The organism is Vibrio sp., assembly GCF_984391705.1.
In genome coordinates this window covers 1-55,715 of record NZ_CFHWOM010000022.1, presented here as the reverse complement: position 1 = coordinate 55,715, position 55,715 = coordinate 1, and the positions used below count along the sequence as shown (strand labels likewise).

46 protein-coding genes are annotated in these 55,715 nt (G+C 43.3%); 21 read left to right on the top strand and 25 right to left on the bottom strand.

Going from position 1 to position 55,715, the window contains the following annotated elements; genetic code table 11:
• The coding region (locus AC4MRV_RS12835; RefSeq protein WP_491187729.1) for a fructose-specific PTS transporter subunit EIIC at window positions 1–1,316 on the top strand (1,316 nt) is incomplete at its 5' end.
• Between the two features lie 60 nt (window positions 1,317–1,376).
• On the opposite strand, the gene AC4MRV_RS12830 is transcribed toward AC4MRV_RS12835, so the two are convergent.
• Window positions 1,377–1,670, bottom strand: a complete 294-nt coding sequence (locus AC4MRV_RS12830) for a hypothetical protein (RefSeq protein ID WP_491187728.1) — start codon at window positions 1,668–1,670, stop codon at window positions 1,377–1,379.
• A gap of 145 nt (window positions 1,671–1,815) precedes the next feature.
• Between AC4MRV_RS12830 and AC4MRV_RS12825 the strand changes: the two genes are divergently transcribed.
• Both AC4MRV_RS12825 and glgC read left to right on the top strand, forming a co-directional pair.
• Window positions 1,816–3,717 carry a sensor domain-containing diguanylate cyclase gene (locus tag AC4MRV_RS12825; protein WP_491187727.1) on the top strand — a complete coding sequence of 634 codons (1,902 nt, stop codon included), beginning with the start codon at window positions 1,816–1,818 and terminating at the stop codon, window positions 3,715–3,717.
• Window positions 3,718–3,857: 140 nt separating this feature from the next.
• Window positions 3,858–5,084 carry a glucose-1-phosphate adenylyltransferase gene (gene glgC / locus AC4MRV_RS12820; protein WP_491187726.1) on the top strand — a complete coding sequence of 409 codons (1,227 nt, stop codon included), beginning with the start codon at window positions 3,858–3,860 and terminating at the stop codon, window positions 5,082–5,084.
• Between the two features lie 66 nt (window positions 5,085–5,150).
• Here glgC and AC4MRV_RS12815 read toward each other — a convergent pair whose 3' ends face one another.
• Window positions 5,151–8,318, bottom strand: coding sequence for a chitinase C-terminal domain-containing protein (locus AC4MRV_RS12815; RefSeq protein WP_491187725.1), 3,168 nt, complete (start codon window positions 8,316–8,318; stop codon window positions 5,151–5,153).
• Window positions 8,319–8,736: 418 nt separating this feature from the next.
• Window positions 8,737–9,624, bottom strand: coding sequence for an AraC family transcriptional regulator (locus AC4MRV_RS12810; protein WP_491187724.1), 888 nt, complete (start codon window positions 9,622–9,624; stop codon window positions 8,737–8,739).
• A 169-nt stretch (window positions 9,625–9,793) separates the two neighbouring features.
• Between AC4MRV_RS12810 and AC4MRV_RS12805 the strand changes: the two genes are divergently transcribed.
• Together AC4MRV_RS12805 and AC4MRV_RS12800 are read left to right on the top strand one after the other, a co-directional pair.
• Window positions 9,794–10,942: an iron-containing alcohol dehydrogenase gene (locus tag AC4MRV_RS12805; protein WP_491187723.1), complete on the top strand. Its 1,149-nt coding sequence runs from the start codon at window positions 9,794–9,796 to the stop codon at window positions 10,940–10,942.
• Between the two features lie 66 nt (window positions 10,943–11,008).
• The gene (locus AC4MRV_RS12800; RefSeq protein ID WP_491187722.1) at window positions 11,009–11,638 is read left to right on the top strand and encodes a lysoplasmalogenase; all 630 of its coding nucleotides are present in this window, start codon (window positions 11,009–11,011) and stop codon (window positions 11,636–11,638) included.
• A 6-nt stretch (window positions 11,639–11,644) separates the two neighbouring features.
• On the opposite strand, the gene AC4MRV_RS12795 is transcribed toward AC4MRV_RS12800, so the two are convergent.
• Together AC4MRV_RS12795 and torS are read right to left on the bottom strand one after the other, a co-directional pair.
• Entirely contained in the window at window positions 11,645–12,166 is a 522-nt protein-coding gene (locus AC4MRV_RS12795; protein WP_491187721.1) for a GNAT family N-acetyltransferase, read from the bottom strand.
• A 9-nt stretch (window positions 12,167–12,175) separates the two neighbouring features.
• Window positions 12,176–15,061: a TMAO reductase system sensor histidine kinase/response regulator TorS gene (gene torS, locus AC4MRV_RS12790; protein WP_491187720.1), complete on the bottom strand. Its 2,886-nt coding sequence runs from the start codon at window positions 15,059–15,061 to the stop codon at window positions 12,176–12,178.
• A gap of 80 nt (window positions 15,062–15,141) precedes the next feature.
• Between torS and torT the strand changes: the two genes are divergently transcribed.
• Window positions 15,142–16,152 carry a TMAO reductase system periplasmic protein TorT gene (gene torT / locus AC4MRV_RS12785; RefSeq protein WP_491187719.1) on the top strand — a complete coding sequence of 337 codons (1,011 nt, stop codon included), beginning with the start codon at window positions 15,142–15,144 and terminating at the stop codon, window positions 16,150–16,152.
• A gap of 9 nt (window positions 16,153–16,161) precedes the next feature.
• Complete coding sequence (locus AC4MRV_RS12780; RefSeq protein ID WP_491187718.1) at window positions 16,162–16,617, top strand: methylglyoxal synthase; 456 nt, start codon at window positions 16,162–16,164, stop codon at window positions 16,615–16,617.
• A 44-nt stretch (window positions 16,618–16,661) separates the two neighbouring features.
• Here AC4MRV_RS12780 and AC4MRV_RS12775 read toward each other — a convergent pair whose 3' ends face one another.
• Entirely contained in the window at window positions 16,662–17,570 is a 909-nt protein-coding gene (locus AC4MRV_RS12775) for a DMT family transporter (protein ID WP_491187717.1), read from the bottom strand.
• A 90-nt stretch (window positions 17,571–17,660) separates the two neighbouring features.
• On the opposite strand from AC4MRV_RS12775, the gene AC4MRV_RS12770 reads away from it, so the two are divergent.
• Window positions 17,661–19,100 (top strand): aminotransferase-like domain-containing protein, encoded by a 1,440-nt coding sequence (locus tag AC4MRV_RS12770; RefSeq protein WP_491187716.1) that lies wholly within the window; start codon window positions 17,661–17,663, stop codon window positions 19,098–19,100.
• 31 nt (window positions 19,101–19,131) lie between these two features.
• Here AC4MRV_RS12770 and AC4MRV_RS12765 read toward each other — a convergent pair whose 3' ends face one another.
• Window positions 19,132–22,191, bottom strand: coding sequence for an efflux RND transporter permease subunit (locus AC4MRV_RS12765; protein ID WP_491187715.1), 3,060 nt, complete (start codon window positions 22,189–22,191; stop codon window positions 19,132–19,134).
• Window positions 22,192–22,200: 9 nt separating this feature from the next.
• Complete coding sequence (locus AC4MRV_RS12760) at window positions 22,201–23,298, bottom strand: efflux RND transporter periplasmic adaptor subunit (RefSeq protein WP_491187714.1); 1,098 nt, start codon at window positions 23,296–23,298, stop codon at window positions 22,201–22,203.
• Between the two features lie 249 nt (window positions 23,299–23,547).
• Here AC4MRV_RS12760 and AC4MRV_RS12755 point away from each other — a divergent pair, with 249 nt between their 5' ends.
• Entirely contained in the window at window positions 23,548–23,754 is a 207-nt protein-coding gene (locus AC4MRV_RS12755; protein WP_491187713.1) for a hypothetical protein, read from the top strand.
• Between the two features lie 42 nt (window positions 23,755–23,796).
• Here AC4MRV_RS12755 and AC4MRV_RS12750 read toward each other — a convergent pair whose 3' ends face one another.
• The 3 genes from AC4MRV_RS12750 to AC4MRV_RS12740 form a co-directional block, all read right to left on the bottom strand.
• Entirely contained in the window at window positions 23,797–24,444 is a 648-nt protein-coding gene (locus AC4MRV_RS12750; protein WP_491187712.1) for an HAD-IA family hydrolase, read from the bottom strand.
• 149 nt (window positions 24,445–24,593) lie between these two features.
• Window positions 24,594–26,366 carry an HD domain-containing phosphohydrolase gene (locus tag AC4MRV_RS12745; protein WP_491187711.1) on the bottom strand — a complete coding sequence of 591 codons (1,773 nt, stop codon included), beginning with the start codon at window positions 26,364–26,366 and terminating at the stop codon, window positions 24,594–24,596.
• A 70-nt stretch (window positions 26,367–26,436) separates the two neighbouring features.
• Entirely contained in the window at window positions 26,437–26,949 is a 513-nt protein-coding gene (locus AC4MRV_RS12740) for a flavodoxin (protein WP_491187710.1), read from the bottom strand.
• Window positions 26,950–27,122: 173 nt separating this feature from the next.
• On the opposite strand from AC4MRV_RS12740, the gene AC4MRV_RS12735 reads away from it, so the two are divergent.
• Window positions 27,123–27,593: a CreA family protein gene (locus tag AC4MRV_RS12735; protein WP_491187709.1), complete on the top strand. Its 471-nt coding sequence runs from the start codon at window positions 27,123–27,125 to the stop codon at window positions 27,591–27,593.
• Between the two features lie 111 nt (window positions 27,594–27,704).
• Window positions 27,705–29,009 carry an inosine/guanosine kinase gene (locus AC4MRV_RS12730; protein WP_491187708.1) on the top strand — a complete coding sequence of 435 codons (1,305 nt, stop codon included), beginning with the start codon at window positions 27,705–27,707 and terminating at the stop codon, window positions 29,007–29,009.
• Window positions 29,010–29,059: 50 nt separating this feature from the next.
• Here the strand turns inward: AC4MRV_RS12730 and AC4MRV_RS12725 are convergent, their stop codons facing one another.
• Window positions 29,060–29,662, bottom strand: a complete 603-nt coding sequence (locus tag AC4MRV_RS12725; protein ID WP_491187707.1) for a beta-phosphoglucomutase family hydrolase — start codon at window positions 29,660–29,662, stop codon at window positions 29,060–29,062.
• Window positions 29,663–29,805: 143 nt separating this feature from the next.
• Here AC4MRV_RS12725 and AC4MRV_RS12720 point away from each other — a divergent pair, with 143 nt between their 5' ends.
• Entirely contained in the window at window positions 29,806–31,566 is a 1,761-nt protein-coding gene (locus AC4MRV_RS12720; protein WP_491187706.1) for a methyl-accepting chemotaxis protein, read from the top strand.
• A 51-nt stretch (window positions 31,567–31,617) separates the two neighbouring features.
• Here the strand turns inward: AC4MRV_RS12720 and AC4MRV_RS12715 are convergent, their stop codons facing one another.
• The 3 genes from AC4MRV_RS12715 to AC4MRV_RS12705 form a co-directional block, all read right to left on the bottom strand.
• Entirely contained in the window at window positions 31,618–34,770 is a 3,153-nt protein-coding gene (locus AC4MRV_RS12715) for an efflux RND transporter permease subunit (protein WP_491187705.1), read from the bottom strand.
• Window positions 34,771–34,780: 10 nt separating this feature from the next.
• Entirely contained in the window at window positions 34,781–35,893 is a 1,113-nt protein-coding gene (locus tag AC4MRV_RS12710; protein ID WP_491187704.1) for an efflux RND transporter periplasmic adaptor subunit, read from the bottom strand.
• 99 nt (window positions 35,894–35,992) lie between these two features.
• Window positions 35,993–36,553: a GNAT family N-acetyltransferase gene (locus AC4MRV_RS12705; protein WP_491187703.1), complete on the bottom strand. Its 561-nt coding sequence runs from the start codon at window positions 36,551–36,553 to the stop codon at window positions 35,993–35,995.
• A 216-nt stretch (window positions 36,554–36,769) separates the two neighbouring features.
• Between AC4MRV_RS12705 and AC4MRV_RS12700 the strand changes: the two genes are divergently transcribed.
• Window positions 36,770–37,897, top strand: a complete 1,128-nt coding sequence (locus AC4MRV_RS12700; protein ID WP_491187702.1) for an acyl-CoA desaturase — start codon at window positions 36,770–36,772, stop codon at window positions 37,895–37,897.
• A gap of 75 nt (window positions 37,898–37,972) precedes the next feature.
• Here the strand turns inward: AC4MRV_RS12700 and AC4MRV_RS12695 are convergent, their stop codons facing one another.
• The 4 genes from AC4MRV_RS12695 to AC4MRV_RS12680 form a co-directional block, all read right to left on the bottom strand.
• Complete coding sequence (locus AC4MRV_RS12695; protein ID WP_491187701.1) at window positions 37,973–38,500, bottom strand: GNAT family N-acetyltransferase; 528 nt, start codon at window positions 38,498–38,500, stop codon at window positions 37,973–37,975.
• Between the two features lie 30 nt (window positions 38,501–38,530).
• Window positions 38,531–39,790 (bottom strand): DEAD/DEAH box helicase, encoded by a 1,260-nt coding sequence (locus AC4MRV_RS12690; protein ID WP_491187700.1) that lies wholly within the window; start codon window positions 39,788–39,790, stop codon window positions 38,531–38,533.
• Window positions 39,791–39,825: 35 nt separating this feature from the next.
• A complete protein-coding gene (locus AC4MRV_RS12685) occupies window positions 39,826–40,398 on the bottom strand; it encodes an acyl carrier protein phosphodiesterase (protein ID WP_491187699.1) in 573 nt (190 codons plus the stop codon).
• 113 nt (window positions 40,399–40,511) lie between these two features.
• Window positions 40,512–40,634, bottom strand: coding sequence for a hypothetical protein (locus AC4MRV_RS12680; protein ID WP_491187698.1), 123 nt, complete (start codon window positions 40,632–40,634; stop codon window positions 40,512–40,514).
• A gap of 344 nt (window positions 40,635–40,978) precedes the next feature.
• On the opposite strand from AC4MRV_RS12680, the gene AC4MRV_RS12675 reads away from it, so the two are divergent.
• The 3 genes from AC4MRV_RS12675 to AC4MRV_RS12665 all read left to right on the top strand — a co-directional run bounded on the left by AC4MRV_RS12675 (window position 40,979) and on the right by AC4MRV_RS12665 (window position 44,346).
• The gene (locus AC4MRV_RS12675) at window positions 40,979–42,181 is read left to right on the top strand and encodes an aromatic amino acid transport family protein (protein WP_491187697.1); all 1,203 of its coding nucleotides are present in this window, start codon (window positions 40,979–40,981) and stop codon (window positions 42,179–42,181) included.
• Window positions 42,182–42,332: 151 nt separating this feature from the next.
• Window positions 42,333–43,469 (top strand): peptide-methionine (R)-S-oxide reductase MsrB, encoded by a 1,137-nt coding sequence (gene msrB / locus AC4MRV_RS12670; protein WP_491187696.1) that lies wholly within the window; start codon window positions 42,333–42,335, stop codon window positions 43,467–43,469.
• Window positions 43,470–43,608: 139 nt separating this feature from the next.
• A complete protein-coding gene (locus AC4MRV_RS12665; protein ID WP_491187695.1) occupies window positions 43,609–44,346 on the top strand; it encodes a MipA/OmpV family protein in 738 nt (245 codons plus the stop codon).
• Between the two features lie 36 nt (window positions 44,347–44,382).
• On the opposite strand, the gene dbpA is transcribed toward AC4MRV_RS12665, so the two are convergent.
• The 4 genes from dbpA to AC4MRV_RS12645 all read right to left on the bottom strand — a co-directional run bounded on the left by dbpA (window position 44,383) and on the right by AC4MRV_RS12645 (window position 48,963).
• Window positions 44,383–45,759 carry an ATP-dependent RNA helicase DbpA gene (gene dbpA / locus AC4MRV_RS12660; protein ID WP_491187694.1) on the bottom strand — a complete coding sequence of 459 codons (1,377 nt, stop codon included), beginning with the start codon at window positions 45,757–45,759 and terminating at the stop codon, window positions 44,383–44,385.
• A gap of 110 nt (window positions 45,760–45,869) precedes the next feature.
• On the bottom strand, window positions 45,870–46,523 hold the full coding sequence (gene folE / locus AC4MRV_RS12655; RefSeq protein WP_491187693.1) for a GTP cyclohydrolase I FolE: 654 nt from the start codon (window positions 46,521–46,523) through the stop codon (window positions 45,870–45,872).
• 75 nt (window positions 46,524–46,598) lie between these two features.
• On the bottom strand, window positions 46,599–48,167 hold the full coding sequence (locus tag AC4MRV_RS12650) for a sensor histidine kinase (protein WP_491187692.1): 1,569 nt from the start codon (window positions 48,165–48,167) through the stop codon (window positions 46,599–46,601).
• Between the two features lie 52 nt (window positions 48,168–48,219).
• Entirely contained in the window at window positions 48,220–48,963 is a 744-nt protein-coding gene (locus AC4MRV_RS12645; protein WP_491187691.1) for a substrate-binding periplasmic protein, read from the bottom strand.
• 296 nt (window positions 48,964–49,259) lie between these two features.
• Here AC4MRV_RS12645 and moeA point away from each other — a divergent pair, with 296 nt between their 5' ends.
• From moeA to AC4MRV_RS12625, 4 genes are read left to right on the top strand one after another with little or no spacing between them, the layout of a single operon-like run.
• Window positions 49,260–50,495 (top strand): molybdopterin molybdotransferase MoeA, encoded by a 1,236-nt coding sequence (gene moeA, locus AC4MRV_RS12640; protein ID WP_491187690.1) that lies wholly within the window; start codon window positions 49,260–49,262, stop codon window positions 50,493–50,495.
• A gap of 9 nt (window positions 50,496–50,504) precedes the next feature.
• Window positions 50,505–51,254, top strand: a complete 750-nt coding sequence (gene moeB / locus AC4MRV_RS12635) for a molybdopterin-synthase adenylyltransferase MoeB (RefSeq protein WP_491187689.1) — start codon at window positions 50,505–50,507, stop codon at window positions 51,252–51,254.
• A 21-nt stretch (window positions 51,255–51,275) separates the two neighbouring features.
• A complete protein-coding gene (locus AC4MRV_RS12630) occupies window positions 51,276–51,581 on the top strand; it encodes a hypothetical protein (protein WP_491187688.1) in 306 nt (101 codons plus the stop codon).
• 17 nt (window positions 51,582–51,598) lie between these two features.
• Entirely contained in the window at window positions 51,599–52,426 is an 828-nt protein-coding gene (locus tag AC4MRV_RS12625; protein ID WP_491187687.1) for a sulfurtransferase, read from the top strand.
• Between the two features lie 33 nt (window positions 52,427–52,459).
• Here AC4MRV_RS12625 and AC4MRV_RS12620 read toward each other — a convergent pair whose 3' ends face one another.
• Entirely contained in the window at window positions 52,460–53,752 is a 1,293-nt protein-coding gene (locus AC4MRV_RS12620; RefSeq protein WP_491187686.1) for a glycoside hydrolase family 18 protein, read from the bottom strand.
• A gap of 139 nt (window positions 53,753–53,891) precedes the next feature.
• A complete protein-coding gene (locus tag AC4MRV_RS12615; RefSeq protein WP_491187685.1) occupies window positions 53,892–54,872 on the bottom strand; it encodes a sugar-binding transcriptional regulator in 981 nt (326 codons plus the stop codon).
• A gap of 443 nt (window positions 54,873–55,315) precedes the next feature.
• On the opposite strand from AC4MRV_RS12615, the gene AC4MRV_RS12610 reads away from it, so the two are divergent.
• The coding region (locus AC4MRV_RS12610; protein ID WP_491187684.1) for a transaldolase family protein at window positions 55,316–55,715 on the top strand (400 nt) is incomplete at its 3' end.

Sequence of the window (55,715 nt, the reverse complement as noted above, 5' to 3'; positions counted from 1 at the left end):
CACTAGAAGAAGAAGGCAAACGTCGTGGTCACCAAATCAAAGTGGAAACGCGTGGTTCAGTGGGTGCAAAAAACCAACTGACTGACCAAGAAATCGCAGACGCGGATCTAGTGATAATTGCAGCCGATATCGAAGTGCCTCTAGACCGCTTCAACGGTAAGAAGATGTACCGCACTAAGACTGGTCCAGCTCTTAAGAAAACCGCTGAAGAGATGGACAAAGCGTTTGAACAAGCAAGCGTATACCAACACTCAGGTTCTTCTAGCGCATCATCAGCAACGGAAGAGAAGAAAGGAGCGTACAAACACCTAATGACGGGTGTATCGCACATGCTTCCTGTGGTTGTTGCCGGAGGTTTGATCATCGCCCTATCCTTCGTATTCGGTATCGAAGCGTTTAAAGAAGAAGGCACGCTAGCCGCAGCACTGATGACTATCGGTGGTGGCTCGGCATTCGCTCTGATGATTCCAGTACTTGCAGGTTTCATCGCCTTTTCGATTGCTGACCGTCCGGGTCTGGCTCCGGGTCTTGTGGGAGGTATGCTTGCAAGCTCAACTGGCGCAGGTTTCCTTGGTGGTATCGCCGCTGGTTTCATTGCCGGTTACGCAGCGAAGTTCCTTGCTGACAAAGTGAACTTGCCACAATCGATGGAAGCGCTTAAACCGATCCTTATCATTCCTTTCGTGGCGACACTGTTCACGGGTCTAGTGATGATTTACATCGTGGGTGGCCCGGTTTCAGGTATCATGAACGGCTTGACTGACTTCCTAAACAACATGGGTTCAGACAGCGCAGTACTGCTGGGTATTATCCTTGGCGCGATGATGTGTTTCGACCTTGGTGGTCCAGTAAACAAAGCTGCTTATGCATTCGGTGTGGGTCTATTGGCTTCGCAAACTTACGCTCCAATGGCGGCAATCATGGCAGCAGGTATGGTTCCGGCTCTTGGTATGGGCCTCGCGACATTCCTTGCTAAGAACAAGTTTGAGCAAAGCGAGCGTGAAGCGGGTAAAGCATCGTTCGTTCTTGGTCTGTGCTTTATCTCTGAAGGTGCAATCCCATTTGCAGCGAAAGATCCAATGCGTGTTATCCCATCATGTATGGTAGGTGGCGCACTAACCGGTGCTCTATCTATGCTGTTTGGCGCAAAACTGATGGCACCACACGGTGGTTTGTTCGTGCTGCTTATCCCTAACGCAATCTCTCCAGTACTAATGTACTTAGTTGCAATTGCAGCTGGTACAGCGGTAACAGGTTTCACTTATGCGTTCCTAAAGTCTCGTGACCAAGTTAAACGAGTTGAAGCTCAGGCCTAATATCCCCCCCCCTACATGAAGTCCTGAAAACAAAAAGCACCTCAAAGAGGTGCTTTTTTATTAACTGCGGTTAATTGCGTCTTTATCGACAAAGACTTTTTTACCCGTTTTCAGTTTTAGTTCGAGGTACCCTTGTTTAGGGTAAGTCTGAACAATTTCGCCACGACGTTTAGTTTCGGAAACACTACACCCTTTCGGCAATGCTTGTCGGTCCAATTTCACTGACTTTCGCTGCATAAATGCCACCATCGCTCCTTGGTTATCACAGATTACGCGACTTTTCTCTATAGAAACATCTGCGAGTGCAGGGAAAGTAACAACTAGAGCCATTACTGCTAAAGACCATATTTTCATAAACGCACCTAAAGTTATTCAGAATAGCATTCAGTATATAGAATGATGTTCGGATTGTCACGTTATGCATGAATGCTCACAGTAATTGGCATTCAATTCGTTTATCATTACTCACTTATACAACTTTAGGACTATGTAATCGGCAATGTCATTTCCTCGCTATAAGTTACTATTACAATTCATCGTTACTTTTTGCGTACTTGCCTTTGTCCCCTCACTATACTTCTATAGTGAAAATATTAAGATCAGTGAGCGTACGGCTTCTGCGGTTGAGCAAGAAAATCGTAATAAACTCGAATATTCTAAAGCTGAGCTACAAGTTACTCTAAGTAAAATCAAAACTTCCCTACGTTCGCTGTCATCGAATGGTTTGCTTAATCAAGCACTACTTACGCCCAATGACTCTAACCTGAATATGCTCAAAGACTTCTGGTTACTCGTCACCCAAACGCAGGGCTACTACTCTCAACTTCGTTTTTTAGATACAAATGGCTATGAGATAGTCAGAATTAATAGTAGTGAGAACGTGTCGGAAATTGTGTCAGATGAACACCTTCAATTCAAAGGCGATCGTGATTACTTCCATTATGCCCAGACAATTGAGCAAGGACGCATTGGTGCCTATGGGATAGACCTTGAGTTGGAGAATGGCGAGTACGTTACACCTTTAACCCCAGCCTACCGTATCATCATACCAATTACGCTTCAGGGGGCTCGAAAAGGCTATTTTATTGCTAACTTGGACCTTAACCGAATTTACCATTCCTTAGCGTATAAAAGAGACAGCCGCAATTTGCCGAGTATCGTTAGTGATCAAGGCTATTATCTTATGTCTAACAATAATGAGCCTATTTTCGGAAATTTCATTATATCTCATCAAGATTCAAACCTAGCTAAACAGTATCCAGCTATTTGGTCGCAGATTCAAAACAGCACATCTGGAACTGTACCCGAAGGCAACACATGGATCTCATTTGTCAAAAGTAACCTTTCAGGTGCCACTCTTGTCAATGAGCTTATTTTCGTTCTTCAGTCCGATTCTAAGCATATCCTTTCTATAGAGCAGGACGCGCGACGGAATTTGTATATTCAAGGTAGTTTTCTGTTGGTGATTATCTTTCTAATTACGCTAAGTTTTGTCATGTGGAATTACAATCATCAGAAAAATAGCATGGCGAGTAAGATCGCTCGGGCCGCTATGAACGGTATGTCCGCAATGGTGATCACCGATAACAACAACCGCATCATTCAAGTTAATGAAGAATTCACGCGCGTAAGTGGTTATGAGCTTGCTGATGTTAAAGGTAAACAACCTTCTACGTTTGCTTCAGGAAAGCATAATCAAGAGTTCTACATGGAAATGTGGAAAGAACTCGAAAATCACGGTATTTGGGAAGGTGAAGTCGTTAATAAGCGACGTGACGGCTCAAAAATCACTGAAATTCTTCGCATTCAAACTGTCAAAGATAAGCGGGATGTCATCCAATTTTATGTTGCCTCATTTATCGATATTTCTCACCGGAAAGAGCTAGAAAACCGTCTCCGTGAATTAAGTGAGCGAGATGCGCTAACTAATCTGTGGAACCGTCGTAAGTTCGATATTGAAATGTCTTCACAATCGATGAAAATCAAGCGCTATCCTCAAAGTGAATTAGCCACACTTGCTCTGCTCGACATCGACCATTTCAAGAGAATTAACGACCAATTTGGGCATGACGTTGGTGACAAGACCATTACCGAAGTTTCAGAAATTCTGACCAAACATTTAAGGGAAACCGATATTGTTTCTCGCATTGGTGGCGAAGAGTTTGCAATCATAATGCCTCACACACCTTTAAATGAAGCGGAAATCGTCATTAACCGTGTTCGTACAGCGATTAACCTAGAAAGCTCTTTAGGAATCACCATTAGCGGCGGGGTGACAGAAGTCGGTCAGGATCCAAGTTCAAGTTACAAGCGCGCGGATATCGCGCTATATGAATCGAAAACGCTTGGGCGAAATCGGGTTAGCGTTTTGTCAGTCGTAGAATCCGATTCTATCGCCTAAAATTGGTGCAATACTCGCTTACTCATGCACTAAATTCACGCATTCATTCACACTCTCCATATGTAAACGCTGTAATTACAAGCACTAGCAAATTGGCTCGTTTCTTGTACTACGATTTTTATGAATCACATTGCACTGTTATGGAGAATAGTATGCAAGACACCCTCACCATCATCTTAGCAGGAGGCATGGGCTCAAGGTTGAGTCCTTTGACAGATGATCGCGCTAAACCAGCCGTCCCCTTCGGTGGCAAGTACCGAATCATTGATTTTACTTTAACCAACTGCTTGCATTCTGGATTAAGGCAGATTCTAGTCCTTACCCAATACAAATCTCATTCATTGCAAAAGCATTTACGCGATGGTTGGTCCATTTTCAACCCAGAGCTAGGCGAGTTCATCACGGTTGTACCTCCACAAATGCGTGGAGGCGGCAAGTGGTATGAAGGGACTGCTGATGCGATCTATCATAACCTGTGGTTACTTGAGCGTAGCGACGCCAAGCATGTCATCGTGCTGTCAGGCGACCATATTTATAGGATGGATTACGCTGAAATGCTAAAAGACCATATTGCTAACGAAGCAAAACTGACCATCGCCTGTATGGATGTCCCAAGGAGTGAGGCTTCTGCATTTGGCGTGTTGTCCTGCGACGAGAATAACCTAATCGACACGTTTTGCGAAAAGCCTACAACTCCCCCTTCAATGCCAGGCAATGAGCAGCGAAGCCTAGTCTCAATGGGGATCTATATCTTTGAGCGAGAAACGTTGCAGCAGGCGTTATTAGAAGACGCGAATATGGAGAGTTCATCGCACGACTTTGGTAAAGATATTATTCCGAAATTGATTGATGAACGATGCGTCTATGGCTACAACTTCTGCCAAGACCGAGGTCGCGTTGCGAGAGACTGCTATTGGCGTGACGTTGGTACCATTGATTCATTCTATCAAGCTAATATGGATCTACTCGAGCCTATTCCACCAATGAATCTCTATCAATCGAATTGGGGTATACGCTCTTATGAGCCGCAATTTCCACCAGCACGTACTGTTTCTTCAGCAACCGGTAACGAAGGTATTTTTATCAACTCAATGATAGCCAATGGCGTCGTTAATTCTGGTGGCTCGGTGCAACATAGTGTGATCTCATCAAACGTTAAGATCCATGATAGTGCAACCATCGTTGATAGTATCCTGTTCGATGATGTGGAAGTTGGGGATGGATGTAAATTAGTAAATTGTATAATCGATAAACACGTAAAAATCCCACCTAATACTGAGATTGGCTTAAATCGCATCGAAGACGCTAAGCGATTTCATATTTCAGAGTCTGGTGTTGTTGTTGTCCCTGAAAGCTATCAGTTCTAATTCATTTAAATAGAAAAAGCCTTGGTATTTTTACCAAGGCTTTTGATTTAGAGATGAACACTTAATCTATTGTGGACAAGGTACTTCGTCCCAGAACCAATTCGATTGTGTTGGTGTTTCCCATGTTCCAGGGCTGTTCTTAGCCACAAAACACTTACCATTGTAACTGTAGGTGTCACCATTTGTTGCTTGAGTAACACCTGGTTCCCATGCTGTTACAGTGCCGCTACCCGTGTTACCGCCGGTGTCGCCACCACCAGTATCTCCGCCACCAGTATTGCCGTCACCGTTACCTGCATTTAGGTCTGCAAGTGGTAGATCCGGTTGCTCGAACTTGAAGGCATAATCAACACCGTTAATGTTCACTGTATAGTTAGCTGGTCCAGAAATTGGTAGGTAGTACACCATGTCTAACTCGTAGGTGCCGCCAGCTGGTAGCTCTTTCCAAGCCGGTAGGCTAAACGCTACGCGGTGCATTGTGCCATCAAGACCACCGATATTGTTTGCACGAGTATGACCAGAAGCAATGACTGTTAGGCCACCACCAGACTGGTCTTTCGCATTGTCCGGTGCGGATACTGGAATATCAAATTGGAATTCCGTGCCACCAGGAATCGCTTGGCCGGTGTTATTGGTAAACGTTACTTTCGGATTAATTGGGTAGTTTTGGTCACCTACTTTGAAGCCACCGATAGAAACAGCGATATCTACAGCTTCAGTAGGGATCGCGCCTGTAGCGATCTTATTACCGTAAGGAGTAGCAGACTTGAACTTCTCGTACATAGCCTTGGTCATAGTGTTACCCATGTGGTACTCACCATTACCAGTTTTACACGCTTGTTCTGTCGTATCTACTGTTGTGCGCTGACCATTTGCATCAAGAACGTAACAGTTATAGTCACCCGCTAGCTCCCAGAACATGATACCGCCGATTTCTTTTTCGATTACGTAGTCCGCTTTCACGCTCACTGACGCTTCGTCTTCGGTAGATAGGAATACGCCCTTCTCTGCATTCCATAACCATGGCGCTACTGCGACACTGTCATAATTGCGCTCATACGTACCCACAAAGCGATCAGTTGGATCGTTCACAGGATCAAGTTTGTATGCGTCAGAGTATGTGCCCCAAATGCCATTTTCTAGGTTCTTCGCATGCCACATAGGACCTGAACCCGCACCCATTTCATTGCCTTTAGGGTCGGTGTCATGCCACATGTTATCGATACCAACCGCACCGTTACCACAGTTGTTCTTCTCACCTTCACCCGTGCCTTCAGGACACTGAGTCTGATCAGGAAGCGCTGCACGGCCCCAAAGGCCATTTGTGCCGCCCGTTACGCCCTGCCAACCACGCGTATAGTAAGGAACACCAATGTTAATACGACCAGCCGGCATTGAACCACGGAAGTAGTGGTAAGCCCAGTCAGTATTCAGGTAACCAATGCCACCATAAGCGGCGGTGCCATAAACGTTCCACTGTGCCAGCTCTGAATCTTCACCAGTATCGAACAATGCTGCGTTGTGACCAACGTGATCATTCCACGCACCGTGCAAGTCGTAAGACATGATGTTTACATAATCGAGGTACTTAGTAACGTCAAACGTTTCCATACCACGAAGTAGATAACCTGAAGATGGCGCTGCAATCGTCAACATGTAGTGAATACCGTCTTGTGCAGAAGCAACATCCAGTTTTTCACGCAACACTTTCATCAGTTCTTGGTAAGAAGCCCATAGGTAAGGACGACGCGGTTCCATAAACGCTTTATCGTATGGATTACCTGCACCTGCCATTGATGTTGGGTATTCGTAGTCAATATCCAGACCGTCAAACTTGTAGGTACGCATCATTTCTACAGCAGAAGTCGCGAACTTCTCAATACCTGCGTGGTTGATCGAACCATCAGCGTTAGTTGTCATAGTGTAGAAACCACCATCTGCCACTCGGTTGCCGTCTGCACCAAAGTGACCGCCTGTTTCGGCCCAACCACCGATCGAGATTAACGTCTTAACGCCGTGTCGCTCTTTGTATGTCGCGAGTGCACCGAAGTGGCCTTTGAAACCAAGTGCAGGATCGATATCAACACCTGCCCACTCTTTGCCCGTTGCTGCGTTATTTGGATCGTTGACATCACCAAGGTTAACTTTACCGTCTGGGCCGATGCCGACAAACGCGTAGTTAATGTGAGTCAATTGTTCCCAAGGAATGTCTTTAACAAGGTAAGCCGCTTGAGGATCATCTCCAGCACGCCAACTTGTGAAGTAACCAATCACACGACGAGGGTGATCCGCGCCCATCAATTCACGGCCTTCTTCATCATAAGCCGTACAATAAGGAACGTTCACGCCTTCGGTTTGGTATAAGCCGTCTGGGCGACAAGTCGCAACAGTAGGTGCACCATTTACTTTAAGGGTAACTGCTGAAGAATTACTTGATTTACCCAAGTTGTCTGTCGCTTTGGCATACACAGATAGGCTGCCAGATGAAGTTGTCGTGTAATCGAGTGTATAAGGTGCAGTTGCTACCGTACCCACTAAAGTACCAGCAACGTAGAAATCCACTTTCTCAACGCTACCGTCGCTGTCAGCTGCATTTGCTGACAAGGTAACAACGCCACCGACATCAACGACTGCCGTTGATAGGCTTACGTCTACCGTTGGTGCTACGTTACCAGGTTGGCTAGCATCAACAATAATAGACGTTGAGCTAACAACACTCGCTGCACCCTTATCATCGAAGGCGGTCGCTGTAACGGTGTGGTTACCTTCTGTCGCTGTCCATGTTGCTGAGTACGGGGCCGTTGTATCTTCACCAACGACAACGCCATCAACTTGAAACTCAACGCGTACGACACTGCCATCGTTGTCATTCGCATTCGCGGAAATTGCGACGGCGTCTCCATCTAGAATGGTGTCATTTGCAGTTGGTGAAGTTAGTGAAACCACTGGCGGTTCATTAACCACAACCCCGCCTTCACAGCTACCAAGAGACTTCCAGAATCCCCAAGGGCCGGCTGTTTCTGCCGGGTTATTTCCTTGAGTCCAGTAGTTCGCTTGATAAGCTTCATTAACGTGTTGAACTTGATCTCCACCGTTGTATACCGCTGAAGTGTCCCATTCTGGTAATGCGCTACAGTCAACTGCTGCGTAGCTATTGAATGCAATCAAGCATGAAGCGCTTAACGTGCTTAGGGTAAATACACGTTTTTTTGCAGTTCCGTTTGATAGGTGCATAGAGTTCTATCCTTAAGTTATTGTTTCAATGTATTAAATTCACTGCATATCTAGCAGAAAACTTAAAACTTTAGTCAAAATAACCATAGATAACATAGACAGAATCACACCTAAAAAAAGGTTATATTCCAAAATGACTCGCAAATGAATGTACATTCATTGCAATGTTTTGTTACTTATTTTGCATCAATAACCAAATTCTGATTTATTTTATATACAAAAAAATAAGCCTCTGAGCTGGCTCGCAAAGAGGCTTATTAATCAAAGAGATTGACTAGATCTCCTATAGGGGTATGTAGTAATCATGTACAAGATCTGTTAGACCTAGTGATTATCTGAATCGTATTATGAATAATTCCCATTCATAAAAAAACAGTAATTATGTAAATTCATCTTTCCTCTTTTTTAAACAGGGTAATTAGCTAGCAAGCTTTAACCCTTTAGGGGTTTCGTTGAAGTGACGCTTATACTCACGGGAAAATTGCGAGCTACTGTTATAGCCAACCAGTCTAGCTGCGTCATTGACCTTCTTCCCTTCTAGTTGAATCAACTCTTTAGCTTTATTTAAGCGAACCTTCTTTATGTATTGGATTGGAGATTCCAATGTCACGTCTCTAAACGCTTGATGAAACGCTGATGTGCTCATATTCGCTATTTCTGCCAACGATTGAACAGACAAATTCGCAGCATACTCTTGATGTACCTTTTCTAGCGCTTTTGCTACTCGGGCATAGTGTCCTTCATGATGAGCTAAATTAAATAGAACATGTCCCTCTTGACTACACAGAGCTCGATAAACTAATTCTTCTTTTAAATTGTCACCTAAGATTTGCCATTCGTGCGGGTCAAGTAGGGCTTTCATAACACGCTTACAAGTATCTAACATCCCCGCTTCCATACGAACCGATTTTAGCCCAAGGTGACAACTATCAGTCGATTGCGTTGGTGTAACGCCGAGCTTTTCTAATCGTACGACTTGTCGGTGAAGGATCTGAGGATCAATATCTATAGATAAGCCAAGAAGCGGCTCGCCTAAATCTGCCATAGCCTCACACTCCAGAGGCATCGGTACCCCTACTACTAAGTAATCATCTGGCCCGTACGCAACGGGGGTATTACCTATATAGATATTTTTCTGCCCTTGGCCAAGCACTATAACACCGGATTGATACACAAAAGGCTGACGTGCGTTACCAGTACTACTTCTGTAGAACCATACACCTTCAATTTCGGTTTGATGTATCCCCTCTAACTCACTTAAGCCTCTCAACTCAACGTACTCCTGCATCAGGTTAGCTAGGTTCATACTTCCTCCGGTTCAATTTGACTAATAATTATGGAGTTTTAGGCAATAAATTTAGAGAAACACGCCTATATCAGCCATCGTGTTAGTACTAATATGCACATATACCAAGATTAGTGGCGAGTATCAACTCATCATTATTCATAACAATACGGAAGCAAGAGGCTCAGATATGCAATTTACTTACGTTAACCCTACTCAAATCTTTTTTGGCCAAGGGCAAATCTCATCTATCACTCAAGCGATGACTAATGAGAGTAAAGTCTTAGTAATTTATGGCGGCGGTTCAATCAAGAAAAACGGCGTTTACGAACAGGTAGCGAAGGCTCTAGAAGGTTACGAGTGGACTGAGTTTTCAGGTGTAGAACCCAATCCAACTAAAGAGACGCTTGATAAAGCTGTTGCTATCGTTAAACAACAAGGCATCAATTTTATTCTTGCCGTTGGCGGAGGCTCTGTAATTGATGGTTCTAAATACGTAGCAGCAGCTGCAAAGTATGACGGCGACGGCTGGGATATCTTAACTGGAAACTATCAAGTAACTAGTGCTGTTTCCCTAGGGGCTATTTTAACCCTACCTGCTACAGGCTCAGAATCAAATATGGGTGCCGTAATTACGAAAGCAGAAACTCAAACTAAACTCGCGTTTCTTTCCCCGTTTGTTCAACCTAAATTTGCAGTTCTTGACCCTGATGTGATGAAAACTCTTCCAGAGAAGCAATTACGTAATGGCATCGTTGACGCTTGGGTACACGTATGCGAACAGTACTTAACGACTAGTCATGGAGCAATGGTACAAGACGGATACGCTGAAACCTTGCTTAAGACACTTAAATCACTTGGTGATACATACGAGGAGCGCGACAACGACACTTGGCGCGCAAACCTCATGTGGTCGGCAAACCAAGCATTAAACGGTTTGATCGGTTCCGGCGTTCCTCAAGACTGGGCAACACATATGATCGGCCATGAAATGACGGCGCTGTGGGGAGTAGACCACGCTCGCTCGCTTGCAATCGTTCAACCTTCATTGTTACGTAACCAACTTGAAGCGAAGCGTACTAAGCTTGAGCAAATGGGAACTAATGTGTTTGGCCTTGAAAGTGGAGATGACTTAGCTGAGCGTACTATCGCTGCAATAGAGAATTTCTATTTATCATTAGACGTTGAGACACAGTTTAGTGATTACGAATCATCAAAATCAGAAGCCATTGATGCGGTTATCAAGCAGCTATCCGACCATGGAATGACGAAGTTAGGTGAGCAACAGCAAATTGGTCTTGAAGAGAGCCGACAAATCTTAGAGCACGCTATTGCGTAGTGAGCCTAGTCACTTTACCCTACAAAGCAGCATTTATATGCTGCTTTTGTTTTAGAGAATGGGTTTATGTGGTTAGTCATCGTTTCATTGTGCGCTTTACATATTTGGAGTATTGAACGAAATACTAAGTATTTGTTTTATATTACAAAAGCTACGCCAGTTATATTGATGGCATTCTTAGCTTATACAAGTGCAACTGATTTTAGCACCTACGCTTTGTATATCGCTCTTGGGCTTATTATGAGTGCTATCGGCGATCTCTTTTTGATGCACCCCAAGGACAAATTCCTACCCGGGTTAGTCAGCTTCTTTTTGGCACACTTACTCTACAGCTACGCCTTTTTTAGTCAAACCGATGCCCATTTCAATATTTGGGTCCCGGTTGTATTAATATGTATCGGCATCATAGTCTATCTACTCTTGCTGCCGACTCTTGGCGCTATGCGTTTACCTGTTGCTGGTTACTCGTTCGCAATACTAGTAATGGCTTGGGGGGCTATAGAGGTATGGCTCGATGTACGTAGTCCTTTTGCTGGCTACGGTGCAATGGGGGCGTTGATTTTTATCATTTCGGACGTGGTGTTAGCGATAGATCGATTCCGCAGCAGCTCAGCATTTTCACGACATGTGATCATGGTGACTTATTACTCCGCACAAATGCTACTTACACTGTCAGCGTTAAAAGCCTACTTTTAGTTATTCTTATACTTCGTAACTATAGAGAAGATCGTCGTATTCAACACCACCAATTTGGTAGGCGTTTGCTTCTCTTTCTTTCAAGACAAAACCAACTTTCTCTAGCACTTTACATGAAGCTATATTGCCGTCTGTCACTATCGCATTGAATTTCTTGACTGGAAAGTGGCCTTTCGTGTGTTCTACTAAAGCAAGCAAAGACTCAGTACCTATCCCTTTGCCATGAAATTCCGGAAGGAGTAAATAGCCCACTTCAACATGACTATCATGCTCTTCAGACTGACACAAGCCAGTCACACCAACGGGCTTCGACGTAAGTTTGTCTTCAACCACTAAACATAACCAATGTTGACTGCCCCAACCCCACTTGGGTAAGCGGCTATCAAATCGGCTTCTTATCTCTTCCGTTGTTGGTCGATCGAATGCGTATCTAATCACCTCTTCATCTTGATGTAAGCGTTCAAACAAAGGCCAGTCAGACTCTGTTATTGTTCGCATGACAAGATTTGGAGATTCAATTAGCAGCATATGGTTTCCTTATTTTAATAGGGCTCTGAGCGCTTGTTTTGATTTCTGATTTACGTCCATCAACGCTTTCTCATTTTCAAGATAACAATTTACTGGCAGGTTGTCTTTTTCGATTTCTTTGCATAGTTCAAATAATGCTAAAAGACCGAGGCTCCCTGCAGAGCCTTTCAATTTATGAGCAAGTTGCTTAACCTGTAAATTGTCTTCCATCGTCGAAGCTGTCTTCATTTCATCCAAAATGTCATCGCTCCCGCTCTCAAATAGGCCTAGAATCTCACGCATTTTTTCTTGGCCTAACACAGCCAAGTCAGACTCAACGACGTGGCTATTAATGATCTGAGTTTCGTTCATTTGCTCTTCACTCTCATCGCAGTTTTGCGTTAGAAGTAACGACTTTCCTTCGAGGCGGTATTGGATAATTTTACATAACTCATCTTTATCAAGAGGCTTGGGTAAATAGCCATCAAAACCGCCCGCTAGATAACTTTCAACTTCTTCGTTAAACACATGTGCTGATACTGCAACCATTGGCGTATAGTGTTGGCCGCCTTTCGCTTCAAGGGCTCTAAGCTCGTCCAACAATTCAATTCCGTTGCAGTCAGGTAAATTAATATCGAGTAGTGCAATATCATACTTGTTTTGCCCAAATAGCGCTTTCGCACTCTTGCCATCAATAGCTGTATCAACTTGATGACCAAGACTTGTTAGGAACCCTTCAGCAACCAAGCAGTTGACCGGATTATCCTCAACTAACAATACTTTAGCCCGCAAATTACAAGTAGTGACAATGTCACTAACTTGAACTTCATTACCTTTTTCTAGCGGAATACTGAACCAGAATCGACTACCCACCCCCTGCTCAGAGTCCACATTCAGGGTTCCACCCATTGCTTCTACAATCTTTTGGCTTATCGCAAGACCAAGCCCGGTGCCGCCCTTTGAACTCAAGCCACCGGAAGCTTGAGTAAACGCATCAAATAAAGTGATTTGTTCTTGTGACGAGATGCCGATTCCTGAATCTGAAACTTCAAACATTACGTTTTCTTCATTATCCGGATCATAAGCGACATAAATATCAACGTGCCCTTGTTCAGTAAACTTGATTGCGTTGCCGACCAAATTATTCAGTACTTGGCTTATGCGCGTGACATCCCCTCGCCAATATGTATCAAGATCAGACTCGACGATACAGCTCAACTCTAATTGTTTTTCCTGGGCTCGACCTTTTAGAAGATGCTCAACGTCTTCAACCATGGATTTTAAATTGAAATCTATTGGGCGTATTTCCAAATGCCCGGCTTCGATCTTTGAATAATCCAGTACATCGTTCAAGATCGCTAGTAGCGTTGAACCGCTGCGGTTAATCACATCGACGTAATAACTCTGCTGATGGTTTAACCCTTCATCTTTCAGCAATCTAGCTGTACCCAATACACCATTCATAGGAGTGCGAATCTCATGGCTCATTGTGGCAAGGAATGCAGACTTTGCTCTACTTGCTTGCTCTGCTTGTAAGCGCGCTTGTGCATGGTTCAGCACTTCTTCGTTCAACCTCTCGTTCGCTTGTTGTAACTGATGCGTACGTTCGGTGACAAGTTCTTCCAGATGTTCTTTGTGTTCTTGTAATTCTCTCTTAGCTTTAACTTCACTTTCTGCGACTACTTTTAGCGCTTGAGCTGTGTTTCTGGCGGTAATGATCGCTTGCCCCATATGTGCTAGCTCATCGTTACCTTTGACCGTAACATCAACTTTAAGCTGTCCTTGTGCGATTGATAAAAGTGCGGACGAATATTCTGCTAATCGCTTAAGAACTTGGACGTAGACAACCTTCCAGACGATAAACACAACAATAACCATACCTAGAACGGTAATGATCGTTAATGAAAGCTGAGCATAGTCTAAAGTCGTCTTCAACTCGTCTACTGCATGAGTTGTTGCCACATTTGAGTCATCAACCAGACGGCTTACAGTGGTGTTAAGTTCAGAAAACTGATTAAGCGTATCTTGCATGAGTTGCTGCGCAGATTGCTCGTTACTGTAACGCTGCTGAAGCACATCAAAGACCACTTTACGTTCTTCCAGCTTGCGCAGTAAATCTGCCATCTGTATAGATCGAGTCGGATCTTCTACGGCTTTAACACGGCGCTTCATGATGTCTAAGTTACTTATGTACTCTTGCCTAATTACTTGGATCCGCTCTAGATCCGATATTGTACGAACCTCTTCAATATGGTTAAGCATCTTAAACGCTAACAGATGTAACTCGTGCAAACGTTCAGCTAAATCAAGATCAACCTCCACCAAAGTATCGAGTGCTTTGTATGCAGTTTCAGTGCTTCCTGCTTGAAGGAGGTCATAAATGTGTGTGACGTTCGCGACAGCAATAGTGGATGTATTGGAAACTTGAGTCCGAGTAAGTTGCTCGAGTTCAGAAGCAAGTTGGCGCAATTCTTCTGTGCGAACCGTTAAATCATCGGCTAAAAATAGCCTTCTCTCGACGACGATACCCAGCTGTGCAAGCGTGTCAATTACGTGTTGGACATCAGTTTCTAGTTTGGAAAGTAACTGCGAATCAAATGAATCAGAACCTAATTGTTTGATGTGGCTCAGTAAGGTCTCAAGTTGAGAGAACAGCTCTCTACCCGATTCTTGTCTCTGGGTCTCTGTTTTTGCGTTAGAAAGTGCCTGTACCGATGATATGATTCTTGAACTTAGCTCTGAGACCTGCCTCGCCTCTATCATTGATGGTATAGCCGTGTTAACAACATTTCGCTCTGTTTTTGCCACTGAGCTGAAACCAAAGACACCAATCAATGCGGACATCATCACCAGTAGCGCCATCGCTAAAAACGCAAATAGCAATTTACGTCCAATACTGGCCTTCGCTAATAACATCGAGATACTTCACTTATTATGTCTGGTAGAATGGGATATATTTTGCAGTGTTTATTCTCTATTTTCCAATGAAATACAAAATGCCTTTGATTTCACGTCTATCCAAAGCCAGCTTAGCCATAGGGGCTCTGATCGCTCAGTTATGGAGCTCCAGTGCGTTTGCAGATGAACCTCTGAGATTATGCGCAATTTATCCTCACCTCAAAGACTCTTATTGGCTTTCAGTTAACTACGGAATGGTTGATGAAGCACGGCTTAAACACGCCGATCTGCGTGTCCTCGAAGCTGGTGGCTACATGAACCTTGAGAAGCAAAAGGAACACTTGCAACTTTGTGTTCGCTGGAACGCGGACGCTATTATTCTTGGTACAGTGGCACCTGATCTCTATTACAGTTCACTACGGCAATACACGGGCTCGATCCCGGTTTTCGCTACCGTGAATAAGTTACTGCTCGACGACTATAATCGCACCATGTTAAAAGGTGAAGTCGGTGTTGATTGGTACTGGATGGGATATTACACGGGAGAATACCTGAAACGTAAACACCCAAAAGGTTCTGGTGTCGCTAAAGTCGCTCTGCTGCCTGGGCCGAAGTCCAGTGGTGGAACTAAGCCTGTTATAAAAGGTTTCTACTCTGCAATAAAGGACAGTGATATCCAAATTGTCGACACGTTTTGGGCGGACAATGATAAAGAGCTACAGAGAAATTTGGTGCAAAAAGCCATTGACCACCAAGACCTAGACTATATCGTCGGAAGCGCCGTAGCCATTGAAGCAGGTATCAGCGAGTTGCGAAGTGCTAATAAGTCTAACGAAGTGGGTTTGATTTCGACTTATTTAAGTCATGGCGTCTATAGAGGCTTGTTGAGAAATCGAGTTGAGTTCGCCCCGACGGACAAAATGGTTGAGCAAGGTCGCTTGTCGGTTCGCCAGGCTATTAGTTACCTTACTGGAAAAGAGTACCAGCGGAATGAAGCGCCAATCATAGAATCATTAACACCAAACAAATTGAATCGTAAGGTGATTGCCGAATCACTTTCACCTTCCGAGTATCGACCTACATTTTACGTATATAACGAGAACAACTAGGAAGTCTGAATGGAAAAGACAATACGCACTATCCCTGCACACAAACATGTCGCCCTTGTTGCCCATGATAACTGTAAACCTGAGCTATTACGCTGGGTAAACGAAAACAAAGAAAAGCTACAACGTCACTTCCTCTACGCGACGGGCACAACTGGATCCATGCTTAGCAAAGATACAGGGTTAGCGATTAAATCAATGATTAGCGGCCCAATGGGTGGTGACCAGCAATTGGGTGCTCTCATTTCTGAAGGGAAAATCGACGTTTTGATCTTTTTCTGGGATCCGCTAAATGCTGTACCACACGACCCAGATGTGAAGGCTCTGCTACGTATCGCAAGCGTATGGAATATTCCCGTCGCGACAAACCGAGCGACGGCTAAATTCCTATTCGAATCAGAGCTAATGGAAAAGGAAGTCGATATCGAAGTTCCTGATTACGAAGCTTATTTAGCTAAACGTACATAATCACGAGTGAAAGCCTGCACCTAGCAGGCTTTTTATTTTAGAGCTTATGCGTCTTGCTGACAGGCTGAATACGCCACCACTTTACTCTTAGCTTTTTGCTTTCTACTGACCAAATAGACTGCCATTGCCGCCAGCACAAAACCGACGAAGCCTAGCCAATCAAGAGATTCTCCGAATATAAGCCACGCCTGCAGCGCCGTGGTTGGTGGCACTAAGTAGAACACCGAGGCGACACTTGAGGCGGCACCATGCCTGACCATATAGAGTAACAGCAACACCGCCGCACAGGATAAAACAAACACTAACCAAGCCAAGGTCAGTATAAATTCAATATTCCAGTCTACTTCCATGGTTTCAAAAGCTAATGCGTAAGGCAAAAACAAAAATGCTGCTGCGATGTATTGCACAAGGGCACTGCCTACCATATCAACATTTTGGCAATAACGTTTTTGATAGAGTGTCCCTAGCGTGATTCCTAATAAAGCCAGAACACAAACACCTATTGCTAGCCCTTTATTGAGTTCTGATTGCCACTCCATTTTTCCCATTAACACCAAGGCGATGCCAATGAAGCCAAGTGCTAACCCAAACCACTGGCTTTTTGAAAAATGTTGGTTTGCCATGGATACAAGCAGTACTGCTGTGATTATTGGTTGTGTACCAACCAACAACGAACAAAGACCAGCTGGCATGCCTAGGCCAATAGCAATATAGCTGCCTCCCAAGTAAAAGCCATGAATAAGTATGCCTACTACACACGAATGCCAAAAGCCTTTGCCCGTTGGCACCTGTTTTTTTAGAAGTAAGACAATAACAGCAAACAGGAGGACATTGGCGAACATCCGAATCGTCAATAGTGTCGCCGGTTCAGCATATTGAAGACCAAATCGTGCACCTACAAAACCGGAGGCCCACAATACAACGAAAATAAAAGGGACTGCTTTAATCAACATAAAACCACTCTAATAGTTGCTAACGTCTAATTGGTCTTGTTACTTTAATGGGTACAGTAATTTCTAATAGTCACAGATTGGTTTGTTTTTATGGGTACAGATGAAAGTGCAGGGTTACAAAGTAAATACCAACGCGTTAAGGAACATATAACCCAAGCAATCGAAGTTGGTGTCTACCAATCTGGTGACAAGCTTCCTTCAATTCGACAGTTAAGCCAAGAACTCACCGTCAGTAAAAACACTGTGATACGTGCGTATCAAGAATTGGAGGCAAATCAGATGGTTACGGCGGTTGCAAAATCCGGTTATAGGGTATCTACCTATCAACTCCAACCAGATAGCCCAATGGCACCAGCTGAAATTGATCTTCTTGGCGTCTGCAAAGAGATTTTGACGTACCCGCAGTATAAAGAACTACTCCCAGCTGGCTCAGCTCATCCAAACGTAGATGGTGCCGCCATTAAATCTCTTTACGCAGAGATAGGCCGACAAAGCCGAATGCAAGCTCATATTGCTAGTCACTATCAGTTGCCCCCTGGAGAGCAAACTTTAGTGAAGCAATTAGCTAAGATCACACAAGATTTAGGAACATTAGCCCCCATTGAGGAGCTATTGGTGACACACGGCGCTCAGCAAGCAATCAGCTTAGCATTGAGAGCAATCACTAAACCAGGCGATATCGTAGCGGTCGAATCACCCTGTTATTTTGGTAACCTGCTATTACTTGAGTCTCTTGGTTTACAGGTGGTAGAGATTCCAAGTTGCCCCAAAGATGGTATGAATATCGCTGCCCTCGAAAACGCAATGGAAAGTTGGGGTGTAAAGGCAATTTTGGTTACGCCAAACTTCACCAATCCGACCGGTGCAATGATGCCACTAGAAGCGAGGAAAGAGTTACTTGCCATTTCACGAGATACCCCCATCATTGAAGATGATGTATTTGGCTGCTTGAGTTACCAAAAGCCCCTACCCAGCCTACGCTCTCTGGATAATGATCAACGCGTCATCTATGTCAATTCTCTTTCCAAGAACTTAGATTCTAGGCTTCGAATTGGTTGGATGTTGGCAGGCAGATATAGACAACAGATTGAACAGCACTTGCTATGCGATAACATGGGGAGTTTGAACTTAATGCAATCCGCGGTTAGTTCGTTTCTAAACTCAGGAAAGTACAAAACCCATGTTGCCAAGATGCGAAACTATTACCAAAACAACGTTAAACGTTTCTTATCGATGTTCGTCACGAGTATGAATCGACATAACAAGGTGAAAGGTCAATACCGCGTAACCCCTGTACACGGGTCATTCTTACTCTGGATAGAACTTCCGAAAGGGACTGATTGCTATGCTTTATATCGAGAATGCAAAAGCCACAAAATCAGTATATTGCCTGGTTCAGTTTTCGGCACATGTGGTCAGTACCAACATTGTTTTAGGGTCAGTGTTGCCAATCTTGGACCAAACAGTGATTGGCATTCCCCCATCAACTTATTGACGTCATTGATCAACCGGCAGCTGACAAGCAGATAAAATTAACCCCGCAATATTGCGGGGCATAAACTTAGGCATTTGCCAACTTTAGCTGGTCAGTTTCTTTTTCTGCAAACATTAAACTATACAGAACTGGCACGACACCTAATGTAAGTACAGTCCCTACCGCCATACCAAATATCATAACAATAGACATGGAGTACCAGAACTCGCCCCCAGATAAAGCAAGTGGTAATAAGCCTAAAATCGTCGTTAAAGTCGTCATCACAATCGGTCGCAATCGTTCTGAACACGCCGCTATGATTGCATCAGTGATGTGACTTCCCTCTTCTCGGTTTTGCTCAATACAATCTATTAAAACAATCCCATTGTTGATAATGATACCTGCCAAACTAAAAATGCCTAACATAGCCGGGAAGGTAAAATAAGCGTCCATTATTAATAGTCCTGTAGACGCTCCTATCAATGAGAGTGGAATTGTCATTAAGATAATCGCGGGACGGCGTAGCGAGTTGAATTGGAGCAACAAGAGTAAAATCATGATCGCAAAACATTGTGGCAAGTATCCAAACAACGCACCATTCGCTTTACTAGCTCCTTTTAGCTCACCACCGAGCAATATTTTATAGCCAGGGGGGAGCTCAATATCACCAATTACAGGAGCGACTAGTTTATTCAGCTCACTAGCCTGCAACGCGCTATGTTTTACACTGATGGTAACTGTTCTTTCAAGGTTATAACGACGAATCATCGATGGTTCACTTGTCGCTTCGATCGTTGCAAACTGAATTAAAGGCAATGCTGATCCTGTCGCGGAAGAGACAATCTGCGCTGAAAACAACTTATCTATTACTTTGTTTTCATCTGAACCACTCACCATCACTGGAATAACATCAGAATTGTCGCGAAAGCTCGTAATTTCACTACCACGTAAATATGCATCTAAACTTGTCGCAATGTCCCGACTGCTGACACCAGCTCGAAGTGCAGCTGCTTGGTCAATGTTCACCAGTAATTTAGGTACATTGTTTTCCCAGTCGTTCCTAATACCAACAGCACCAGGGATTCCACGTAGCGCTTGTTCGATTCTAGTAGCAATGCTTTGCAGCTCGCCGATCTCTTTACCAACTACCTGATATTCGACCAACCCAAGTTCTGTGCCGCCAAGCCACATCCTCTTAGCTTGACCACTCGCCTCAGGCATATGTGTAATAAAAAACTGATTTGTTTTTTCTACCATGGATATTGCCGAGTCTACATCTACCGTGTTCACGACCATAAAAGCGCGATTCGGAGCACGATCAATGGGCGACAACGCAAGAAAGAACCTTGGCCCACCGTCACCAACATAAGAAACCGTGCTTGTTACTTTAGGATTCAGTTCTTTGTCGAGTAACCAATTATTCAATCGTTGAGTAACCTTCTGCGTCTCGGCTACCTTTGTACCCGCAGGCAGGTCAATAAACACAAGATATTGGTTTCGCTCTGAGCCAGGCATAAACTGTACTGTGATAAACTTAAAACCGTAAATTGCCAGTGCGAATACAGCCAACATAGTCAATAAAAATGACCACCTAAAGTTTAATATCTTTGTGATTACGCGCCGGTAACCGAGTATGAATCTACTCTCGTTACGCGATTTTGCCTCCTGTTTGTCACTGATAAACCAAACACACATCACTGGTGTAGCAAACAAGCAAAGAAACCAAGAGCACAACAACGCGATTGTAATTACCTGAGACAAGGAGCGTAGATATTCACCCGTCACATCTTGCGCCAGCATAAGTGGCATAAACGCCAATATAGTCGTTAATGATGACGTAAGCAGAGGGATAGCCATCGCTCTAGACGCACTGATCGCTGCTTGAATACGGTCTTCACCTTTCTGTATTTTCGACTGGATGTACTCAGCAATGACTATCCCGTTATCTACCAACAGGCCCAGTGAAATAATAATTGCGGCGATTGACATCCTTTGTAACTCAACGCCCCAAAGTGTCATTCCGATAACCGTCATCAGGATCGTTAAAGGAACAATACTACCAACAATCAACCCCATACGTAGGCCAAGGAACACCATTACAACGGCAAGTACCACTGCGATTGTCTGTAATAAGTTGTTGGTTGCAGAATCAACAGCAACATTGACTTTTTCAGGTTGGAAAGTGGCTAGCTCAAATTGGACACCGACAGGTAATTTTGCCGACTCTTCCTCGACAAAGTTTAGAATATCATGGCCAAATTCATCGCTTTGCATTCCACTTACCATTGCTGCTGCGACAATGATTGCTGGCTCACCATTAAAATAAACAGGTGTGTTGAAGGGTTCTTGATACCCGCGGTAGACCTCCGCTAAGTCCCTAAGAAAAACAGTTCCTCCTAGTTCACGAACGTACAGATCTAGGTTCAAGATATCCTCTACCGACTGAAAGTTTCCAGAAGGCTCGATCTCAACTTCTAAGCTACCAGCTTCTATCACACCGCCTGGAAGTAACACGTTGCGCGCTTGTAAGGTTTGAATAACTTGTTTGAATTGGAATTTTTCGTTCTCCAAAGCGTCTGCTTTCGCTTTTATCCATATGCGCTCTTCGTTAACGCCGTATAGCTCTACTTGGGAAACAGTAGGTCTACTATTTAGCCTATCCTGGATTTGTTCAGCGATTTTATTCAGTTCTCGCTGCTCATATCCGTTGCCCTTAATAGCAATGGTTGCAGAGTAAACTTGGCCAAACTCATCGTTCACAAAAGGCCCTTGGGTGCCACTTGGTAACTCCCCTCGCATCGAATCCATCCGATTTCTTAAGTTGTCCCATATGGGCTGTAAATCAAAATATCGGTCGTGTACTGTGACTGTGATCTTTGCCATTCCCGTACGCGAGAGTGATTTAATCTCGGTGACTTCCGGAATCTGTTTAATCTCGCGCTCTAACGGCTTAGTAATAAACTTTTCAATTCTTTCTGGAGACATACCCGGAAACTGAGCCACTACGACAGCATTGCGTATTAAGATCTCGGGATCTTCTTTACTCGGAGCACCCACGAATGATTTATAGCCAATGACAATAAGAAGAAATAAAAATACTTGGGTAAAGCGATTGTACTTAAGCGCTACTTCGGTCAACTTATGCATTTATAGTCCCTACACTCCTTCCCACAATGTGACTTGTTGCCCTTCAACAAGGTAAGGGACGCCCGCTACTACGACCTTTTCTCCCTGGCTAAGGTTGTCGAGTACGACCACTTGGCTATTAACATTACGTCTTACCTCGACATAACGCTTTTCAAGACGATGTTGCTCGTTGATTACAAAGATCGATGTGTTCTGTATTTCGTGCGAAGCACTTAAGTCATTCAGATTTATCGCGCTAATTGGTAACAGAACGACTTTGTCGTGACTCTGGCCAATCTCAAATTCGATATGTGCGGACATGCCATTTCGCAAAACGCTATGACCTTCCGGAAGTAGTAATGTAACTTTGTACGCATTCCCCTTTTTAACAACTGCACCAATTTCTGATACGACACCAGTAAGTGCAATATTGTTAAGAGCAGGTACAGATAAATTCACTTCATCGCCAAATTTAACCTCATCAATGAGGGATTCAGGAACAAGGAACTCAACCTGATATGCATTGGTGCTGATTAGCTCAACAACGGTTGTACCCGCACTCACCTTGGTATAATTGTCGAGAAATACATCGCTAACGACTCCTGAGAAAGGGGCATACAAACTCGAACGCGATAAGTTCAATGAGGCATTGTTTACATCAGTTTGTGCTAGATTCATTTGCTGTCTTTTAGCATCTAACTCCGCTTTAATCGCGAGTAACTCAGAATCTGACACAAAACCGCGCTCTTTGAGTTTTTTTGCTCGTTCATACTGGTCGTTTGCTTGAAAATACGCAGCATAAGAAGAACCGAGTGAGGCTTTCGCTTTCTCAAGCGATAGCTGGAACTCTTCAGTCCCTAGTGAAGCGATCAATTGCCCTTTTTCGACAAGTTGGCCTTGTTTAACCACTATATCTTCAACGGTACCATTAACACGAAAACTTAATGGGGATTTTGTCGTGCTCTTAATCTCCCCCCCAAACTCTCTAGTTTGCTGGAAGTTATGGTATTGAGTTACAACGTATTTGACTGATTTGATAAGTTGAATATTTGGGTCAGGCTTTCCTGTCTCTTCTTGGCTACAACCCAACAAGAATAACAAGGGAATAAAATAGAATCTTAGCTTCACTGAACTAACCTTTCATATGGTATGTCATTTCATTTTATACAATACGTCGTATTTTTAAAGCTTTTATTCGTTTAAAGTGAATTGCTTCCCATTATTTGGACAAACCACTACCCGACGTAAACTCGAACCGTTACGTTAGACTAAAATAGAATAGCTAGTAATCAATACGACTAGTAAATTACATAAACATAAAAGAAATAAGAAATTAGCGAAGAAGTTCGCATTTGTTTGCTGCAGGAGTAACACACTATGACTCAACACAAATCAGAAAATACATTATGTTGTCCTCTTTGTGGCAGTGAAGAATACCTTCTGTCAGAGAAAAACAAAATGTTATGTGCTGAATGTGGCTCGTTTTTTGAAGATATCGATAAGATTGTTGTTCAGCAACCACCAGTGCAGCTTCTAATCCATCAGCGATTGAATCGCGTCGCAGCTCATCATGCCTATCACTGATACTACTTTGAAAAAGGGCGCTTATTACATAAGCGCCCTTTTTTATAAACATTGTTCGATTTCTTTAAGGTGCCTTATTTTTTCTAGAGTTAAACTATGTGCACGCTCGTTTAATCCAATCAAATGTACCGTCTTAACTCCAGCCCTAACCCCAGCTTCTAGCCCTTTTGGCGTATCGTCTATGTAGAGGCACTCCTCAAGTTTAAAACCCATATTCATTGCACTGTACATCACGAGATCAGGCTCTGGTTTCCAACTGTTGGTATCGAAAGCAGAAAATACTTTCCCCTTGAAGTGTGGTAATAATCCTGTGAGGTGAAGCGCTCGCTCTATCTTGGCTCGAGGGCCATTCGAAGCAACACAGTATTCGATACCTTTATTATCTAGATATTGGAGAACATCGAAAACGCCGTCCATAGGTTGCAATTGAGCATCAAACAGAGCATCTAAATACTCTCGATAAAGTGGTTCCAGTCGATCAATGGAAACTTTAACACCAAGACGCTGCTTAGTTACCGCTAAAATATCAGCCAGTTTCCCGCCCTCAAAGTGGCTGATAGCATCATCCATAGACAGCTCCGCACCAAACTGATTGAAGACTTGGCAAAGCGCTTCACAGCACAAGCGCTCGCTGTCAACCAATGTTCCATCGCAATCAAAAATCACACACTTAATTTGAGGCTTTGTCATTATTATCACCTTCTTAATTCGCCTCGAGAAATAATATGCAAGATAAAGGAACTTCGCATGATTTGCTTAACAAAATAGAACGAATGCACGTAGAGATAGGTAAAACTCTACGCTCAATCACTATTTTACTAATTTCTGACTTTGTTTAATCAAACTGCAATAGAGAGTTTCTCTGCAACAAGGTCTGGGTAACAGTCCCTAATAGCAATGAACTCAGAGAAGTTAGATAAAATTAATTTAGAAAGCTCTGGATCGAATTCTTTGCCAGATTGCTCAAGAAACAACGTACGTACTTCATCAGCCGTCCATGCTCGCTTGTAGCAACGGATACTTAACAGGGCATCAAATACATCCGCTATCGCCGTAATGCGGGCAAAAATATGGATCTGCTGGCCCGATAAGCCATTAGGGTAACCTGTTCCGTCCCATTTCTCGTGGTGTTGATGAGCGACAATCGCTGCCATTTGAAACATTTCACCCTTGGTACCACTCAAAAGCGTATAACCCGCCTCAGCATGGGTTTTCATCACCTCCCACTCTTCTGGCGACAACTTACCTGGCTTATCTAATATTGATTCAGGGATCGCGATTTTACCAACATCGTGCATCGGGCTAATTATCTCTAACATTTCAAGTTCACGATGCGACAATCCAGCTAACTTTCCAAGGTGAGATGAAAGTTTGGCCACCCGCTTAACGTGATTACCCGTTTCCCCCGAACGCGTTTCAATCGCCTCGCCGAGTACGTGTATCATTTCTTTTTGTACTTGCATGGTTTTCTTTTGTAACGCGACGATTTTGCGACTTTTTAAGTTCAACTCTCGCTTTTGATTAATCGTTCTCGACTGGTTAATGATAACCACCATCAAACAAAAAAATGAGAGTAACGAGTAACCAATCGTTTCGATATTATCTCTGAAATAACTTCTAGGGACGTTTAGTAGTAACACGTCTTCAGGTAAGGCATTTTGATCAAGCTTATGTTTTTCGTATGCAACGTAATCGATGACAGGACTTGGACCTTGCTGCTTATTGTACGAGCCTTTGAGGTCAATTGATAATGAACGGGCAAGTTGTACAGCCATTTGCTCACCAATATGCTTCGAACGGTTTACCACCCCACCAACAACCCCGTCGGTAATAAAAAACTCCCAAAACACAAAAATAGGCGCTGAGCTTTTTTCTGCTAATGTGTGGGCAATTTGTTCATAACTATATATCTGCCCTTGATTAACTTCAGTGTTGTAGTGAGACAAAAGAACCGCGTCTTCGTTAGACAAAGAAGAAAGTAGTTCAGCAGTGTCTGTGAGTGATTTTCCTTCAATGATACGTAAAGAGGTGCCACGCAAGGTACTCTCTTCAACGGCTGACTCAAATGCTTTTCTAATAAGCCGCGCTGTATGGCTATCGTCTGTGACGTAATAGAGTGTACGTAGCTTTGGTCTTAGAGTTTGGATCAGATGTAACGTCCCTTTAAGATCATCCTTCTCGTAGAAAACAACGGACTTATCACTAACAGCATCGAGCGATGCATTCAAATCGTTGACACCACCAGCAATAATTGGAAGTTCAGTAAACGGATTAGGATTCCAGTCTTTTACTAAGTTGACTGCAGCATCATCTGTTAGTAATACGGCATTGAATTGATAGTTGGCATACTTGGTTCGAAAGTAGTCTTTAAAAGTGTTGAGGTATTCTGGAGAATGTATGCGCTTGGCGTCTAAATACTCTATGGATAACTTGACGGGTTCGGCAAATTGATTAGTGACCTGCTCGATACCTTGCTGCAGCTCTTTCGTCCATTGATATGAAGGCTCATAAGAGTGTATTACGAGAACATGTTTAGGTTGCCCATGGTCAACATGAGCATATACTGGGTGGGCAAAAAGCAGAATGACCAGATAAATGAACCGACGAAACAAGATGCGTAATTCTATGCCAATTAAAGATGACTAAGCATATCATGTTGAATCAACATCACATTTACAATCATTAGATTTCTAGATAAACGTCACTATATTCATCAATGTTAACATTCAACTTGTTGATCAATGCGTTAGCGAACTGTTGTTTGCTCTGTTTCGATTGTTCCTCGATTACCACTACATCTGAAATTAAAATCTGATCTTCTGAGCAAGTCACAATAGCGGCTGCTTTCGGTTCGCCGTTTTCAAATGCTAAGTAAAGTTCACACGGCTCTGAATAGATAATTTGAGTTAAAAACTCGACAATCAGCTCCTGCTCTTCCGTAGCAGTCCAACGCTTAGATTGAAGCAAAGAAAACATCACCGTTAGGCGGTGAAAGTCCACTAGAAAGATATCGTCAGGAGAAATACTCGACTCGACACATTCATCAAGGTTTAAGACTTGATACTGACATGTGTTAGCGTGCTTTAAATAAAGCTCACGACCTGCAAGGCTCTCTGGTGTTGGGTACTTCACATCCACTTGTTGAGATAACCATTGATTTTTTATTTGAGCGATTGGCAAGCTTGGTTCAGTCATTTGAATAACTTAAGTCGAAATTTTCCGTCAGCTTATCGGTATCCTGGTACGTAAACAAGTATTTTCTCCCCTATTCGGAAACCGTCGAAAAGCTGATATGCTAACGAGATTAATACGATTTCGCGCTATAAATGCGTAACCAATCCCTTTCTTTGTTTAGGATGAACCTTAGTATGATAAAAAACATAGCAATGGCCTCTATTCTGGCTTTAAGTCTAGCAGCTTGTGATAGTGGTGAAGTCGGCGACGTAAGTTTGGGGCTATTCACGATGAAAGACATCAAACTTAATCATATGCAAGACCCTATCGTGACTGGAGTAACTTGCCATGTTGCGTCAATTGAAGCCGACTTTACGTTAGCTGACCCAAGCGACAGCTCTATCTCTTGTCGTCAAACGGGAGAAATTACGCCAGAAATGATTGCGGAAATTGATAAGTCAGATTCAGGCGAAGTAGTATTTAAGAAATCAAAAAGTATCTTTTTCAAGAGTATGAAAATTCGTCGTATTCTCGATGCAGAGAATCAAACATTAATGTACCTGTCATACTCAACCAAAGAAACATCCGGCAGCTTTAAGCACAGCCTATCGACAGTGCCTTTGTGGGGAACAAAAGCCTACGGCGCTTATAGTGCTGAAAAATAAAGCAAGTTGAAGCCAAACCATCGAGTTTGGCTCTTTTTTATGTAATAAAAGTGAAAGCAATCTTACAGTGTTGTGATATCATGCGGGAAAATTTCCAACTCACTTTTCAAAATGAAGTTTCCTGGACAGCGCAAATCTAAGCACTACTTTCCTACACACGCTCGTGACCCTTTAATCAACCAGATGAAGCAAACACCTAAGCTGTTTCGTCCAATTATTGTTGGTGTTGGCCAAACAATTGTTGATATTGAAGCACGTGTGGATGATGAGTTCCTAGCGAAATACGACTTGAGTAAAGGACACTCTCTGGTCTTAGAAGAAAGCAAAGCGGATGCCCTCTACGACGAACTAGTAGAGCGTGGGTTAATTACTCATCAGTATCCTGGCGATACTATTGGCAACACGCTACACAACTATTCTGTACTTGCGGATAGCAAATCAGTCCTTCTTGGCGTGATGTCACGCAATATCGAAGTCGGTTCTTTTGCTTATCGTTACCTGTGCCGTACTTCTTCTCGTATGAATTTGAACCACCTTCAAACTGTTGAAGGTTCAATAGGTCGCTGTTACACGCTTATTTCTGATGACGGCGAGCGTACCTTCGCTATCAACGAAGGTGAAATGAACAACCTGCGCCCAGACAGCATCCCTGAAGAAGTTTTTGACAAAGCCTCAGCCCTTGTTGTTTCTTCTTACCTAATGCGCGGTAAACCAGAAGACCCAATGCCTCAGGCAGTCGCTAGAGCCATCGAAATCGCGAAACTTAAAAATGTCCCAGTGGTATTAACACTTGGGACTAAGTGGGTCATTGAGGGTAACTCTGAATGGTGGCAAGAATATATTAAAGAGAATATTTCTATCGTCGCGATGAACGAAGAAGAAGGCCAAGCATTAACAGGTGAATCCGATCCTTTGCTTGCAGCCGATAAAGCCCTAGATTGGGTCGACCTAGTACTTTGTACAGCAGGTCCTTCGGGACTTTACATGGCAGGCTATACAGAGGACAGCGTGAAACGTGACACTGAGCTGCCATTGTTACCAGGTAACATCCCTGAGTTTAATAAATACGAGTTCAGTCGCGCCATGCGTCAATCTGACTGCCAAACACCGGTGAAAGTCTACTCTCACATTGGGCCTTATTTAGGTGGACCGCTGGAGATCAAGAACACCAATGGTGCTGGAGACGCAGCCCTTTCTGCTCTGCTCCACGATATGGCAGCAAACAGCCATCATCATATGAATGTGCCAAATTCATCTAAGCATGACCAACCATATCTTACATACTCGTCGCTCTCGCAAATTTGTAAATACGCAAACCGAGTGAGCTACGAAGTACTGACCCAGCATTCTCCTCGCTTAGGCCGAGCGTTACCAGAACGTGAGGATAGCCTTGAAGAAGCATACTGGGATCGCTAATCCCGATTAACAAAAAAGCCGCTATTTAGATAGCGGCTTTTTTGTGGGATCTAATCTTTGCAAGGATAGAAGACGAGCTTATTGTTTTCTACCATAATACAGTCCATTCCCCCGGCATGAGCAGCTTGCCTGCCGAGGTCAGTATCTTCAAAAACAACACATTGCTCTGCAGGTAACCCTATTAGCTCTGCCGCGCGCAGAAACGTATCTGGGTTAGGTTTATGGTTTTCTACATCGGTCGCGGTCACAACAGCATCAAGTTTGCTTAGTATACCTGTACTCTCCAGTAAGGAAGTTGCACTTTTCCGTTGACTACCCGTGCCTACAGCTAATCTCTTGCTACCATAGAAGTAATCTAGGATTGCATTAGTACACTCTATTGGTTCCCCTTTCTCCGGAATGTCAGCGAACGTTTTCATTTTAAATTGCGACACCGATGCCTGATCCAAATTCATTCCATGTTTCTTATTTACTTCGGCCGCTATTTTGTAACTAGGCATTCCACCCAAACTGTGTAACCACTCGGCACTAAAAGGAAATCCAAATTCCAATGCTGTAATTTGCCAAGCTTTAAGGTGAGCCGGCATTGTATCAATTAATGTTCCGTCCATATCAAAGATAAGCCCTTGATACTCTTTTATTATGTTTAACATGTTACTTTCAACCAAAAAATTAGAACTCTAGACTCAATTGTTAACACTTTAGCTATTGATGCAATTGATATAACTATGATTACAGTCTACCATCACCTTAAATACTTATAATTAATGTGAAATCTACTAACTAAGGTAATCTCATGAATATCAAGAATAAACTGTATTCATTGGGTGCGGTAGCTATTTTGGGTGTAGTGTCCATTCTTTTGTCTACATCTCATTTTGCCCAAACTACCGCTGAACTAAATCAGGCAAATTTGCTCGTAGCTCAGCTAGAAATCCGCCTACTCAATTTACGTCGTAACGAAAAAGACTTCTTACTCAGAAAAGATATGAAGTATTTAGACAAGTTCAACGACAACATGGGTAAATTTTTAGATAAAGAATCAGAGCTTGCAAAGCTTCTATCCTCCCATGACTTCCCTTCTACTAACCAGTTACGTAAAGATATCGTTGATTATCAAAATGGCTTTACAACGCTTGTTAATGGTTACAGCCAACATGGCTTAGATGCTGAGGACAAATTGCTGGGTCGCTACAACCAGTCATTAAATTCAATAAAGCCAACACTAAATAGTGACCAATTGGCAGCATTATTTAGGTTCGACGCTAAAGTTCAGACTGGCGAACTCGAACCTAGTTTGGTTCCTGCTAACGCCTCTCAACTCGTATCATCCGCAAAAGCTCTAGTCGAGCAAAAAATTAAAATTGGCCTCAAGTACAACGTTGGTTTATTAGGAGACACGCGAGCGCTGTCTCATACAGTTGAGGAACAATTCAAAACATTCTCAAAAGCGTTATCTGAGGAATCTCAAGCAACACAAGATAGACTGGCTAACTTCAAGTATGGCGTCACGGGCCTAGTGATATTAGTTATCTTAGTTATTATTTGGCAGATCTCTCGCTCTATCAATAATCAAGTCGCTAGCCTACTTTCAATTATCCAAGAGATAGCGAGATCGAACAACGTTGCCCTGCGCGCGAAACTCGAAGGTAACAACGAGTTGGTGGCAATCAGTAATTACTTTAACCGCTTATTAGACAAGCTTGAGGAATTGATTTCAGGCACTCAAACCAAATCGAATGATCTTTCCCAAAGTACGGCGAACATGCACGATGAGTTGCAAAATGTAATTGAACAGTTCAACGTTCAGGCTGATCACACGGCAACCATGGCTACTTCTGTTCAAGAAATGGTTTCTACAATAAACGAAATTTCGGAAAGTACTGCTGTCGCCGTTGAAGGGGTACAACAAGCTGCAGTCAATGCTGATAACGGCCGTAAAGTTGTTAAAACTACAGTTCAAAACATCGATCAATTATCGTCTATCTTAGGCAGCAGCCAACAGTCGATTGGCTCACTGAACAACCATGTCGACAAGATCGGTGATGCCGTTAACATCATTCAAGAGATCGCTGAGCAAACTAACCTACTCGCTCTAAACGCAGCAATTGAAGCTGCGCGGGCTGGTGAGCAAGGACGTGGCTTCGCCGTCGTAGCTGACGAAGTTCGTGCACTGGCGAGTCGCACCCATCAGTCGACAGAAGAAATTACAAAAGTAGTCACTGATATCCAATCGCAAATGTCTAAGGTTGTCACGGACATAGACCAATGTAACGAGCAAGGCCAAGCAACCCTGAAAGCATCAGACACGCTTGATCAAAGCTTAACTCAAATCATAGATGATATGACTAACATTCAGGCCAACTCAGAACGAATAGCCTCCGCTATTGAAGAGCAAGGAATTGTGATGAACCAGGTAAGTGAATCTATCACTGAGCTTAATACAATTTCAGATGGCAACATGCAGTCAGCTCAACAATGTTTGAACGAAGTTGATAGAGTTTCGGCCCAAGCAACTGAAATGGACCATGCAGTTGCAGAGTTTAAAACCTCTTAGTCGTGTTATGTTGTTAAAAAGCCCGCTTAAATGCGGGCTTTTTTATGCTAGCTAATCGTCATCTAAAGGAATAAGTTTTGTATTCCCTCCATGAGCCTTTTCCCTTTGTCTTTGTACCATTGCGTAGAATCCAGGGATTAGGAAAGTACCGGCTAAGAGTACGCACAGTAGTCCACCGATAAGCGATATACCAAGCGAGTTTTGGCTCACGTGGCCTGCTCCTGACGCAAAAATCAAAGGGAAGATCCCTAGAATAAACGACCAAGAAGTCATGTTAACCGCTCTGAAACGGAGCTTACCACCATGTACCGCCGCTTCATCAATCGGTACGTCTTTCTCTTCACGCTCAACTTTTGCAAATTCAACGATAAGTATCGCATTCTTTGCTGCGAGTGCTATCAACAAGACCAAGCCTATTTGAGCATATAAGTTGAGTGGAGTCCCCGTCAGATTCAATGCTAGGAAAGAGCCTAATGTCGCGATAGGTACCACCAAGATAATTGCCAGTGGAATACTCCAACTCTCGTACTGCGCCACCATAAATAGATAGATAAAGATCAGTGCGAGGGCAAAAGCAAAAATAGCTTGGTTACCTGCTAATACTTCTTGATAAGCCATACCTGTCCATTCGTACTGGTAGCCATGCGGCAGAACCTCAGCAGCCACTCGCTCCATTGCAGCAATTGCATCACCACTGGAGTAACCCGGCGCTGGCTGACCTTGAATAATCGCACTGCGATACATGTTGTAACGCCATGCAACGTCCGGCTCGAATATCTGCTCATAGCTCACTAGTGTGCTCAACGGAACCATTACGCCTTTCGATGTACGCACATGGAAACGCTCCAAGTCTTCCATACTGCTTCGATGTTCACTATCCGCCTGCATAGTCACGCGGAAGTTCTTACCAAACATGGTGAAATCATTCACATATAGAGAACCTAAGTTACCCTGTAGCGTTTGAAAGATGCTTGAAAGTGATACACCCAGTTGCTGCGCTTTCTCTCGGTCAATATCAACATAATAATGTGGAACGTTGGCACGGAAGGTACTAAATGTGTACGCAATTTCTGGCTGTTTATTCGCAGCTTCAATCACTTGTCCCATAACCATCGCCAAATCAGTTCTGCTACGTCCCAAGGTATCCTCTAAGACGAATTCAAAGCCTGACGCAGCCCCCATACCTGGCACAGCCGGAGGTCCCATGGCAAAGACAACGGCTTGAGGTAATTCCATTGCTGCGCGAGCATTAATACGCTGAGCAATCGCATTTGAGGAATGATCGCCAGACAGCGCGTTACGGGTTTCCCAATCCTCTAACTTAATGAACAGTGACGCGCCATTTGAAGCAGCAGCCCCTGTCATAAACGCGAATCCGTTGGCAACTGTTACACCATCTACTCCTGGCTCTTGCTCGACCATTTGCACCAACTGTTCTGTCACCTCTTGTGTACGAGACAACGATGCAGCATCTGGCAGCTGAACATTGACTAGTAATATGCCCTTATCTTCTTGAGGCACGAATGCGGTAGACGTCGTTTTGGAGAAAAACGCGACTGCACCAACAGCTACAACAAAGAAGGTTGCTAAGAGTATGGTTTTCTTGACCAAAAAGCCTGCGATTTGACCATAACGAGTCGTTACTTTCTCTAAACCTTGGTTGAAAACGGCAAACCATCTGGATGTATTCCCACCTCCTTGCTTCAACACGAGAGAACACAGAGCTGGTGAAAGTGTTAACGCGTTAATCGATGAAATTACTACCGATATACAGATAGTCAACGCAAATTGGCGATACATAATACCTGTGATACCCGGAAGCATCGCAACCGGCAAAAACACAGCTAGCAGAACCAAGGTCGAAGTGATAATCGGTCCTGTTACTTCTTTCATCGCAATCAATGTTGCCTTACGTGGAGTAAGAGTTGGATCTTTGGCCATCGTTGTATCAACGTTTTCGATAACCAATATCGCATCGTCGACCACAATACCTATTGCTAAGATAAGACCGAACAGAGTAACAGTGTTAATGGTAAAACCCGTTACCTGCATGATCGCAAACGTACCAATTAATGAAACGGGTATCGCTACTACAGGGATTAAGGTGGCGCGTGCACTACCAAGGAATAAGTATGTGACGGCAATAACCAGCAGAATTGCTTCGACTAATGTTTTAACTACACCCTTAATCGACTCAGCAACGAATAGTGTCGTATCGTAGCTGGCTTCGAAAGCCATTCCTTCTGGGAAGTTAACGCTTAACCTATCCAATAACTCCATGACCGCTTGACCGCTTTCTAGAGCATTCGCGTCAGACTGCAAGGATAAGGTTACGATAGATGCATCTTGACCGCGGTATTGACCGCTACCATCATAGAACTTTTTACCTAGTTCCACGCGTGCTACATCTTTGAGGTAGACCGTCGAACCATCGCTGTTGGCACGTAATACTACGTTTTCAAACTCACCAACGCTTTCCAAGCGCCCCTTCGTGACCAAGTTAAACTGGACTTCTTGAACGTTGTTGTAGGGTGCGGCGCCGACGCGTCCAGCGGCAACCTGAACATTTTGCTCTGCTAAAGCGGCATATACGTCGGATGTGGTTAATTTGAGGTTGGCCATTTTCTCTGGATCTAGCCAAACACGCATCGCGTATTCGCCGCCACCAATTACATTGACTTCACTAATTCCTTTAACACGCGCAAGCTGATCTTTAACATTCAAATTAATGTAGTTAATTAGGAACTGATCATCATACTTGCCATCAGGTGAATAGAAGTTCAACACCATCAACAGGTCTGGTGAGCGTTTTTTCACCGTAACACCGACCATGCGAACTTCTTGCGGTAGCTTAGACTCAATCTGAGACACACGGTTTTGGACGTTTACCTGCGCCATATCAGGATCAGTACCCACATCAAAGGTGACATTGAGGTTATAGGAACCATCATTTGCACTCTTCGACGACATGTAAATCATGTTCTCTACCCCGTTCACCGAGGTTTCAATAGGGTCAGCAATGGCTTGCTCGACGACTTCAGCACTAGCACCTGTATAATACGCAGTGACACTGACGGAAGGCGGACTTATTTTTGGATACTCGGCAACGGGCAAAATCGCTAACGATATCGCACCAGCAAGTGTGAGAATGATTGATATAACCAGCGCGAACTTAGGGCGCTGGATAAAGAAACGACTTAACATTTAAGCACCTTTACTCAGCATTGGTTCGAACTGGTACACCATTACGCACTCTTTGTAAGCCTTGCGTAATTACTCGGTCCGTATCGACTAACCCTTGGCGAACGATGATCCCCTCTTCTACCTGACGGCCTAAATCGACGTTTCTTCGCTCAGCAACATTCCCTTCAGTAATGACCATCACAAAATCACCCTCCAGGTCAGTCTGAACTGAACGACGTGGCACCACTAACACGCCTTTCGCTTGCTTCTCTTTGAGCTCAACGCGTACGTGTTGTCCTGGCAGTAAGCGGTAATCTGGGTTAGCTACTTCGGCACGCATAGCAATCGTACCTGTGTCCAAGTTGATTCGGTTTCCGAGGTAATCGAGTTGACCAGAATGTTCGAAGTATTCCCCATTCTCGAGTACAACTTTCACCTCAACAGCACTTGCATCATCAGCGCCATCTCCTTTCACTTCATCCATCCCCATTTCAAGGCGCTCACGTTCACTGATACTGAAGCTGGTATGGACAGGATCCAAACTTACCAATGTCGTTAAAATCCCAGATTGAGGCGAAAGCAAATCACCTGTACTCACTTTACTCTGCGCTATGCGCCCTGAAAAAGGTGCCTTGATTTCGGTATATGATAGGTTGACTTCTGCAAGGTGAAGCTGAGCTTTGGCTGCTTCTACTTGGGCTGTTGCACCCAAAAGTGTTGCGTTGAGATTATCAAACTCGGATTGAGAAATACTTCCTTTCGGTAATAGATTTTTACCACGTTGGAAATCTAGCTCTGCTTTTTTTAATGCGGCATTCGCTTGGGCAAGTGCAGCTTTAGCTGACGCTACTTGAGCATTAAATGAAGAAGGCTCGATAGAATAAAGTAATTGACCTCGCTCCACCATTTGCCCTTCTTCAAAATGGCGTTCTTTCAAATAACCGGTTACTTGGGCCGTGATGTTGGTGTCTTCAACCGCTTCAACGCGGCCAATATATGACTTACTCGCTTGGTGCTCAATTGATTGTACATTTTCTGCCACGACCAGAGGCGCAGGCATCTGGTTCTTCCCTTGGCTTTGATCTCCACACCCTGATAATAAGATCGCGCTAGCTAACGCAGACAAAAGTAGTGTTTTTTTCATGAATAGACCGTTAGGTAATATAAAAAGAGGCTATTGCAAATTACCTAACGGGCTAGCGTGTTGTGTCCGAAGAATATCAAGACACGGCGTTTAAGTGTTTCAATCTGTTACTAATTCGCACTTAGTGTGATTTTCGATATTCTGCAGCATGATTGAAGGGGATTTCCAACAATAAACCAATTCAGTCACCTTGCTACCACATGGTGCATTCCAAATCCGTTCTTGCGAATTTTCACCACCAATATGGTCATAAAATTCGATTGCTTGAAGATTATCTTTCATCACTTCCAGATACACGCCGTTATTTGGAAAGAACTGATTTATCCATTTGGCGACTTCTTCTACCAGTTTAGCGCCCAGGCCCTTACCTCGATAGGCATGGTCTATATGAAGGGCGTCAATAATAGTCCCTTTTTCAAAGTCATGATTGCCAAATGCACAGATAAACCCGCACAGCAAACCGCCCTCTTCAATGAGGATGACATGTTGATTAAAAGGGGGATTTATTAAACGTGTTTGCCAAACAGCGAGACGTTCTTCTAACACTTCTGTATCAAGATACTCTTTTCCTAAGATGCCTTGATAAAACTGCTTCCAGCTCTGTGCGTGCAGCGAAGCGATACGTTCATAGTCGCTATATTCAGCTACTTTTAATTCCATTTGTAGTTCCTTATTACTTCCTGTAAGGATTGTATACCTCTTCATACTATAAAACATTTAACGAAAAGCCAATGATTCTGAAACAAAACAGAGTTGCTTACATCTCACTGTTACGTTTTATTACGATTCATAGCTCACTGTTTGAACAGTCCTAATTTGACTTACACGTGTACGCTGATATTCTAGCGTACAACTGTTAGCTCAAAGGAAAAGATCATGTCCACCGAGAGTAAACCTCCATTAATCTGGCTCAATATTTTTATTTTTCTCTCTTCTTTTATCACTGCCCTGTTTATCGTTCCTTGGTATGGACTAAGTTTTGGGTATGGCCTAGAACACCTTCTGTGGTTTGTCATCGCTTTTTCGTTTTGTAACCTATCAATCACGGCTGGCTACCACCGTCTATGGTCACATAAGACCTATGATGCGCATTGGACGCTTCGATTGATCTTTGCTATCGGCGGTGCATTTGCTCTTCAAAACAGTGCGCTTCATTGGAGCTCAGATCACCGAATCCACCACAAACACGTCGACAATAACGATAAAGATCCATACTCTGCAAAACGTGGGTTTTGGTTCTCCCATATTGGCTGGATGCTGCGCGAATACAATGCCAACACTTACTCGGACTATAGTAATTGCCGAGACTTGCATAAAGATAAGATCGTGATGTGGCAGCACAAGTACTATATTCCGCTCGCTCTAGCCACTAACTTCGGTATTCCACTGCTAATCGGTATCGCCTATGGGGATATTGTCGGAATGTTACTTGTTGTAGGCGTACTGCGTTTAGTACTGAGTCACCATTCTACTTTCTTTATCAACTCATTGGCGCACATTTGGGGTAGCCAACCATACACAGACAAAAATACAGCTCGAGACAATGGCGTGCTCGCGGTATTCACGTTTGGTGAGGGATATCATAACTATCACCATATTTTTGAGAATGATTACCGAAATGGTATTTACTGGTGGCAGTACGATCCAACCAAATGGTTGATTAAGAGCTGTTCGTGGCTAGGGTTAGCGCGTAAGCTGCGCGTCACACCCAAACTGAAAATCGAAAAAGCGCGTGCAAAGATGAGCCGCGAGCTAGCCCAGCGTAAAATAGAAACCTTACCTAATGCTTCACAGCTTAGGGATGCGTTAAACCAGGAGTTCGAACAGTTGATCTCAAAAATGAGTGACTACTACGATATCAAAAAACAGGTGTTAGAATCGAAAAAGACCAGTTTAAGTGAAAAATACGAGTGCTCATTGCTGAAGTTACGCTACCAACAAATAAAGAAAGAACTGAGTTCGCAACGTAAACGTTGGGAGCTACAATTAGCCCAGTACGCTTAACAGCGATGATGATAAAAGGGGGAGCGATAAGCTCCCCCGCACGTTTAAGGCCGCATGTTGAAGGAAATTACTTCCTTATCGTTCATTTATCAGGCAAGTAAACTCTATACAATCTATTGGCTGGCCTTGCAATTCAGCATAGTTGTCTACAATGCGAACCTTTACAAATCCATTAGACATTAATACTTTTCGGGAAGCGAGGTTATTGACGTCAGCGTATGCAAATAGACGTTTGATTCCTTTAGAAGCAAGCTCCTTTATCGCAATTGCGAGGGCCGATGTCGCGACCCCTTTAGATGTTGCGTCATACCCGACACGATAACCGACGTGAGCGGTGCCCTTTTTTAGGTCCACATTAGTGAAATTAAGGCGCCCTATAATCTGGCTCTCGGCACTTCTAATCAATAAAGGCAGCAGCCTGTTACACTTGTATTCAAGTAGAAACTCTTGGATATGCTGTGTCACCCCTTCCAAAGAGTAGAAATCTTCCGCTCTTGGCGGGATAAACTGCTCAAACCACTCACGATTATTTATTTCGAAATCGAGCAACTGATTTGCGTCTGAAACCTTGATTAAAGTTAGCTTTATTTCAGTGAGCTCCATTCTACGGTCCAATCGTTTTATTCAAGCGGGTTAGCGCTTTTTGCCTCGGTTAGCATGGATTTTCAACTTAGCCTTCATCTTACGTTTATCAGAAGAGCGGCTCTTTCTTCTTGGTGACTTCTCGGGCTCAACTTCTTCAATTAAACTTGGTTCAAAACCTTGTAGCCATTCTTGCGGTAAACGTGTATCTAACAAACGTTCTATCGCTTCAAGTAAGTAGTGTTCATCGCTACTCATAAACGACACGGCGAATCCTTCTTTACCTGCCCTGCCTGTACGGCCAATCCGGTGAACATAGTCTTCCGCTTTATATGGCATGTCAAAGTTGACCACTTGTTCTAGCTCTTGGATATCCAGTCCGCGAGCAGCAACGTCAGTCGCAATTAGAGCTCTGATCTTGCCATCTTTGAAGTCATCAAGTGCTTTTTGACGGGCTCCTTGGCTTTTATCACCGTTAATAGAGGCTGCTTTGATTCCATCGAGCTTAAGTTCTTTAACCAAAGCATCACTGCCCTGTTTGGTTTTCGTGAATACCAACACTTGCTGCCAGTTACGAGAGCCAATTAGGTAAGCTAGAAGCTCTGCTTTTCGCTTCTTATCGACTGGGTAAACCATCTGTTTGACCGTTTCAGCCGTGCTATTTGAAGCAGAAACTTGCACTTCCACAGGATCTTGCTGAAGTTTATACGCGATGCTTTTAATACGTTTATCAAACGTCGCCGAGAAAAACAGAGTTTGTCGCTCTGGATTAAAACGTTTAAGGATACGTTGAATATCGGGCATAAAACCCATGTCCAACATTCGATCTGCTTCATCTAGAACCAAATATTCGGATTTAGCGACGCTAATATTTTTGCAGAACATGTGATCAATCAAACGCCCCGGAGTAGCAATCAAAATATCGCAGCCTTGCTCTAGGTTACGCGTTTGAACGTTCATGCTGGTACCGCCGTAAGCAGTGACAACTTTTAACTCAGTGCCCTGAGCGTATTGAACAAGGTTATCAAAGACTTGTTGCGCCAGCTCGCGGGTTGGGACTAAGACCAAGGCACGCACATCATTGCCTTGCGGATTACGTTCAGAGCCAGATTGAAGAAGTTTTTGAATAATGGGCAATCCAAACGCTGCCGTTTTACCCGTACCCGTTTGCGCCCCGGCTAGTACATCTTTGCCCTCTAGTACATGGGGAATTGCTTGAGATTGCACCTCTGTTGGATGATTAAAACCAAGCGTTGTTAGAGTGCCAAGGAGCGTTGGACATAATCCAAGTGATTCAAATTCAGTCGACATGCGTGATACCTATATATGCAAGGTCGACGATTCTATCAGAATCTCTTGCTAGCGTTTAGTATCTGCGGATACAAGGTAGAAAATACTTGGTTAAGTGATGCGTAATTCTGCTCAAGATAAGGGTAACACTCAGCTAGCTTCCCCATCCGTGATGAGCGAAGAGACATTCTTTGTAATGCATATTCTATATTATCAAGCTCACGATAAGACTCTAACCAGCGACCTTTCCACATTAACGAATTTGTTCTTACGAATGCTTCAGGTAACGAGGCTTGAGTACCATTAACAGTTTGCTCTGCATAGTCACAAAAGTCTTTCAGAGTTAAATCGTGATAGTTTTGCCAATCACGTGCTAAGCAGTGGTCCCAAAACATATCTAACGCAATCCCAGCAAAACGACGGTGGCCATTTGGGAAAAGCTGTTTGCTTTGTAAAATGAGCTGATGGCTATCCGTATAAGCGTCAACAAACCTATGTAATCGCACGCCTTGAACGATTTGGTCGTCAAACTTACCCTGAGGATCACCTTTGACAAAGTCACCAAGTAAATTCCCAAGTAAACTCGATTGAGAGTGCTCTGCTATATGTAAGTGGGCAAGAAAGTTCAAAAGGCTCCTAACGTCTATGCGCGTATCAAGTGGCAATTGTTGAGCTTATAAAAGCACAAAGCCAGCGCGATTGCACTGGCTCTTTCTGGTGACTACAGGTGTAGCCTCTACTTTTATTTACTGAAGATTTCTTCTGCTAGCTCTTCGATTGATTGCTCATAATCAGAAAGCTCAAAGCCAATTTCCATTGCATCTAGCAGTTCAAGGCATTCTTCATTCAATGTTTGGTCACTCATTTTGACCTCCTTTAACAAACAATTTTATAGACCTGTTTTCAAGTCTCTACTTGTATATGCGGTCTATTGTTCCTTTTTAAACCTCTTATATGACAGTTTTATGAAAGAAAAAAGTAAATTGTATTCACGCTTTGACTGTAATCTCATGTAACCGTTTGCATCGCAAAAACAAATCTGAGTGTAAATATTTAATTACACCATTGGTAATTAATATGTACATTTCGCTTGAAAAGGTAATGATAATTTTACACAATGTCCATTAATGAGCATTTATGGCTTTATTTTGAACATAAATTAGCCATAACAGCTAAACACAACAACCAATAACGTAAATATTCTTATACATGACTAAATCAAAGATTTTCGGTAGTACTTTGATCATTGCTGGTACCACTATTGGGGCTGGCATGTTGGCATTACCCTTAGCTTCTGCTGGTATTGGCTTCACAGCATCACTCGTAATCATGCTCGTACTATGGGGCCTTATGGCCTATACGGCTCTGCTTATGATAGAAGTTCATCAACACGCTGACAAAGATGCTACTCTACACACACTCGCTAAACAGTTTCTCGGCGTTAAGGGGAAATGGGTAGCCAGTTTTTCAATGATGTTTCTCTTCTACGCATTGTGCGCGGCTTACATCGCTGGTGGCGGAGCCCAGTTTAGTGAACGGCTCCAATCTATTGCAGGGATAAACCTCTCTTCGACTTCTGCTACGTTGATATTTACAATCATAGTTGCGTGCGTCGTTACGATAGGAACGGCAACGGTTGATAAAGTGAATCGCATTTTATTCACAGTAAAGATCGTCGCCATGGCGCTAGTGCTAACGTTCTTAGCACCAAATGTGACTGAATCTTACCTGTTAAGTATGCCGATGGAACAAGGCTTGGTTATCGCAGCTATCCCTGTCATCTTTACTTCGTTTGGTTTTCACGGAAGTATTCCAGCGATCGTGAACTACCTTGACGGCCACACTCCATCGCTACGCCGAGCAATCATGATTGGTTCAGCGATCCCCCTAGTTATTTACATCTTTTGGCAAGTTGTGACCTTGGGTGTAGTTAATCAAGCAACACTCGTAGATAACCAAGGGCTTAGTGCTTTAATCGGCACACTCTCTGAAACTGTTCATCAATCTAACCTTGGTCAAACAATCGGTATATTTGCTGACCTTGCCCTACTCACTTCATTTTTGGGTGTGAGCTTAGGTCTATTCGAGTTCTTAGGCGACACTCTGAAAAAGCGAAACAAAGGTAACAGCCGCATTGTAACCGCTCTAATCACCTTTGTTCCTCCTATGGGCTTTGCGTTATTCTATCCACAAGGCTTCATTATGGCTCTCGGCTACGCAGCTATTGCGCTCGTTATTCTCGCAATCTTTTTGCCTATACTCATGGTCAAACAAGCTAGAACCCAGGCAGATGCTTCACATTACCAAGTATTAGGCGGCAACACGGCGCTATTATTGAGTAGCGCGGTAGGTATTATGATTGTCGGTGCTCAGTTATTAATCACGGCTGGTATTTTGCCTGCTCTTGGATAACAGCCATTCATATACATGACTTAAAAGCGGCACTTTGTGTCGCTTTTTTGATCTATTCTTCTCTAGATGCTTAAAAATCTTTGTCGGTGCAATTTTTTCTCAGTTGTCCCTTTCTTATATAGCGATAACAAAAACAAACGATGAGGTTGATATGAAAGTGAAGTTTAAGTTTGTTTTGCCAACGATTGCCCTAGCGGCGGTTATGGCGTCTTTTTTTGGGTCAGCTGAAAGCAAAAGTTCGTATGCAAACACTTCAAAAGGATTCGAAGTTGCTACTTTAGCAGGTGGATGTTTCTGGTGTACTGAGTCTGACCTAGAGAAACTTCCTGGGGTGCTTGATGTTGTGTCTGGGTACTCTGGCGGTGAACTAGAAAACCCTACCTATAAACAAGTATCTTCGGGTAAATCAGGGCATATAGAGGTTATAGAAGTGAAGTATGACCCAAAAGCGGTCAGTTACGAGCAAGTTCTAGACCAGTTTTTCCGTCACATTGATCCAACCGATGATAAAGGTTCGTTTGTTGACAGAGGTCCTCAATATCGACCAGCAGTTTTCTATCATAACGCCGAACAAAAGATGATTGCCAAAAACTTTATGGACGAGATTAATGCTATTGGTGTGTTTAAAAAGCCGCTTAAAACAGAGTTAATTGAATTCGAAAAGTTTTGGCCTGCTGAGGATTATCATCAGGACTACTACAAGCGTAATAAAATTCGCTACAACTATTATCGTTACGCATCGGGAAGAGATCAGTACCTGGATGAAATTTTCGGCGAGTCTCGCCAAGAGCAACCAGTGACGCTTAGACAATTGATTAATGACAGTAAAGTGGCCGCGTCGGTGAAACCTTACACTAAGCCTTCTGAAGACGAAATAAAGGGCAAACTGACTGAGCTTCAATACTATGTCACCCAAGAAGAAGGCACAGAGCGAGCGTTTAGAAATGAGTACTGGGATAACAAACAAGAAGGTATCTATGTCGATATTGTGTCCGGTGAGCCACTATTTTCATCAACAGACAAATACAAATCTGGCACAGGATGGCCAAGTTTTACCAAACCAATTAATGAAGGTTACATTGTAACAAAAACAGATTATCACCTACTTTACCCTCGTACTGAAGTAAGAAGTCGATTTGCAGACTCTCATTTAGGGCACGTATTCAAAGACGGACCCGCCCCCACTGGTTTGCGCTATTGTATGAATTCCGCATCAATGCGCTTTATTCCAAAGTCGGAACTCGAAAAAGAAGGATATGGTGAGTATCTATACCTATTCGACAGCTAATCCATCCACTATGTCGACCTTTAAGCCAACTTTAACCAGTTGGCTTTTTTCTTGAGTTAATTAAGCAAAGTAATTTGTTTCTCTTGCAATTAATTATTCGTTTTACCGTTCTGATATTTGTAGATTAAAGGAGAAATCTATGAATACCACTCAACGAAACTTACTCATCGCCTCACTTATTCTTGCATCTAGCTCTTTCGTCTCTGCGCAGGAACAATACTATAACTTTGGTTTCATTGGCGGCAGCGCATCTTATGGCCAATCAGTATTCTCGGAGAAAGATGGCGCTGGATTTTCTGCCGAGCCTAACGTTTTTTACAACGGTGAATATGGGTTCATTGATGGAAGTCTAGTAAACGTTTCAGTTCTACCTTACGTCGGTATAAGCGGTAATTGGCGGTTTGCTCAGGTTTCAGATGATTTCGACGATATCCCTTCCGGTATTAACGATCGTGAAGGAAACGGCGAGCTCGGCTTTACGCTGGGTACAGTCGGAGCAAGATTGACATACTTACATGATGTAACGAGTGAGCATAATGGTTATGAAATACAACTCCACCTTGGTCGCACGTTAGATTTGCCGTTCAATAGCTTTACATTGACACCATATGTCGAAATCGATTATCGCGATAAAAAGCTATCTGATCATCTGTATTCGATTTCTTCGGGTGAATCAGATGAATCTGGTCTCGAAGAATATAGTGCAGGCAGTAGCTGGGTTTATCAGGCAGGGTTAATAGGAATATATGCGTTATCTGACAATTGGCTGGGGCTAACAAAAGTTGAGCTGGAGCACCATGACAACTCCTCACCGCTAATACAACGCGATCTAGGGTGGTCTGCAAGCATTGGACTTACCTATAAATTCACCCATTAAAAGCAAAGGAGCCGATAGGCTCCTTTGTTTATTCAATTATTTCATGACACGAGCTTTAAAGTTTCGCCCTTTCATCTTACCGGTTTGCAACTGTTTGAGTGCCGGTTTAACTATGTCATGCTCAACCGCAACGTATGAAACCATCGGTAAAATATTGATCTTGCCGATTTTCTTACCATCCAATCCCGCTTGTTTCGTCAACGCACCTAAAATGTCGCCAGCTCGAACTTTTTGCTTTTTACCGCCTAAGATTTGAATCGTCTGCATCTTAGGGTAAAAAGGACGCTCTAATGGTTTCTCAGGCAAACTAGACGGTGAAATTTGTATATCCATGTATTCATCAATACGCGCTACTCGATACTCTTCTTTTTCACTGTAGAAGCTAAATGCAATCCCTTTTGAGCCAGCGCGACCCGTACGGCCGATACGGTGAACATGAACTTCTGGGTCTCGAGATAGTTCAAAATTAAACACCGCATCTAAGTTATCGACATCAAGACCACGCGCTGCAACATCGGTTGCAACCAGAATAGAGATACTCTTATTGGCAAACATGGTTAATGCTTGTTCACGCTCGCGCTGCTCCATGTCACCATGGAGTTCAATGACACTAAAACCTCGATGGCTTAGCTCATCAGTTACGTTTTGTACTTCTTTTTTGGTATTGCAGAAGACTACCGATGATTCAGGCTTATGAGTCAATAATAAGGCTTCGAGCGCATCATCACGCTCTTCTGTAGTGTTCAACTTGAAAAAGCGCTGTTCGATCGTGCTCTTTTGGTGAGTCGACTCAACTTTCACCATCTCAGGTTCAATCATCACTTTAGAAGATAGAGATTCGATGTTGTCAGGGAAAGTGGCGCTGAACAGAAGTGTTTGACGTTGGCTAGGTGCCGCTTCGATGATGGTATCTATCGCATCTTCAAAGCCCATATCTAACATTCTGTCTGCTTCATCAAGAACCAATGTATTCAATTCAGACAGGCTAATACGCCCTTTAGACATATGATCTAAAATGCGACCCGGTGTACCAACAAGGATATGCGCACCATGCTCTAATGAACCAATTTGGGGGCCCATTGGCATGCCGCCACATAGGGTTAACACCTTGATATTATGAATGCCACGTGCCAGCGTACGAATTTCTTTAGCCACTTGGTCTGCAAGCTCGCGTGTTGGACAAAGAACCAATGTTTGAACGCGAAAACGTTTCACATTTAAGTTGCTCAATAACCCCAACGAGAAGGTTGCTGTTTTACCTGAGCCTGTTTTACCTTGTCCGATAACATCTTTGCCCGCTAACACCAATGGTAACGCTTGCTGCTGAATAGGTGTCATTTCTGTATAACCTAAACTGTCCAACGTTTCGAGAAGTTCTGGTCTTAGGTTTAGCGTTTTAAATGAAGTTGTCACTGATATACCTTGTGTTTTTCACGCAATTTACAGTGTGAATAGCGCGATTAAAAAGTAAAAACCGCTTCATGATGGAAGCGGTTTTTGAAATTTATCTTACCGAATCTACTTTAACGAATTCCGTGTAGGAACTCGTGACGCGTTGCAGGATTCGATTTAAAAATACCACCTAAAGCTGTTGTGGTCGTTTCGCTTGTTGCATCCATTACTCCACGCGATTTTACACAGTAGTGCGTGGCATCAATCGTCACCGCCACGTCATCTGACTCGAGTAATGTTTGTAGAGCAACAAGAATCTGCTGAGTCATACGTTCTTGTACTTGTGGACGCTGGGCAAAGAAGCGAACAATGCGATTAATCTTAGATAAGCCAATAATCTTTCCACGGGGAATGTACGCAACCGCTGCGCGACCGTCAATAGTCACTAAATGATGCTCACAAGTGCTAGTAACTGTAATGTCTTTGACTCGAACCATTTCACTCACGTTCATCTTATTCTCGATGACCGTAATTTTCGGGAAATTGGAATAATCTAACCCAGAAAAGATTTCGTCAACGTACATTTTTGCAATGCGATGTGGCGTTTCTTCCAAGCTATCATCCGTAAGGTCAAGCTCAAGCAAAGAGAGTATTTCACGCATATGATGCTGAATTTTCTCTTTTTTCTCTTCTCGAGTGAACTGATTAGGCACCATCGGTGTTTCTAATCCTCGGCTTTCTAGCGCATCTTTTACCAACTTCGCGGATTCGCTAAGACCTGACATTGGACTTCCTCTTACATTACCCCTTTAGGATGGCAGACAAGGATACTCGTATTTTTGAATAATTACACCCATATTTTATCCATGGACTTCGTGGGTACTTTTACTGTCTATGTTCAAATTAAGAGGAATTGTCAGTAAGAAATGGGCTCCCTGTTCAACATCATAGAGGCACTCAATTTTACCATTTAAGCGTTGACTGACGATATTGTATATAATGTTCGCGCCTAACCCTGTCCCCCCAGTACCGCGTTTGGTAGTCACAAACGGTTCAAATACTTTACCTTTTACACTCTCTGGTATACCCCGGCCAGTATCTCGATAATCAATAATCAGGTCATTTAGCTCTTCATAGATAGAGATAGTAATCAACTTTTCACGATCCCAATCTTCAAAACCGTGTTTGATACTATTGGTAATGAGGTTTGTAAATATTTGAATATATGCACTGGTATAACTCTCTATTTTTAACCCTTCATTACATATTACGTCGACGGTTACCCCCTTTCTGCGTAACTCATGGGATAAAGAGACAACCAATTTTTCAACGTGTTCTTTAATAAAAAATTGATATGCTGACTCATCGGTTTGGTCTACGGCTATTTGCTTAAAGCTAGAGACTAATAATGCAGCGCGTTGTAGGTTTGTATTCAAGATGTCAAAGGACTCGGAAACGCTTTTCATTGACTCTGTAAACACTGACGCTTCGAGCTTTCCCTCTTCATAGTCTTTAATGATGTGGTCTATTTCCGTAGACGCAAAACTGCTCGAGGTAATGCTGATACCAAGAGGAGTATTAATCTCATGAGCGACGCCAGCCACTAGGTTACCTAAAGAAGCCATTTTTTCATTTTCAATCATCGTTGCTTGTGTTTCCTTCAATTCCAACAACGTCGCTTCCAGTTCTTTGGTTCTTTCTTGAACCATCAATTCAAGGTCTTCTTTGAATTTAATCTCTTGCTCAAGCAGCACTTGCTTCTCAGCCAAAGCCTGCGCTAGTTGCCGACGAGACTCAATCACAGTCCCGTAAGACTGACTAAGTTCACTGCACATCCGGTTGACGATGGTAATCATAAAATCAATCTCGTCATCGTTGGCCGCTTTACGTTCAATAATCATTGGCGGATTTTCATGCTTGAAGCGATATTGCTTAAAGTACGCGCTCATTTGATTTAAAGGCTTAGTCACAAGCGTGTTCACCAAGTAGATGATAAAGCCTGCCACAATGAATGTTTTAAAGCCGTTAGATAGCAAGATTACCAACGCTTTATCGATAAGGCTGTTGTAGATCACCCACAAATCGGATTGAACAATTAGCCTGCCAAGATAAATCGCTTTTTGATTAATGTAGGAATATTCGAGCTCTAGGGTTTGTTCTAGAATGTGCTTATCTTTGGGTTCGCCCAGTTCCCAGTGCTTATCCCCTTCGACTTCAATTCGGACATAGCTGATATCCGGTATACTGATAATCCCGTTAATCTGGGACTCAATAAGTTCAGAGTTTAGAACCCATATGCTTTCTTCCAACGCATCTTTATAAGAAGTAAATATGTATTTTTGGCTAACCTTGATACTTTCTCTTGCCACAAGAAAGTCTGAGTAGAGCTGAAACGCCGTTACAAACAGCGTTACCAGCGTACTAAACATGATTATCTGCAATGTTAGCCTTTTGTTGATCGATTGGCCGATGTTCATTGTGCTATCGGTACTCGTCAATTAGAGCATCTAATGTTCCATCCTTCTGCATTTGTTCGAGATTAGATGTGATTATCTTGATGTATTTTTGATCACGACCAACAACATAGATGGTGTTTTTCAAAGGAAAGATTTCATGAAATGTAAAGCCTTGCATGTTCTCCACGCCAGCCTTACTTGCATAATAGTAAGCCATACTGCGGTCTAGTAAGATCACTTGGGCGCGATCTTTCATCAACATATCAAACTGAGCTTGCTGATTTTCAATTTCCTTGTACCCTTCCCAATCGGCAAGTTCTTGGTTGTAGAAAGTCGTAAATGGTTCTTTCAAATGCTGACTCGCGTTATTAAAGCCAACAATGTATTTACCTTTCAAATCCGAAACTCTATCAATAGTTAGCTGATTACTAGATTTAGACACTGCGACATTATCGAATTCATACACTTTGCCGTAAGAGTAGTTAACTCGGAACGTTAATGGTGTGCCCACAAAAACATCGAGCTCTTTGAACGCGTTCAGGGGATCTTGATCGAACTGTTTACTGGGAAACTTATAATTTGAAATCGTATAACCTGAACGCTTCAAAGCTTCCCCCACGATATCGACTAAAATCCCTGAATCGCCAATTACAAAAGGTGGTATACCGACCACAAACCCGACATTAACAATCTTTTCTTGTGCCACCGCTGGATTAGAAGTTATCAGAAATGCTATCAGCAGTGTTTGTTTAATCAATTTACCAAGCATATGGCTCTCCTTCGCCTTTCATACCTTAAATGATTGGATAAGTATTAAGCAGCCAACAACAATTATTAGTATTTAGGTTGAGTATAGTTGAATATACTAATTCTTTAGCATTAGCGTATTTGGTCGGTTATACGTGAGTACTACTTTGGGAGAGTCTTTTCGTTTTTGCGCACAAGTTTTATTCAAACTACCCTCTATGACCTTGGTATTGTTAATTGAGGTCATGATCGGCTTCTTCTTTATGTGATAAAGTGTGCAACATTAGACTGATAAAAACAGAAGATTAGGATTTCGATATGGGCTGTTGTGACGCTCCTGGCTTAATGCCAATTGAAGAAGCGATGGATAAGATGCTGTCGCCAATTAAACCAATCCAAACTACCTTGCAGCTTCCACTTGCCGAGGCCATTGGCTATGTCCTCGCCGAAGACATACTTTCTCCGATCTTCGTGCCGCCTTTCGATAACTCGGCAATGGATGGCTATGCCATTCGCATCGCTGATCTAAACAGCAATAATATCATGCCTTTGGCGGGTAAATCTTTCGCGGGACAGCCTTTTGAAGGTGACTGGCCTCAAGGTTACTGCGTTCGAATTATGACGGGCGCTAAGATTCCAGAAGGTTGTGATGCGGTCATCATGCAAGAAAACACCGAGGTTGTAGAGTCTGGTATCCAGTTCAATCAAACTGACGTTAAGCCACAAAACAACATCCGACCGACTGGCGATGACATCAAACAAGGCGATGTGGTACTACCCGCTGGCGCCCGTCTAACATCACGTGATATTCCGATGATCGCAACCCTAGGTATTAGCCATGTTACGGTCGTTCGTAAGCCTCGCGTCGCATTTTTCTCTACCGGTGATGAGCTCATGCCTCTCGGTGAATCTTTAGCAGAAGGTCAAATCTACGATAGTAACCGTTACGGAATTAAGCCTTTGATCGAAAACTTTGGTTGTGAACCAATCGATCTTGGCATTATTCCAGACTGCCCAGAGCAACTTAAAGCGACGTTTGAAAAAGCACAAACTCTTGCTGATGTGGTTGTTACATCTGGTGGCGTCAGCGTTGGTGAAGCGGATTACACCAAAGATATCTTAGAAGAGCTTGGTCAAATCGGTTTCTGGAAGCTCGCCATAAAGCCAGGCAAGCCTTTCGCGTTTGGTAAACTTTCGACAGCGTGGTTCTGCGGCTTACCTGGCAACCCGGTATCCGCTGTTTTGACCATGTACGTACTCGTACAACCAATGTTGGCAAAACTGGCTGGACACACCGAGTGGAAAGCGCCAGAGTCTATCCCTGCAACAACGAAAAGTGCATTTAAGAAAGGCCCAGGTCGTACCGATTACCAACGCGGCATCTACAGTATCGAAGATGGTAAATTCGTTGTCGAAACCACTGGCAATCAAAGTTCGGGGGCGTTCCGTTCGATGAGCTTAGCGAATTGCTTTGTCGTATTGGAGCGAGAACGTGGGCGAGTTGAAATTGGGGAAACCGTCAACATCCAACTGTTTAACGCAACGTTATATTAGGAGCATTCATTGGAGATTTTATCTGACCAAGAGATGCTACGTTACAATCGCCAGATTATTCTTAAGCAATTTGATTTTGATGGGCAAGAAGCACTTAAACAGAGCTCAATACTGATTTTGGGAGCTGGTGGTTTAGGTTGTGCATCAAGTCAATATCTTGCCACTGCAGGTGTTGGTAAACTCACCTTGATTGATGATGATGTTGTTGAGTTATCGAATCTGCAACGACAAGTGCTTCACCACGACTCCGATATTGGAAGCAAAAAGGTGGTATCAGCTGCGAATGCACTTAAGGAACTCAATCCTCATATTGATATCGATAGTATAGACAAGAGGCTTAACGATAGTGAACTTGAGTCGCTCATATCACAACATACATTAGTACTCGATGCATCAGATAACGTCGAGACACGTAACCAGCTCAACCGCTTATGCTATAAAAACAAGGTGCCACTCGTATCTGGGGCTGCAATACGGATGGAAGGTCAAGTAAGCGTATTTACTTACCAAGATCCTTCGCAACCTTGTTATGAATGTCTTAGCTCGTTGTTTGGTAACGCTGCACTAAGCTGCGTAGAAGCAGGAGTGATGGCACCTGTTGTTGGTATTGTTGGCGCAGTGCAAGCGATGGAAGCGATTAAAGTCATAGCTGGGTATGGAACTCCGAAGCAAGGCAAAATCTTAATGCTAGATGCAATGAGCATGTCATGGCGAGAGATGAAATTAATGAAGATGCCTACTTGCTCAGTATGTAGTTAGTCTATAGGCGGTAAAGTAATAATGAATAACCCCAAAATCTACCTTATCGCCTTGTTACTTTGCTCACTACTGCTTGTCGTCGTACTTTGGTTTCAGCCTCAACCTAAAGCAGAATTAATCAAGGCGACTGTTCTCTCTCAGACCCTAACCCAATCTTTAGATGGACACCGACGCTATCTTAATGTTGTGACTGAACACAATCAAAGCTTGCTCGTCCAGTCGGATGCAAAAATAGATTGTCCCAAAGATTCGCGCGTCACTATTCAGCAAGAGCAAAGTGTATTTTCCGACGTAATATCCTATACAGTCATAAAGTGCTCTCACTAACATCATAAGGTATTTGTATGTCACCGCTTGTTACCCCAGAATGGCTTAATCAGCAGCTGGACAATCCAAATTTAATTGTTCTTGATGCTAGCATCAACTTTCAGATTCCAGGCGAGGTTGAAAAAGATACCATCAACCTGATTCCTAACACGCTTCGGTTTGACTATGACAAAGAGTTTTGCGACGTTGAAAATAGCCTGCCCCATATGATGCCTTCTGAGGAACGCTTCATTGGTTTAGCGCAAGAACTTGGGTTAAACAACGATTCTGTCATTGTGGTTTATGATAACAGCGGTACCTTTGCCTCTCCTCGCGCTTGGTGGATGCTAAAAGCGATGGGGCATCAACAAGTTTATGTTCTGGATGGCGGTCTCACTGAATGGAAACGACATGGCTTTGAAACCGTCCAACAATACGACCAACCGCATAAACTGGGTGACTTTACTGGTAGCTTGAATCCTCACTACTTCGTTGACGCAAACCTCGTATTAAATGAGATTGGCAATGGTCATTCGTTAACCGTCGATGCGCGCTCTAGGCAACGTTTTAATAAAGAAGTGCCCGAGCCTCGCGCTGGGCTTCGCAGTGGACATATTCCTAATTCTGTCTGCCAACCGTTCGCAGAACTGATGAATGGTCATAAGTTGAAACCAATCGACGAACTGCAAGAAATACTCTCTTCAGTACTCTCTAGAGAAGTGTCCACCACCATTTTTAGTTGCGGCTCTGGCGTGACTGCGGCTATTGTGCTGTTAGCGGCACACTTATGCGGTTATGAAAATTTGTCCGTTTATGATGGTTCATGGACTGAGTGGGGACAGCGGGAAGAGTTACCAATTGAATAATGAATAAGCCCCAGCGTTTGCTGGGGCTTAGTATTACTGAATCTCTTTTTTCATAACTTCAACTAGAGTGCCACTAGGATCACCAGACAGTTCCCAAGTGAAAATTCCGCCTAATTTTGACTCTTTCGCCCACTTAGCTTTTGCTTTGATCGAACGCTGGTCTTCAAATGAAATAAACACTTTCTTCTCTGGATTCCATAAATATGGCGCTTGCGCTTGTTCATCATACTTGTATTGATAACCTTGTTTCGCACCGTAGTTATTGACGAGATCCCAGAACATAAAATAGCCGTTCTCACCTGTACCAAATTGCGCACCGCTATCAGATAGAAGCTCACCGTTTGGCAATCCGCCGTCATAGCTTTGAGTTCCTTGCCAACCACGCCCGTAAAATGCAGCGCCAATGACCAACTTCTCACTAGGAATGCCTGCGTCGATCATCTGATTAATAAACACATCGGCACCCATTCCCCACCAACTACGATCGGTCGCATGTAGGTTTGTCGTATGACCTGTTTGTTGTCCCCAACCACCTAGGAAATCATAGGTCATGGCAAACATGTTGGTTAAATAAGGGCTTGCTGTTTTCCAGTCGATTTGCTGCGCTTTTGCCCCAACACCAACGGCAGTAGAAAGTTCATATTCACGTTTGGTTTTATTTGCTAACTCGTCTAAGTCAGCACGCAGTGTTTTCACCAAATGATTAAAGGCTTCTCGTTCACTCGCCTTTTGTTCATCTGTTAGTTTGGTTGCAGGATTCCAAGGAGATGTCGTTAAACCACCTCCACCAGGATACTCCCAATCTAAGTCAATACCGCCGAAAAAGTCATATTGAGCGATTAACTCAACCGCGGTTTTTGAAAAGTGCTCGATCGCTTTAGGATCTTTTGCCATTGCATGGAAAGGTTCTGACATTGTCCAACCTCCGAATGAAGGTAAGATAACGAGCTCTGGGTTATCTTTTTTTAGCTGCGCTAATTGAGCAAAGTGACCTTTGTAATCCACATCCACCGACACTGGGCCAAAGTCTTCAGTTAGAGCAGCTTGTTGATCAACCACTATCGCGCTAAAAGGTTCTTTTCCCTCACAGTGCCCTTCGACTTGCTTTTGAATCGCTTCACTTGCTCCAGTGTGTGGACCACACATACTAAGAAACGCATAGATGATATGAGTCAGATTTTCGGCGGGGATATCTTTAACTTGGTAAGGATTGTCGGGGTTATTGTATTGCCAGTCTGCAAAGTAACCAGCAACGACTTTATCCTGTGCATGAGCGGATACACTCATAATACTTGCCAAAGCGGCAGCAGCGATTGTCTTTTTCATTCTATTCTCCTTGTTAATCTGACTACTAATTAATCAAGGTCGAATAATTTTTACGTCCAAACAAAATAGGGATGCGAGTCATCTAATGTCTTTAGCATCCCTATTACACAAGTTGCAAAGCAACATATTGAAAATTCGTTTATTTCATCTGTTCGTCAAGGTTCAGGACCGTTAAAGCATTACTTACACTTGTAGCAATAACGTCAATTACACCCGTTCTTAACGCACCTAACAAGGCGAGTGGCTTACTGTTCTCCGCTGCAATGGCAATGACTTCTGCTATTGGACGAAACTCTTCAATCCCTAAACCAATGACTCTGTCGCTCATTACCGTTTTCGCCGCGTTGCCATGAATATCGAAAAAATCGTAACCGGCAAAATCACCTACTACGCCTTGTAGCATACGTGATTGAACAACCTCACCAGCCGTAAACCAACCTAAATCGACCATATAGCTGTTTTCACTCATATCGCCAATACCAACGAGTGCAACATCCGCCTTGCGCGCTAAGTCTAGCGTTTGCTTAACTGTCGCATTCTGCATGAAGGCAAGCTTTTGTTCTCGGTTTTCTGCATAGGCTGGTGCGTAGAGCGTTTCAGAAGTGCCACCATAGCTTTTCGCAAATTGACGGCATATATGATCGGCATTGAACATGCCCCCGCGAGGGTGGATACCACCAATACCACAGACAAATTTTACATCACGCTGAGGAATTACTCCCATGTGATGAGCAACCGCAGAAACATTACGCCCCTGCCCAACAGTCACAACCGACCCATTTTGGATGGAACTCGCCATATATTTTGAGACCAAGCCAGCGACTTGGAGCCTTTGCTGCTCTTCACTCGGTTGATCAAGCGCCACTAACGCTCTTTTTACTCCAAATCGTTCGATCAGTCGTTGCTCAATCTTGGCACTAAAAACTGGGTGATACTTTACCGTGATCTCTACAATACCTTCATCTCTTGCTTGCTTAAGCATTCGACCTACCTTGGCACGAGAAACCGAAAACTTCTTCGAGATCTCTTCTTGCGTTGCGCCATCTTGGTAATAAGCAACCGAAATTTCGGTCAACAAGTCCGTATTATCATCAGATACATCGTTACTGACTTTAGTCATAAATATTCCTAGCTTTAGATTAACGCTCAACAGTGTTACAAGCGCTCACAGCTGTAGCATATGTCATATCCAACTAAAACATCAACATTTGCTCAGAAGAATTACATATTCTCAGCTCACATAATCGTCACTTATTTAGTAGCCTAAGCCTTACCGATAAAGGGCAAACGTTTATCACAGGGTTGCGCAACAGCAAAAGAAAAAAATAGTTGATGAATGTCACTTTAACCCTATTAGAACGATTGACTTTCTGACGAGTTGAGATAATTATGAACCCATCATTTACTCAAGCACAGAGCAAATGTTCACAACAATTGTTCTGACGCTAAAAAGTTTAAAGTTAACTGGTAGTTTTTGTTCAATACTATTGGTTGACTCGCTTGCAAATGCACTCTACATACATTGTTTATAATGTATGAGACCCATGAAATAGGATGATCGGAATGAGCAACAAATTAGAGCAACTTCGTAAACTAACGACTGTAGTAGCAGACACTGGTGAAATTGACGCAATCAAAAAATACCAACCAGAAGATGCAACAACTAACCCTTCTCTAATCCTGAAAGCAGCTCAAATCGAAGAGTATGCACCTCTAATCGATGCTTCAATTGAATACGCTAAAGCGCAAAGCGACGACAAAGCACAACAAGTACAAGATACTTGTGACATGCTAGCGGTAAACATTGGTAAAGAAATCCTAAAAACTATCCCTGGCCGTATCTCTACTGAGGTAGATGCGCGTCTATCTTACGATATGGAAGGCAGCGTAGCGAAAGCACGTCAACTCGTTAAAATGTACAACGATGCGGGTATCACTAACGATCGCATCCTTATCAAACTGG

Coding starts and splice junctions, on each gene's coding strand:
- AC4MRV_RS12830 (WP_491187728.1), bottom strand. CDS start 1,670: ATGAAAATATGGTCTTTAGCAGTAATGGCTCTAGTTGTTACTTTCCCT.
- AC4MRV_RS12825 (WP_491187727.1), top strand. CDS start 1,816: ATGTCATTTCCTCGCTATAAGTTACTATTACAATTCATCGTTACTTTT.
- glgC (WP_491187726.1), top strand. CDS start 3,858: ATGGAGAATAGTATGCAAGACACCCTCACCATCATCTTAGCAGGAGGC.
- AC4MRV_RS12815 (WP_491187725.1), bottom strand. CDS start 8,318: ATGCACCTATCAAACGGAACTGCAAAAAAACGTGTATTTACCCTAAGC.
- AC4MRV_RS12810 (WP_491187724.1), bottom strand. CDS start 9,624: ATGAACCTAGCTAACCTGATGCAGGAGTACGTTGAGTTGAGAGGCTTA.
- AC4MRV_RS12805 (WP_491187723.1), top strand. CDS start 9,794: ATGCAATTTACTTACGTTAACCCTACTCAAATCTTTTTTGGCCAAGGG.
- AC4MRV_RS12800 (WP_491187722.1), top strand. CDS start 11,009: ATGTGGTTAGTCATCGTTTCATTGTGCGCTTTACATATTTGGAGTATT.
- AC4MRV_RS12795 (WP_491187721.1), bottom strand. CDS start 12,166: ATGCTGCTAATTGAATCTCCAAATCTTGTCATGCGAACAATAACAGAG.
- torS (WP_491187720.1), bottom strand. CDS start 15,061: ATGTTATTAGCGAAGGCCAGTATTGGACGTAAATTGCTATTTGCGTTT.
- torT (WP_491187719.1), top strand. CDS start 15,142: ATGCCTTTGATTTCACGTCTATCCAAAGCCAGCTTAGCCATAGGGGCT.
- AC4MRV_RS12780 (WP_491187718.1), top strand. CDS start 16,162: ATGGAAAAGACAATACGCACTATCCCTGCACACAAACATGTCGCCCTT.
- AC4MRV_RS12775 (WP_491187717.1), bottom strand. CDS start 17,570: ATGTTGATTAAAGCAGTCCCTTTTATTTTCGTTGTATTGTGGGCCTCC.
- AC4MRV_RS12770 (WP_491187716.1), top strand. CDS start 17,661: ATGGGTACAGATGAAAGTGCAGGGTTACAAAGTAAATACCAACGCGTT.
- AC4MRV_RS12765 (WP_491187715.1), bottom strand. CDS start 22,191: ATGCATAAGTTGACCGAAGTAGCGCTTAAGTACAATCGCTTTACCCAA.
- AC4MRV_RS12755 (WP_491187713.1), top strand. CDS start 23,548: ATGACTCAACACAAATCAGAAAATACATTATGTTGTCCTCTTTGTGGC.
- AC4MRV_RS12750 (WP_491187712.1), bottom strand. CDS start 24,444: ATGACAAAGCCTCAAATTAAGTGTGTGATTTTTGATTGCGATGGAACA.
- AC4MRV_RS12740 (WP_491187710.1), bottom strand. CDS start 26,949: ATGACTGAACCAAGCTTGCCAATCGCTCAAATAAAAAATCAATGGTTA.
- AC4MRV_RS12735 (WP_491187709.1), top strand. CDS start 27,123: ATGATAAAAAACATAGCAATGGCCTCTATTCTGGCTTTAAGTCTAGCA.
- AC4MRV_RS12730 (WP_491187708.1), top strand. CDS start 27,705: ATGAAGTTTCCTGGACAGCGCAAATCTAAGCACTACTTTCCTACACAC.
- AC4MRV_RS12725 (WP_491187707.1), bottom strand. CDS start 29,662: ATGTTAAACATAATAAAAGAGTATCAAGGGCTTATCTTTGATATGGAC.
- AC4MRV_RS12720 (WP_491187706.1), top strand. CDS start 29,806: ATGAATATCAAGAATAAACTGTATTCATTGGGTGCGGTAGCTATTTTG.
- AC4MRV_RS12715 (WP_491187705.1), bottom strand. CDS start 34,770: ATGTTAAGTCGTTTCTTTATCCAGCGCCCTAAGTTCGCGCTGGTTATA.
- AC4MRV_RS12710 (WP_491187704.1), bottom strand. CDS start 35,893: ATGAAAAAAACACTACTTTTGTCTGCGTTAGCTAGCGCGATCTTATTA.
- AC4MRV_RS12705 (WP_491187703.1), bottom strand. CDS start 36,553: ATGGAATTAAAAGTAGCTGAATATAGCGACTATGAACGTATCGCTTCG.
- AC4MRV_RS12700 (WP_491187702.1), top strand. CDS start 36,770: ATGTCCACCGAGAGTAAACCTCCATTAATCTGGCTCAATATTTTTATT.
- AC4MRV_RS12695 (WP_491187701.1), bottom strand. CDS start 38,500: ATGGAGCTCACTGAAATAAAGCTAACTTTAATCAAGGTTTCAGACGCA.
- AC4MRV_RS12690 (WP_491187700.1), bottom strand. CDS start 39,790: ATGTCGACTGAATTTGAATCACTTGGATTATGTCCAACGCTCCTTGGC.
- AC4MRV_RS12680 (WP_491187698.1), bottom strand. CDS start 40,634: ATGAGTGACCAAACATTGAATGAAGAATGCCTTGAACTGCTAGATGCA.
- AC4MRV_RS12675 (WP_491187697.1), top strand. CDS start 40,979: ATGACTAAATCAAAGATTTTCGGTAGTACTTTGATCATTGCTGGTACC.
- msrB (WP_491187696.1), top strand. CDS start 42,333: ATGAAAGTGAAGTTTAAGTTTGTTTTGCCAACGATTGCCCTAGCGGCG.
- AC4MRV_RS12665 (WP_491187695.1), top strand. CDS start 43,609: ATGAATACCACTCAACGAAACTTACTCATCGCCTCACTTATTCTTGCA.
- folE (WP_491187693.1), bottom strand. CDS start 46,523: ATGTCAGGTCTTAGCGAATCCGCGAAGTTGGTAAAAGATGCGCTAGAA.
- AC4MRV_RS12650 (WP_491187692.1), bottom strand. CDS start 48,167: ATGTTTAGTACGCTGGTAACGCTGTTTGTAACGGCGTTTCAGCTCTAC.
- AC4MRV_RS12645 (WP_491187691.1), bottom strand. CDS start 48,963: ATGCTTGGTAAATTGATTAAACAAACACTGCTGATAGCATTTCTGATA.
- moeA (WP_491187690.1), top strand. CDS start 49,260: ATGGGCTGTTGTGACGCTCCTGGCTTAATGCCAATTGAAGAAGCGATG.
- AC4MRV_RS12630 (WP_491187688.1), top strand. CDS start 51,276: ATGAATAACCCCAAAATCTACCTTATCGCCTTGTTACTTTGCTCACTA.
- AC4MRV_RS12625 (WP_491187687.1), top strand. CDS start 51,599: ATGTCACCGCTTGTTACCCCAGAATGGCTTAATCAGCAGCTGGACAAT.
- AC4MRV_RS12620 (WP_491187686.1), bottom strand. CDS start 53,752: ATGAAAAAGACAATCGCTGCTGCCGCTTTGGCAAGTATTATGAGTGTA.
- AC4MRV_RS12615 (WP_491187685.1), bottom strand. CDS start 54,872: ATGACTAAAGTCAGTAACGATGTATCTGATGATAATACGGACTTGTTG.